The organism is Acidovorax sp. BL-A-41-H1 (assembly GCF_051942715.1).
In genome coordinates this window covers 1,801,108-1,842,188 of the sequence record NZ_JBPVJQ010000006.1, presented here as the reverse complement: position 1 = coordinate 1,842,188, position 41,081 = coordinate 1,801,108, and the positions used below count along the sequence as shown (strand labels likewise).

The window sequence follows — 41,081 nt, the reverse complement described above, 5'->3', positions numbered from 1 at the left end:
GGAACACGTCCACCGGCGTGCGCGTCAGCGTGAACGCGCCATAGACCATCAGCACGACGGCCGCGATCAGCACCAGCAGCCTGTTGGCCAGGCTGTTTTCGAGTAGCCACTTGAACATGTCAGCGCACCTGGTTGATCAAGGTGGCGCCCTGTGTCGCGACACGGTCGCCGGGCTCGAGTCCTGATGTGACTGCGGCGTTGATACCGTCGAGCGGCTCGGTGGTGATGGTTCGGGGTTCGAACCGTTCCGGCGCCGTCTTCACCCACACCACGGTCTGGTTGGCCGGGTTCTTCATCAGCGAGGCCACCGGCACCGGGATGCCCTTGACTTTGTCCTTCGTCTGCACGAACACACGCACCGGCTGGCCCACGGCCAGCTGGTCGAGTGCGGCACCCTGAGCGCGGAAGGCCAGGGGCAGCGCCTGCTCACGCAGGCTGCGCGAGGCGCCGATGAAGATCAGCGGCATGCGCTGGTTGCCCCAGGGCCATCGTCGCGGTGCCGATGTTGGAGGCGATGGCTGCGTCGAAGGCCAAAGCCTCGATGCGCAGGCGCGATGGGTCGACGATCTCGAAGATGAGTTCGCGTGCATCGACCACCTGGCCGGCCACGACGTAGGCCGAGGCGATCACCCCCGACACCGGCGCCAGCAGCGCCTCACGCGTGGACAGGCCACCACCGACCGCGGCAATGCGCGCCGCCAGGCTGGCGGCTTCGCTCCCAGCGGCTTCGATCTCCTTGCGCGGCACGGTGTCGGCCAGTTCCTGCAGACGCGCGATGCGCTTGTCGGCCAGGGCCTTGGCGGCACGCAGCTCGGCAAGCTGACCTGCTGGTTGGAGCGCTCAATGGGCGCCGCCGATGGCACGACGTAGGCGAGCACCTCGCCCTTGCGCACCTCCTGCCCGGGGTTCGGCAAGCCGCCGCGGCCCGGGTTCGATGCGGCCAGCGTTCAGCGGCTGCACCTTGCCACCGGCATTCGGGTCCATCTGCACCTTGGCGCTCAGTTCTACCGTGCGGGGCAGTTCGGCCGCTTCGGTGACGACGGTTCGCACACCCAGCTGGCGCTGCGCGGGCTTGGGCAGGAAGACGCTGCCATCAGGCTGTCGCTGCGGTCCGTTGGCGCTGGGCGCGGCGGGGGCGTCGCCGTGATCGTGGCCGGGGCCGGCATGGGCGGAGCCCAGTCCTGTCAGGGCGATCAGCAGCCCCAGGCTGGAGGCGATCAGGGTGCGCTTGATGCTGCAACTCCTGCACGGACGCTGCGCGCATTCATCACACGACGCCCGCCCCATCCGAGCAACGCCAGTACGGCGATGATGGCCACGGCCCATCCCGCGTATTCCGTCCACGAGTGCGCGTGTGCAGCCTCCTCGGTGTGCGCCGCCTCGTGGATATCGAGTTCACCTGCCAGCAGGTCGGCTTCGTTGCCGGCGGTCACCGTGGCGGTCACCGGCAAAACGCCGGGCTTCGGGGCCTCGGGCAGCACGACCTCGTATTCGTCGTCGCCAAGCTTTTCTGCATTGAACTTGGCGCCGCCAATCTCGAGCTCGATCTGAGCGCCGCGCACCGGACTGTTGTCGGCAAAGCGATCAAGGTACAGCGTGATCTGCTTGCCACTGAGCACGACGACGAGTTCGAAGGTCTCGGACACGGCCGAGAAGCGCGGCAGCGCCTGGCCGCCGGCCGCGGGCGCCGCGTCACCGTGATCATGACCTGGGCCGGCCCAGGTGGCGGATGCGAGTAGCAGGGCCGCAGCGAACACTGCGGCAGGGAGTTTCGGGAAGTTCATGGGGGATGTCCTGAAGGATTCGTTGAATGGCTTCACTGCGGCAGGAGGCCCAGGGCCTGGCGCCACGCAGAGATCGCCGCAGCGAGCTCGATGCGGGTGCGTGCGGCCTGGCGCTCGGCCTCAGCAGCTTGGCCTCGATGCGCAGGCGTGTCGGCAGATCGGTTTCACCCAGCCGGAAAGACTTGCTGAAGAAGCCGCGCGACTCGCGGGCCAGCTGTGCGCGCCTTTCGGCGGCCATCAGGCTGGGAGCGCGAGGCATCAACACGCACGCGCGCCGCTTCCCGTTCTCCTGTGAGACGTTCGCGTTCCAGGGCCAGTTGGGCCTGGATCTCGGTGACTTCAGCGCGTGCGTTGGCGCTGCGGGCTTCGAAGCGCGGGCCGGCGCCGAAGGGGATGCGAATGCCCAGTGTGATGGTCTGCTGGGACGTCTCGCCGCGCGCACCGCGGTCGCGCGTAGTCGCCAGCGTCAGTTCAGGGTTGGCACGCGACTGGGTGGCGGTCAGTGCGACGGAACGCTGCGCCACGGCGGCGCGGTCCTTGAGCTCTTGCAGCGCAGCATGCGCTTCGATCTCGGTGGCTGCAGTGCCGGGATCCGGCTCTGCCAGGGTGTCGTCAGCGCCGGACAAGGCGGGTGCGGCGCCGGCCAGTGCACGCAGATGCTGTCGAGCCGCCGCGAGGCCGGCCTCAGCCTGCGCAACAGCAGCTTCCCCACCGGCCACCGCGCCGTCGGCCTGGTGCTGATCGGCGCGGGCCAGATCGCCGGCCTTCGCACGCCGCGCAACGTCGGCGGCGATGAGGCGAGTGCTATCGAGCTGCGCGCGGGTGGTGCCCACCTCGATGCGCGCACGCTGCCACTGCCACCATGCATCGCGGACCGCGGCAGCGACGCGCAGTTGCGCTGCGTTGGCCCGGCTTTCGATGGCGGCGCCCTCGGCGTCGGCCAGCGCTGCGCTGCGGCCACGTTCACCGGGCAGCCACAACGGCACGGCGATGCCAACTTCGAGTTCACGCGCGCCCTGGTTGTTACCCAGGCGGTCGGTCCTGTTCGAGACTTCCAGTGCCGCCGGCTCCGGCGTCCAGGCCTTGGCGGCTGTCTGCTTGGCCCGGGTGGCGTCGCGTCGCGCCTGCAGCGCCATCGCTTCAGGCTGGCGGGACCAGGCAGCGTCGAATACCTGTCGCAGATTCAACGGTATTGCAGCGGCTTGCATGCTGCCTGCTGCCGGCGCCACTGCGGCAGCTGCGGCTGTCTGCGCCACCACGGCCGTGCCGCACAGGGTCGCAGCGCCCGCCACACTGGCGCGCAACAGCCAGACCTTCGTTCGAGTTCGATATCTCATCCAATACTCCAGTGTTGAAAACAACTCACGGGAGATCGGCAAGCGGCGACCAAACGGTCGCGTCGTGCCCGACGGCGCCGCAGGCAGCGGCGCGCACTCAGGCGCGAACGGGCTTCAGAAAGGGATGCGACCCGCCTCGCCGATCAGGCAAGGGGCAGCCACTGAGGGCGTTCGGGTCGGGTCGGTGCGTGTGCACCAAACGTTTCGTCGAGGGTGGCGCCGGGCAGCGCGGTCGAGAGCGCGTTGGGCAGACCCATTTGCAATGTCAGCACCGCGCTACCGGTGCCATGGCAGTAACCGCAGTCCAGGTCCATGGTGCTTGGAGCGTTGTCTCCGTTCGCGCCGCCGGCCTCGTCCAGGGGCGAAGACACACCTGCGCCCGGATCTGCAGCCGGCCAGGTATAGCTGCTGGCGTCGGCGTGATGCTCATGGTCATGGTGACCAAAGTGTCCTGTGCCCGCCTGACTTTCGTGCCCGCAATAAGACGCAACCGCAGCCCAGCTGAACTGGAGCGGAAGCATGGCGAGCAGAAAGATGGCGAGTAAGCGACGCACGACTGGAAGTGTAGCTGCTACAGAGTTTGTCCGGCCGCATGCGAGGCGAGCAGGTCGTGGGGTTTCACCACTTTGACTCGCGGATGCGGGCGACGCTGCGGTTCATCGCATGGCGGATTACCGGCCGGTACAGCCAGCGTTTGACTTCCGAGAGATTGGAGCCGTGGCGCGGGTAAAAGGCATCCGGGCTGTCGAAAACACCGAAGTCTTCGGCGATGCCTTCCTTCTGGATGGAGGTGTCCTGGCCGCGCCATACGACGCTGGGCGCCGACAGGACGGGTCTGGCAGCTCCGTAGCCACAGAAGCGGGGCCTACGGAAAGCGGCGCTGCAGGCTAGCAAGGTACGGTTCATCGAGGATGAAGCCTTCCAGCGCGATCCAGCGCGCCTTCGAGGTTGACCTCGACCCAGCTGTGGATGATGCGCTGCAGCGCCACTCAGTAGGCCAGCCCGGTGATCGCGCCCTCCAGCAAGGGCATGTCGATGGTGAATCCGTGGAAGCGGCAGGGAATGCCCACCGCGCGCAGCAAGGCCATCACACGTCGTCTACCCGCATCCGCGAATTGCGCCACCTGGACAAGGAGTTGAAGGCGCTGCGCGAGCAGTGCGTCAATGCCCGCGAAGCAGAACACTGCGGCATCTTGAATGAACTGGTGCAGGCGTCTTCGCTGACGGGTGTCAGGTCGGCGAGCGCCCATGTGTCTGGACCTCACGACACTCGGGAGTGTCAACGTCACTCGTCGACCCTGGGCTGACCGGTTTTCTGTTGCACAAACGGCTGCCATTGATTGGCAGAGTGGGTCCGCAGCCTGTAAATGCACTCGCACGGACGGCACCTTGTGCAGCTGGGTAACGTACACCTGCGAGTGACCGCCTACGCCGATGCTGACTCTCTCGGCGCCGTTGGCGAGCGTCGATTTTCAGGGCCGACCTGTCACTAGTCGAGAAGGCCGTCGCTGGTTGGAATGGGCCAACTGCAGTCGGTCGCAGAGCTTGCGCGAACGCCTGCCTCGCAGCGGAGGGCTACGGTTGCCACCCCAACTTGGCCAAGGACTGGTCTCGTGCTAACGGAAGCCATTTGTGTACTTTGTGGACCTGATTCTGCAGACTGAATGCAGCAAGCCCTTAGCTCGGTTTCAAACAATGACAGTAGACGAAATGCTGTACTGATCCCCAAGGGGTCTTGTGCTCTTCACTCATGTGTTCAACCAGCTCAAACGCTGGTCCAAATGTTTGATGAAGCTCGTCAGGAGAGTACCGTACCACCGGTAGCCCGCTGCATTGCTCAGGACCATCTGGAGCGAATGTCGCAACAATCACATGCCCACCCGGCTTGACGGACTTCATGACCTGCTGAAGGTAGGCTGTACGGTCCGCAGTGTCCGTCAAAAAGTGGAAAACCGCGCGATCATGCCAAATGTCATATGTGTTGTGTGGCAAGTCCACGCTGCGTATATCGCCGGCAATCCATGTCACGCTGTCGCCTGCAGTTCCCAGGCGATTTCGAGCAACAGCAAGGGCACTGGCCGATAAATCCAGCACGGACAGGTTTTTGAAACCGCTTTCGACCAGGTCATCCACCAGTGTTGAAGCACCGCCCCCAACGTCAATGACGTTGGCATCCAACGACGTTCCAGTCGAGCGGATGATGTCCAAGGATTGGGTCGCATGTTCCTGAAACCAACTCACGGCATCAGGCTGTTTGGTCTGGTACACCTTTTCCCAGTGGTCCTGTGGGTGCTGCATGCGCTAACTCCTTGTGACAAAGAGGATTCTTATCTGATTGTGAAATCTTAAACGGCGAGGCTGACGAAGCCTTCGGGTCGCTTTGACCTCCAAAGCGTGTCATGCAGCCTCGTCCAAACGGGTGGTGCAATTGCTCTTCTGGCTGGCGACCAGCCTCGATATGAGGTTCCGACAGCGCGTGCCAAAGACGGCTAATGGGCGAATTCTGCGCCAGCGCGAAAGGCGCTTGAAGGACCCGAGGTACCCTCGTCGTCCTACAACTCACGCTGATCTAGGTCCACTGCTCAGCCGCCCCCGATGATCCTTGTGCGCTTACTCAACTCAAATCTCGGTCTGTTCAGATAGCTCAAGAGCATCGTCGACCTCAATACCAAGGTAACGGACAGTTGACTCGATTTTCGAGTGGCCAAGCAGTAGCTGGACTGCACGCAGGTTCCTCGTTCTGCGGTAAATGAGCGTCGCCTTGGTGCGCCGCATGGAGTGAGTTCCATACTCTGCTGGATCCAAACCTAGCTGCAACACCCAACGCTCAAGAATTCGGGCGTACTGACGCGTCCCGAGATGTGGTGACTTGTGAATTCGGCTCGGAAAGAGAAAGTTTTCCGATTGCAGCTTAGCGGTCTTGATCCAGTGCTGAAGCGCTTCACGAGTGGTTGCCGTTATCTCGAACTGGACGGGGTGATGGGTTTTGTGTTGCATGACCGTTGCTCGGGATGCGACTTGGTCGCCATGGCAAACATCGCGGACCTTGAGGGCGACCAAGTCGCATCCGCGCAGCTTGCTGTCTATTCCCAAGTTGAAGAGCGCAAGCTCGCGCACCCGGTTCTCCATCTGGAGGCGCACTCGCAGCGCCCAGATGTCCTTAGGCTTAAAAGGCGCCTTCTGACCAACGATCTTTCCCTTGTTCCAAGGCTCGCGATGGACAACGGCTGCAGCGGATTCCATGATGGTCTCCCATCGAGCGGAGGGAGTAAAACCATGCGCCTTCTGGATGACGTTGTCCATGAGTAACCACGCTAGCTGCGTCAGTTTTTGCGATCCAGCAAAGCGCCCGATGATGTTCCTCACGGTCTGCTATCGCTAACAGCAGTCGTTCAACGAAGGTGTTTTGAGCGACAGCAATCAGCCTAAAGCCGTCTCATTGCTGGTACTTCGTGCCTGTGTAACTCATCGACGAACCACAACTACTCTATCGCTGCCTTCTCTCGGAGCCAAAAAATGAACCCCAACAAAAAGGGGACCAGGCTACAGCCCAGTCCCCTTCCAAATTGGTGGCCAACGCCACATTCGCCAGGCTTCACCCCAGCCTGCACAACTCCATGTTCACCTTGACGAGCTCCGACTCGTGAACCCACCCGAGGGTCGAGTCCGGACCGAACTCCTTGTCATTGACCCCCATCAACTGAACCCATTCCTGAAACCGTCCCACCACCCGCAAGGTAAACCCCTTCATCAGGATCATCTTGGGCTTGGTGTCCTCGTGCGGTACGGCCGTATCAAACACCCGTGTGCCCACAAACACTGTGCGGTTCTTCACCTCCTTGCTCAGCGGCCGCACGCAGGCTGACGTCTGTGGCTGCGGTGACTGCGCCCATGCGCCTTGCACCAGCACCGCACACAAAAAGCCGGCCGCCAACAATAGGGCAGGGCGGGTGTTCCGCCTTGTTGTCGTTGGCAGCGCTGCTGCCCTGCCCCCTTGAACGTCATCGTTCCCAACTGTCTTCATCGCGTATCTCCTTTCCGCGCTTTCTCAACGCCCATGTTTCTGCACACACTCGACCAAAGCCTTCACAAAATCCGCCTGTAGCGTCTGCAGCGGAATCCCGCCCCGGCTCTCCGCAAACTCATCCAGGTTCTTGAGGTCGTAGCGCTCGCCCATCTTGTCCACCGCGCACTGACAGGTCTTCTTACTGCTCCCTCCATCGGTGCAGCCCTTGACCATCATTCGTTCGGTCTTGGAGCCAGAACACCCCACCAAAGTCAGCACAGCACCCAACGTGAGTGCCGTGATTGCCCCCCTGGACCCACGGATCCAACTTTGCAGGCCCAACACCTGAGCCCTCGCCATCCCTGATTCCATAACCCCTCCTTGTGTAAAAAAATGAGCGCACCCAGCCTCCCAGGTGCGCTCGCCGCTTTGCCTACCCGCTCAAATCACCTCACCGCTTGCCACCATTGGCCATCCCAATCAGCAGCCAGAGCACGATCACTCCCAGCCCGAACCAGAAGCCCAGTGAGGCAAAGAACAGGTAGACCATCAACCCCCCCAGAATCAGCTGAGCCAGAAACGCCATGGCGCTTGCTCCTTCCTGTTTCTCAACTGGCCATCACAAACGCCACCATGGCAACAATCAGCAAGCCCCCAATGAACTTGCCCAGACCCGGCAAGACCACTACCGGCCAAACCAAGCCCTGACCCAGGTGGTACGCAAAACTCCGGTAGGGCTCATCCCCCCAGTTGTTCGCGTAGACCGCATACAGCAGCCCGATCAAGAAATACCCCACCACCACCCAACGACCCCAAGCAAACCGCTTCATGGCAATTCCTCCCCAAGTTGAAGCACTAACCACTCAAAATCCCCACGGAGTACGCAAAAGGTGATGCAAACTCCGTAGATACAAAGAAGGCAAAACCGCATCCTCCTGCGGTGCCTGCCAAACCCACGCCCCCGACCCATCTGCCCGACCCGGGCAACGTGCGCGAAGTCCTCGCGTACTGGATCCGGCTACTGCGTGTAGAAAAAGGCTGGTCCCAAGAGCGCCTGGCCCACGAGTGCGAACTCGACCGCACCTACGTCTCGGCGGTTGAGCGCTGCCGCTGGAACATTGCCCTGGCCAACATCGAACGTCTGGCACAGGCCCTGTGCGTGGAGCCCTGGACCCTGCTCAAACCCCCAGAGCAAGCGATCAAGCCCGCACGCAAAGCCGCCCGAAAGACCACCGCCAAGGTTTGATCCTGCGGTCGAGAGGGAAGGGAATAGCCCGTCATTGCGAGAACACCGGCTTCCCGTCCCGCGTGAGCGCCCCCTGCTGGTACACAAACTCCACCATCTTCAGAGCCGCTTTGCGCTGCTCCTCCTCGGGTTCAAACGGCCCTACAAACCCCAGCATCCGGATGGACAGTCGGGGCGCCTGGTTCCGCTTCTCCTCGACCACAGCAAACACCAAGTCGGAGCAGGAGCCAAACTTCGGTGACACCTGCACCCCCTGCGCCGACACCACCAGCACCTGGAACAGGGCAGGGCAGGCGGTGCCCGATCCGCTTTGCAGCAACAGCACATCCTCTGCACCCACCGGCGCATTGCGCACGATGCTCAGGGGCTCTTCCTGGGCCGGTAGAACGGTCTGCCCGTTCACCAGCACCGAATAATCACCCTCCTGCACCACCACCTCCCCAAACCGGGTCTTGACCCGGGCCTCTGGTGCCTCCAGTGCAGACTCCACCCTGGCAGGGCCCGCATCGATCATTCCCAACCAGGCGGACGGCGACACACTGAAGCCCAGCTCGGTGAGAACCTTCGTGGCCGGTGCCTGCCCATCCAGCGGCCGAGCGCGAACACCCTCCACAAAACACGGCATATCCCGCACACACTGCGACAAAAGCCGCTGCCCCAGAGGACTCTTCGGATCAAACACGTAGGCCACCAGATCCCCCGTCTCCGGACTGACCTCGAACACCGCTCCCTGTTCAGCTCGGCGATCCAGCACCCCAGCGATCTCCAGAAACCCCGAGACCGTCTGTACCGGCAACTCCGGCGCATCGGCTTCCTTGCGTTGGCAACCGGCCAGCATCCCAGCCAGGCCCAACACCGCCAACGAAACAACCACCAGGCTGCGCGCAAGCCGCACCCTTCCAAACTTGGACTGCATAAAGCTCCCTCTCTATCGGTTAATGATATGTGATGCAAATGCATCAATTGAACGCCAACCCAACACCTTCGGTTGACCCATTGCTGAACGGGCAGGGATGAAGGAAGTGGCTGCGAGATCTTTGCCGCAGCCCAGCCGCTACCGTGTGAGATGTTCCACATGGAGCGTGACATCCCTGCCCGTGACCAGCTGGCTCCATAGATCTGCGCAAAAGCTGGTGCCTTGGTACGATCCACAGCGCACGAAGAGAACAACCAAACCAAGAACAGCCCACCTGAGTGAAGAACCTGAGCTCCTCCATCTCGATAAACCCATCCACCGCCAGGAACTGCTGCGGCTACTGTGGTGCCACCAGCTACCACCGCGTGCTTGCACGCGATGAGGCCGGAGTCATGCGCTACACCGAAGCCCTGCGGTGCACAGGGTGTGGTCGCGAGTACGCAAACCTGCAGGTGTGGCGTCAGGGCGGGACACAAGAATCCACCAGCCCACCCGTTGGACCCCCCAACTGACGGCGACTTGGCTCCAGTTCGCGTAGAGTGTTCCCTGTGCAAAAAAGGCCCGCTCTGGGCCAACACACAACGCCTCAGCACTCACCCCAACGCATCCGCATGTCCAGCTACGCCGAACTCCTCGCCCAGAAAAAACTCCTCGACGAACAAATCGCCAACGCCAAGAAGGCCGAGTCCGAACAGGCCCTCCAAACCGTCCTGCAACTCGTTCAGGAATTCGGCTTCACCGCCCAGCAAGTCTTCCCTTGGAAGCCCCAGCCCAAGAAGGTCGCCGCCAAATACCAGGACCCCGCCACTGGAGCCACCTGGTCTGGCCGGGGCAAGCCGCCCCAGTGGATTGCGGGCAAAGACCGCACGCCCTTTGTGATTGCCTGATCGGCCCTCAAAAAGAGCCAGGCAGCGCGTAGACACTGCCTGACCTCCCGCCAGATCACTGGGCGTCCTGGCCCTTGCCGGGAGACAGTGCGATCGCCGAGAGGACGAACCCACAGTCCAGGTTGCCCTCCAACGTTCGCGCCGACCACACGCTACGAAACTCCGCCACCCGCATGGCCGCCTCGTGGAACGGATAGGCCCCTGGAACCAAACACTGGTTGTGCCCCAATCCCCATCCAGGATGCACGCTGGTATCCAGGACGAGGAGTCCGGACGCCTTCGTGCACACCACACTGCCTGATCCATCTCCCGCTGGACTCCAAGGCCCTTCCACCCCGACCACCAGCATCCATCTAGGAGGAGGGCAGGGCCGGCGAGGAGCACCTCGTTCCTCCCTGGCAATCGACTGCCAAAGCAGCAGCACCAGACCACCCCGGTGAACCGCGCCGTGGCAAAACGCCAGCAACTCCGAAGGCGCTTGCTCCCAGACGAGCTGAGCTTGGAACCCAGGGAGTAACCGTTGAGCATGGCGCAACCCCCCGGCCGCACTGGTCACAGCGGGTACTGCCACCCGCTGGCCAGTGAGCAAGGCCACCGCCTGCTGCAGTGCCACGGACCCCGTGCGATGGGGCGGTGCTCGATGCCTCACCAGAATCCCGGGAAGCACCTTGACACCTGGTGCTGAATCCGGCCCGCATCGATAACAGGGCACCGTCTCCATCACCAGCCCCACGGCATAGCGCCGAACCAGCCCTTCATGCAACCGCATGGGAAGCCCCTGGATCACCTGTTGCGGTGGCGCGCACTCCGAGCGCCTCCTGCTTGCGATGCAGCTTGCCGCGCAGCGAGATCGGCGCAGTTGCTTGCTCTGCTCCACTATCTCTATCTCCATCCGCACCAGCATCTGGGTAGAACTCCTCGACGACCTCCACCCCTTCCTCTTCCGATTCCTCGAACTCCCCCAGCGCCAAGCCTTGCCGCGCCGCTTCATCCAGTGCCGCCTGGTCCAGCCCCAGCGCAGCCTGCTGCTCGCGTTCCTGCCGTGCCAACGCCACGACCTGGGCCAAGCTGCTTCCCGCTCTCAGCGTCAGATCCACGTAGTAGATCGGCGTGCGGTGCGACAGCGTCGTGGACTTGCCCCGCAGCCGAAGCTCCAGAGGCAATCCGGCCAGCACCCCACCCGACACCGCAAATAGATACCGCAGCCGTGCCGACAGCGTCCGGATGCTGTTGAACCCCGTGGTCCGAAACACAAAGCTGCCCAGTTCGTCGCCAGCACTTCCAGCTTCGGTATTCCCCTCCGCCTCCACCCGCACATGCAGCCGTCCATATGGCTTGCAGTTTCCATCCTGCGCGAGCGGACACACCGCAGGCGAAGGGCAGGGCAGGGACTGCATCCCCGACAGGGTCACCCGCTTGCAGCTCTCGCCATCTCCCACACACAGAGGCCTTCCCGTGGCCCGGTCAAACATCGTGTAGTTCGCTCTGAGGCTCAGATCCGGATCGTCAAACAGCAGCCGCACCGGAATACTGCGCAACTTAGCCCCTGGCTCCTTGCGGAGTTGGGCATCCACCGGATGCGGAACCCACCCCTCCTTGTTCTGGACCTGGCTGGTCAGCGTGAACTCATCGTCCTTCTCCGGAAGACGGCGCCCTGCCTTCTCCACCACCCGCCCAATCGCAATGCGCCCGATCACGGGCGGTGTCAAAGCCAAACCTTTGAGCATGTGAATCTCCTTGTTGAATGTGAACACCCCCTAAAGCACAACGGGCCTCACCGTCACCGATGAAGCCCGTCTGGGGATGCGTTGAATGAAAATGAAATGAATGAACCTGTGGCGCAGATGGCCTAGGTATCCTTGATGGCCGACCTCAGGTCTGCACCAGAAACCTCCGGCTCCCAGGTTTGGGCACCGTGTATGCCTTCACGATCTCCGGCTGCTCCTTGGCCAGCCGCGCGGTATCCAGCTGCGTCCCATCCCGGCTGCGTTTGAAACTCACTTCCCCGTTCTCAAACACCGCCCGGCTCGAATCCCCCATGCGCTGCTGAATGGCTTGCTTGAGCTGGGCTTCCAGCGCCGTGTTGGTCGCCAGGACCTCCCGCACTGCCAACAGGTCCGAGAACACCGCCCCCATCACCAGGTCATGCTTGAGGTTAAGCGTGAACCCCGTGTCCCGCGGATACAGCGCTCGCAAAGCCCGGTCTGCCGAATCCGACCCATCGGCTGGGGGCGCCTGGCCCCGCTCCACATAGCCCCAGAACTCCCGCTCCAGGGGGATGAGCTGGGCAATCAGCTCCTCATCCCGCTCGATCCGGAAAATCTGAAGCTCCTGACCGCCGAGCAGCACCGCTACATCTGCCGCCTGCTTGCCCGTCACGGCCAACTGGTGCTGCACCTGCAACTGCACATACTCCGGCACCCCATCCCGCCAGAGCCACGCCCCCTGAATCCCCGCGGTCTTGCACTCCAGCAACTGAACATCGGGTGCACCCAGCACCTCACGGTCGATATTGGCCAGCATCCACGGGTGCTCAGGATGCTGCAGCACCGCGTTGATCCGCCGGACCCGATTCCCTGTACGGCGGGTGTAGTGCGCCGCCACGATGGGCTCCAGAAGAGAACCCCAGTACATCGGACTCTGATCGTCCGCACCCCCGTCGCCCGGTGGGGCGGTGGGAGCACGACCGGTCTTCTCCATCCACAACTCCAGCTGCGACTGGTAGGGATTGAGCCCGACAGCCGCCGCAGCGTCCGAACTGCCAATGCCTCCCTTGCGCACCTGCAACCACTGATCGCGATCCAGGTCTTGGGTCTTGACCAGCCGGAGAGCTGGGCGGGGTTTGGTGGAGGAAGTCCCCACCGGTGAAACAACAGGTTGAACCATGCTGACTCCTTGAATGTGAAAAAAACGAACACCCGCACCACCCCCAAAACAAAAGACCCCGGTCCACTGAAGGAGCCGGGGTCTATGCCGTGAAGGGCGATGTTGGTGAATGGATGAATCGCAGGATGAGACGAAAGAACGGCGGCCACTCTCACGACGCCAACTGCAACGCCTGCTCCAGCGCCCGCTGCTTGAGTGTGGCGCCCTGGCCAAACCAGGCACTGTCGAGGCGGTACTCCTGACTGCGCGCCCGGCGCTCGTGGTCCACGAACTCGGTGACGGCGCACAGCAGACCCCAGGCCGTGCCTTTGGCAGCCGCCAATTCCGCGCCCCGGCCCTGGCCCTCGTACATGGCCTGCACCTTCTTGAGCGCACGCTCATTGGTCAGACCCGCCGACGCATCCGCATGACCATCGGTCTGGCACAGCACTTTGAGGAAGTAGTTCATGGACTCATGGCTCTTGACCTTGCGCTCGGACAGGGTCTTCATGCGGTACATGAACCCGTCCCATTGCGAGACGGCAATGCCCAACTGCTTCTTGACCGCCTGCGCATCAAAGCTGGTGCTGTGGGGCACCTTGATCGCGCTCGACGTTCCCGACAGGGCAATGGAGAGCGTGTTGTTGCAGACCACGCGCACTGTCGTTGGCGTGGCGGTGGTGGCCAAGGTCCCATCGCAGGAAGTGGCCAACAGCAGATAGCCATGGACCACATCGTTGCCCTTGAGTGCCGAGGACTTGCCAGTGCGGGCCAAAGCCCAGAACTTGCGCCCTGCCTTGAGCACCCCGGCCGTCTCCAACTCATAGCCAGAGACTTCCGTCAGATCCCGATAGAACTCCAGCACCTGTTTGGGCTGCACGACCTGGTAGCGGGCACTGACCACCGAGAGAGGGGCCTTGGTGTCACTGCGATACAGCACCTTCTGGTCGGGGAACTCCATGGGTTCGCCATAGAGGTCCGAGACAGAAGAGGATGTACCGACCGCAGATGCAGATTCCGTGGCCATGTAGCGCACCGGAGTCTCGCGGATGGTCCAGTCCATGCCCGCTTCACGGGCCCAGACATCGATGGGTTGTTTGGCGGGCAGTTGTTGACCCAGGTTGTGCCATGGGGTCTCGCCGACATAGGCCATGGTTTGAACGAGATGTGCCATTGAAATACTCCTTGTGGAAATGGAAAAAAGAACAAGAAAACGAAAGACCGACCAGACAAAAACCACCCACCCACGGCTGCGCCACTGCGTGACTCCGAAGAGCACACGGCAAGGACGAAGAGCCGGGAAGGGGAGTGAAAGAGGAGGAGAAAAAGGGAAAGCGAGACCGAGAAGGCGGCAGGACGAATACCGCCCACACACCTCACTCGCGCGGAGGACCAAAGGTGTGGCCGCACTCCAGGCAGCGGTAGTTGTCCAGGCAGTTCTGATCGACGGCTTCACCGATCTTGCTGCCGACTTCGCAGCCGATGGCGCCGCCGACCAGGCCACCGAGGGCGGCACCGGCGAGACCGCCCAGGACGGATCCTGCGGGGCCTGCAAAGGCACCGAGCGTGACACCCACTCGGGCGCCGCGCAGTGCACTGGCGGCACCGCTGGCAGCGCCTGCGAGGGCGCCGACAGCGCCACCAGTGTTGCGACCGAGATTGCGGGATTCCAATCGTGGGGATTGGCATTGGGGACAGGTGAGCATGGAAATCTCCTTGAAAGAACATGCGGGTTGACGAACCAGGGAAGCGAGACAGAAAGACCAACCGGCCACCCCAAAAGCAAAAGCCCCGGGTGCGTGAACACACGGGGCTGAGGAGGGCTGCAGATGGCTGAGCCGAGAAGCAGAAAGACAGAAAACCCTGACCAGGACGGCATAAAGCCCGGCAGCTCGAGATGAGCGTGCCGGGCTTCATGGGCGTTGGACGGCTGCCAAGGGGCAGACGGTGGTCAGGTCACTGGGGTGATATGTGACTGAAGAAATTTAGGATCAAAGGGGGTGCTTGGTACAGACTGCCCACATTACGGTCCGTTTAGCCTGGTTTGGCTGCGTCCAATCCCCCGCTGGCGTGTCAATTCAGCACCATTTCCTGCGTTGGCGGAATGCACGCCGCATGCCTTGGGTCACATCAAACCGTAGCACAATGGACTCGCTACAACCTTTGGGAGGCACTTGTGGGGATAAAACTCAGTGGATATGTCAACGTCTCCTACATCAAGACTGAAGCTGTCGATGATGATGACTACCAAGACGAACCCGGTCATAGAAAAGTGAAGCCCAAAGATTATTTGGATCAGCTAGACGCTACGGACTTTTTCGTTGAAAGTGGCGGCGAATCCGAGCGTGATAACGATGATGGGACTTGGTCATGCGCGACTTTTTTCAAAGCCTATGGGGAAGGTTATGAAATCGCCCTTTACGTCTCCTTTGTTGGGGACGAATGTCATCAATGGACTCTAAAGGGGCAGGGGACGGAGTCCGGAATCTCTGAGCTGGAAATCGAAAGGCACCTTTCTGCTATCCACGAAATCCCAGAAGACGACGAAGAATAGGTCAGGAAAGTCGGTAGGTGAGTAATCACCGCCATCTGCCAGTGGTGTCGATTGCGTTCTTATGGTCAGTGCTTGATCGAGGGCGGTTGATTCTCTCCGCCCATGATGCATTGTTTGATTGAGCGCAGGATGGAGATGGCGTGCTGGGTATTGTCCTGATCTTGGAAGGCAAAGCAGTGACGCCCGTACTTTCCCTGGACTACGCGAATCTTCGAGACGGATGAGTCTGGGCTGAGAGCCCGCTGTGCACTTGTGATGAGACGCTTCATCTCTTGCTGGTCGGAGTCCGCAACCGTTTGGCCTGGCTGATTGCGGTGAAGGATTTCGCGATAGAACAGGCGGGCCTTGTTGATGCTTGGAAAGTCTTTGTCGTCAATACGGACGGGGATTCTGGATGGCATGGGAACTCCACGGGTCGCGGGGACCGTTGTTGTTGAACAGGTGGAGTGGCCCGCTCTAATGTGAACCACTCACAGTATTGGGGGGTACTGTGAAGCCGCGTTATCCTGCGCACTGGTGGGGGCATCACTGCGGCTGACGATCAGGATACGGTCGATTCATCCCTCGTCTAGCATGCCGTTACGCACGGAAGGGGGAGTTCTGACGCAATCAACGGCACACGTGTCCTATCGGAATGTCACGCTTGACGAGCGTCTTTACAGATCAGCATCTTCACCAGTAGATAGGCTGCCGCCACCTGTTGCGGTGCGTGGGTTTCCCGATGCGATATTCGGGTGAAGGCACAATGAATTCACAAAAGAAAACCTAATTTGAGGGATCGACCCACATGCCCCACCAGCTTCGCCGCATCATCGCCATCAACATCAGGAACCCCAGCGACAGCAACCCTTCGGGGCGGATCTCCGAGCTGGATCCACGCGGCGGTGTTCTGGCGGTGGGCGACAACGGGGTGGGCAAGACGACCTTTCTGCGCCTGATCCCTCTCTTCTACGGCGCGACCCCCTCACAGGTCCTGAAGGGCTCCGGGAAGGCGTCCATGATCCGGCACACGCTACCCGACCCCAGCAGCGCGGTGGCCTATGAGTACGAGCGGGAGAGTGACTCCCATCTGCGCACGGTGGTGATGTATGCCAAGGATGGCGAGGACATCCCGGACTTTCGGATCGTCTCAGCCGGGTTTGATGAAACCTTCTTCTACGACGAGAACAACACATTTGTGACGCGCACGGAGTTCGCCCCACGGCTCCATGCGCGTAACATCAACGTCTCGCCCGTCCTGCAGCTCAACGAATACCGCAGCGTCATTCTGAATGAGCGCATGAGCAGCAAGAACGCCAAGCAGATGATGCTGTTGGCTCGCGATCACTCTTTGGGGCCACGCCCCCTGCGCAATCTCAACCAGATTGCAGCCGCCATGGCCAACGAGAAGATCAGCTTTAGGGACCTGCAGAACATTGTGCTGGAGCGCGTGGCCGAAGACCAGGCCACGGAATCGAAGCGTCAGAACGTGCGCGAACTCAAGCAGCGCCGGGAGGATGTGACCACCTGGTTGGACAGTCGCACCCACATGGCCGATATCTTGAAGCGCAAACCCGACGCTGATCGGATGAAGGAACGCATCGGCCGCATCAAAGGGGTTCACATGGAGCTGTGCTCGTTGCATGTGGCCGTCAAGGCAGCACTCGCCCAGGCGGCAAAGGACCAAGAACGGTTGACCAGTGAGCGCAAGGCCCAGGCAGAGGCCTTCGATCAGGCGCTTGGTGCTTTGGGCAACGAAATCACGGAGGCCGAGCAGAAAAAGACCGAAGCCCATGGCGATTGGCAGCGCCTCAATGAAGCGTTTCTGGCCGTGAACAGTCGCCAGAATCACTTCGACCGGATCGATGCGAAGACCCTTGCGGCCAATGAATCCAGGGAGGCCGCACTTCGGCAGCAGGCGCGGGACAAGGAGAAAGAGCATGAGCGCCTCACCTCTGCATCGGGTTCTCTCCTGACCGAATACGAGAGGCGATGTCTCGAAATCGAGCAGTCCGCGCAGCGTCAGCAAAATGAGATCGCTGAGCGCAAAGCCACAGCACAAAGCGCGGGGCTCAAAAAGCGTTTGGCCCTCGGTGAAGCCAAGGACGCGGACTTGCAGGCGCTGGAGGAGCCCTACAGGCTCGCCGAGATCGCCGAGGAGCGCAACCGCCTGGCCACCCGCGAAGGCGAGATCACCCAAAAGATCAAAAACCCCGCTGCCACGCCGGAGACCCTTGCTGCACAAGAGGAGGCTGAGGCCATTCTCGAACAGCGCCGCAAGGATTTCGACGCAGCCAAAGACGCAGCCTCTGACCGTAAAAAAGACGAAGATCAGGCTCGCCGTGAGCTTGAAGCGGCTATCAAGGCCGTGGAGGGTCTTGAGGCCAGTCAGAAAGCGCTGCTGGCGCACATTGATGCCCTGACCGCCCAGGTCACCCCGGAACCCGGTTCCTTGCTCGCCTTCATCCGTGCAAGCGACGATCCTTCCTGGCCCCATGCCAGCAAGCTGATCGCTGAGGGCGTGATCCACCGCACCGACCTCTCCCCTGCGATGCTGGACATACCAGCCTCACAAAGAGGCGAGGAGGGGACCGTGGTGGTCGGCAATGCCACGGTGAGCACTCAGGAGCTACCCCTGCCTGAGTGGTTCTCGATGGATTCGGTACGCCACCAGCTTGAAACGGCAAAAGTCCAGCTGGCAGACATCAACGCGGCCGTGGACAAAGCGGCAGACCAAGCGGAAAAAGCCCGACTGAAGCTGAAGCAAGCCGGTACCGACCACGGCAGGGCGGCAGCTAACCTCGGTTTGGCGAAGTCGGCCTTTGATGCTGCGGTCACAGACAAACGACGCCTCGACAGCCTTGTGAAGACCGAGCGCAGCGCTGCAGAGACCCAGGCTCTGAAGGACCTTGATGGCTTGAGGACGACTCTGAACGTGCTTGGCAATGAAGAACGAGCCATCCGCGAAGGCGTTAAGAATAAGCGTGAAGCGATCAACGCCGGGTACAAGCTCAATGCTGAGGTCCTGGAGGCCGAGTCGAACAGCGAGATCAACAAGCTGGATGCCGAGTCACAAGGAGTTGAAGCGACCCTGCAGACCAATCTGACCAACGCACGACAGGACTACGAACGCAAGCTGGCTGGCATGGGGCTCGATACCGTGCGCATCAATGCCGTGGAGGAAGAACTGAAAGGGCTGCGGGACCAGCTTGATGCGATTGCCAACAACCGGCATGAGGTGGCCGCTTGGAAGAAATTCTGCAAGGACGAGCTCCCTCACTTTGAAACGACCCGGCGCAAGGTGGGAGAACTGCACGCCGCTTATCTCAAGGCGTCACAGAACCTTGGAAGTCTGGAAACCCGCCGAAATGATCTGACCAAGGAGGCCAAGGAGGTGCTTGATGCCCTCGACGGGCGCATCGCAACCGCCACCTCTGATGCACAGCGCCTTCAGGAACTGCGCGACCAGAAACTCAAGGACTTCCTCGACTTTGTGCCCAGCAGCGCCTACATCGGGCGCTCCATGCTGGAACTCGACCAGGAGGTGACCCGCAAACTGCGCACGCTGGTGGATGAGGCTGCGGTCCTTCGCAACGAGGTCCTGTCCCTGCGCAATGAGTTTGAGAAGAAGGAGGGCGGGCCCAATGACTGGCTCAAGCTCAAGCGCAAGGAGTTGCCCGACCGGCAGACCCGTCTTGAGCAAGAGTACCTGTGGCTCGAAGCGGAGCAGCTGTGCGACTGGTTTGAGCGCACTGAATGCGGGAGCTACATCGAGCAGCTCACCCACCAAATGAACGGCTTCTTCGAAAACGCCAGTGTGTTCGTGAGCCGTCTGGACACCTTCGACCGCCTGGTGGCGACGTTCAACACCGAGCTGGGCAGGGCGCTGGCCACGGCCGAGCACTTTGAGCGCTTCAAGAACCTGAGCGTGCGCGTCACATCGAGCGTGGGCCAGCAGGCATTCCTCTCGGTGCTACGCAAGATGCGGGACAAGAGCCCGACGATTTCGCTCACAGGGCGCTCGTACTCCCGCGTCGGCATGGAGCTGCCCTCGGATGAGGATGTCGCCCTGGTGCGTGAGTACAAGGACATCCTTCGCTCCGATGGTGGGGTGCAGGTGGACCTGAACGAGCAGGTACGCCTCGAATTCAGCCTCTATGAGAACGGCAAGCGCTCCGTCATCAGCAATGAGGAGGAGTTCCGGGCGGTGTCTTCCAACGGCAATTCCGCCCTCATCACGGCCATGTTCCTCATGGGCTTCGTGCAGATGATCCGGGGCTCATCGCCGGTTCGGTTGGTGTGGGTGACCGACGAACTGGGCCGGTTTGACGCCAAGAACGTCGGCGCGTTCCTCAAGACCCTGGCCCTGAACAACATCGACGTGATCAGCGCCAGCCCCAGTGTCGATCCGGCGCTCGCGCGCCACTTCCCGCGCCTGAGCCTGTTCGAGAATACTGGGGCGATCTTCACCAACGAGACCCACGAACTGGAGGCCGAGCATGAACTCGCTTAAATCCGCGCTCAAGCTGCTCGCCAAGGGTGAGTTTGTCTGCAAAGTCCGGTTTGAGAGTGAGTACGAGGCACTGGCGACACAGGAAGGCCAGCAGCAGGCCCAGGAATGGCTATCGGCCGTGGGGTACCGGCTGGCGCGTCTCCACGACGAGGGGGCGTTCTTCATGGCCTACGACGAATCGCCCACCACCGACACCCGTGCTCGCATCCGGGAGGAACTCAAAACGGTGCGCCACCGGCTGATGCCCTATGTGGGCTTCTTCAACCTGTTGCGGGAGGCGCAGGGGAGCGATCCCCAGCTCCACGCGGGCGACGTGGTGTGGTTGACCGAGATCAGCGAGGCAGTGCGCAACTCCTCCGCGCTGGAGCGGCGCCTGGCCGACATGCGCGAACTTGCCGATAACCGGGTGACGGACAGCGGTGCAACAGTCTTTCGCGTCCAGAAGATGTTCAAGATCCTGGAGGACGCGGGCTACCTGCAGCAGACCAACGAGGTGAGCAAGGGCTACACCTTCACCGGCAAGGTGGACTACCTGTTGCAGCTCATTGCCTTTATCAACGAAAACACCCCCCACATCTCCGATGACCAGGTGGTGGACCAGATCGACCCCCAGGCGCGGCTGGAGGAGGCTGAGGCTCCCGAGGCGGGGGCTGCATGACCTCCTCCCCAGTCAAGGACGTACTGAAGACGCTCTACCAGCATGCCGATGTGGTGGAGCAAACACGGCGCGACGGCATCATCGTGCCGGCGCAAGATGCCCCTCAGGCGTCCGTGGGTGCTCTGCGGCAGGCCAACGCCTTGCGCCCTGCGGGGGAGGATGGATATCGGCTGCACCCAAAGCTGCGCGATTTCCTGAACGACCACCTGCAGCTCTTCCCGGCCTACCAGACCCTGGCCGAGATCGGCTCGCGCATCAGCCAGGCGCATCAGCTCTGGAACGATGTGGACGATCTGTACCGAGCCAAGGACTACCGCGCGGTGGAGAACATCGTGGAGACCATCGAATCCACGGTCTTCGATATCGGTGACAGCGTGGATCGCAACCTGCTGTACCTGCACACGCTCCTGTCCACTCGCTACGGCAATGTGCGCACGCTGGAGGCCAAGAAGTCGCAGAACCGCTTCTATCAGCGCGAAGCCAACATCCTCGCTCAAGACATGTCGCGCATGGCTGGCGTCTTTGACAAGATCGAGAGCGAGGCAACCGCTCGCGGGATGCCTGAGCTGGCCAAGTTCGTCCGCATGAACCTGCAGGCTCACCTGCAGACCTGGCAGCACGCCATGGCCGAGATGCAGGCCCAACTGTCGCGTGAGATCTTCCGCATCAGGGAGGTGGAGGACAGCCACAAGCATCTCGCGCGGCTGGATCTGCTCATGCGCCAGCAACCCTCATGGCCGGGGTTCGAGCTGGACCCTTCGGTGGAGATCCCGACTTTCCTGCTGGCTGCGCGCCTGCCGGATTTCGCGCCTCAGATCGAGCCGCAGGACACCGACCACCAGTTCGTGGAAGCTATGGTCAAGGAGGTGGCGGCGCTCCCTCCTCAGCCTGTAGAGCCACAACCCAAGGAGATCAAGCGCTTCAAGAGGGTGGTGGACGAGCGGCCCGTGAAAAAGAAGTCCGATGCCGCGATTGCGCTGGACAGGCTGGCCGGTGCCGCCAAGCGCGCGACCGACAAGTTCTCGCTGGCTGAATGGCGCGAGACCGACGAACTTGCCAAGACCCTGCAGCCCCATATCTGGCTGGGCTTTGCCGTCCTGGCACTGCGGGAGCAGAAATACCGGGTGGAGGTGGTTCCCAGCCCCTCGCGCCCTGGTGAGCGGTTCCGGCACCGGTTCCACGATGCGATGGTTCACCCGGCCTCGGTTGCGGGGGCCGCGAAGGCATGAACCAGCAGCAGGTGACGTTCCTGAGGCGGCTGATTGAGACGGAGCCGCCTTCCCGACCCTATAGCGCTGCAGCCGAATACTTCCTCCACGCCGAGGGCATCGGGAAAGAGCAGCGGAGGAGGGTGGTCTACACCCAGGCAGACTTTGCGGCGGCGCGCAATCTACTCAAGGCGCGGGGCTTTGAGTCATCGCGCCAGGTGGAGCCGGTGCCGCGCAGTCAGGTGCAGCCTGGTGAATCCGAGAAATGGGGCTCCCTGCGCGTCTCTGAGCGGCTGGCGGCGGTGGTACCGGTGGGCCTGCCGGGGGGGCAGATCCCCACGGGCAGCATGCTGTGCATGGATGTGCGCCAAGCGCTGGCCTTGCCCTTTGAGGTCCTGGTGTTCTGCGAAAACCTGGAGCCCATGCTGCGGCTGCACGAATACCAGTGGCTGGAGGGATTCCTCAAGGGGCGCCCCGCGCTGGCGTTGTTCCGGGGGGCACCGGGGTACTTCCGCACGGACGTGGCGAACGAGCTGCTGGTGCGGGACCATCGTCCCGTGCTGGCCTTCTTCGACTTCGATCCCAAGGGGCTGTCCATGGCCGCTTCAATGCCACGGCGCGAGGCATTGTGTTTGCCGCCGCTGGACAGTCTGGAGGCTGCTGTGAAAGGGCAGCGGCGCAAGAACCTGTATCTGCGGTCCGTGGAGGTGTCACGACCTCATCTGGAAGCCCAGCCTGCAGGTGGCGATGTGGGGCTCGCTTGGGGGCTCATGAAGAGGGTGGAGATGGGGCTCGATCAGGAGCATTTTCCGCACCGCTAGATCAGCCTTCGAATACGCTACCTGGTATTGTTAATTCGTCGGAGCCTGTCGGATCATCAGGCATATTTTCTCGAAAGAGCTCCACCAATTCAATAACCTCTTGGGGGGACATCTCTGGAACGAGTGCGAGGAATAATTCAAGCTGTTCCAGTAGGTCCAAGTAGTACAAACCGGGATAATCTGCATAATCGCGCTCCAGAACGCACTCGATGTCATCTCGAAAATCGTAGTTGCTCGACAGCTCACCATATTCAATGATGCGCGCTGTCTTCGATTTTAGGTTCATGTCGTATCCGTGGTTCAAAAAACCAAGAGGGCTCCCATGCGCTCATTTGGTGGCCTTGCGGGTGCTTGCTCAGCGGTAAATGATGTCTCTTGAGATCATTAATTGGCAGGCTGGGTGAACAGTTTGCGCAGCGTCTTGTTCTCAAGCTCCAGTGCGCGGTACCTCTCTTGCAAAGCGTCGATCTTGCCTCTGGCGAGGCTCGAACACTTCATTCCACTCTAGTGCGAGAGCATCTTCATTCTCTCTCGCGCGCGTGCATTCTCGGCCGCACTGAACGGATACTCGCTTTCCAGCAGCAGTCCCCATCCAAGGCTGCGGATGATGGTTCGCAGTTTGTCATCAATCACTTGGGTGGGACCGTCCGGTCCATGGCCTGCCTCGCGCTTGCGCCAACGTATCGAGGACGAGCCGATCCATCGCTTACTGATCCTCATGGGGGCCCGAACAAGCTATCTCAAGATGGGTTTGCCGGACGCATACGCTGCATCGGAGCAATAGCGTTGTACCCGCCACCTTGGCACCCTCGATTTCAAGCGGAGCTCACATTCAGACTCTACGAGTTAGGTATATCCGAACCCGTGTCGGTCAATGACAGGACACCTCGAATCAGAAAGTCCTTGAGCACCTTGTCAGCCCTGATCTTGACCTTGAAGGGCGGCACTGGCCCCCCTTCGATGCGCTCGAAGTAGGCCTTGGCCAACGCCATGTTCACGGTTGCGCGCAGGTCGTCGAAGCGCCCGTACTCGTTGAGGTTGGCCTCGGTCACATGCGCGTCCACCAGCGCCGCCATCTTGGTGACATCCACGCCCAGTGTTGCAACCACGGCCGCAAAGTCCTTGCTCTTTGCCCTGGCCTTGAAGCCCACCAAGTAGTCGCGAAAGGTTCGACTGGGATCGATCTGCACATCGCCCCGCTGGATGTCATGCAAGAAGATCTCGGCTAACTTCTGGTCCTCTTGCGACAGCGACGTGAATGACCGATGCAGTTCGGCCAGGGTTGCTTCCCTGGACGCTCCGTCTCCGCTTTCCAACTCCTTGAGGTACTTGGCGAAGCGCGAGTTCATGTAGTCCGCGTCGATCTTGCCGGTGTCGATCTCGGTGATGTGGCTGTCGATGTCGAAGGGGATGCTCTCACCGGCACCGCCACCGCCAGCCCCCAGTTCCTTGTAGCGCTGCAGCAGCGTCAAGTACTGCAGCTTCGTGATGACCACCGCAATCGACTGCTTGGGCTCGGTGTCGAACTCGTAGACCGACTGGTCCCAGGTGAAGCCCTGAATCTTGGCGGCCTCCAGGATGGCGTTGAACCGGTTGAACTGCTTCGCGAAGGCTGCCCGGGCTGCCCAATCGTCAGGCAGCTTGGCAAAGTCGGTAACGCCCGCCGCGCTGAAGATCGCGCTGATCTCGGTGAAGCAGTCGTTCAACAGCTCCAGGTTCCTGGGCAACTGGTCGGCAAAGAGGCCAATGGGCTTGTCGCCGGAGTACAGCTTCACCGCCGCATCCACATTGCGCTTCATCGTGTGCGGCTTGCGGTAGTAGCGCACCGTGCCAAAGGGCTTGTCCGGCCCGAACAGCCGGTTGGTGCGCGAGAACGCCTGGATGATGTTCTCGTACTCCAGCAGCTTGTCGCAGTACAGGGTGTTGACCCACTTCGAATCGAAGCCGGTCAGCATCTGGTTCACCACGATCAGGAGATCCAGCCTTTTCTCCGGCTCGGCTTCGACACGGAGGTAGGGTGCTTTGTGGGCTAATCGCGCGGCAAGGTCCTTCTTGAAGTTCGCGTGGGTGCCCATGTCGAACTTCTGTCCAAAGGTGGCGTTGTAGTCCTTGATGATCTCTTCCAGCCCTTCTGCCTTGAAGGCTGGATCGGTGTTGCCGGTGTCGTCATCGCTGAGGTGCGGGTCGAACAGCGCGGTGATCTTCAGTGTGTGGCACTGCGCCTTCATGAGGCGGTAGTAGATGATCGCCTCGGTGATGCTGCTGGTGGCGAAGATCGCGTGGAACTTCCCACTCTGGCTCAGAACTTCCCAGTTGTCAGCGATGTCCTTCAACACCGCTTGTCTGTGCTCGTCGCGCTCGTACTGCGCGTTCGGCAGGTGGTCTTCAATGCCGCGCTGGTACTCGCCCGCCGCATCTCGGTAGCCCGCCATCGGCACCTCTTTCATGTACCGATTGAAGACCTTCTTCTTCGCTTCGTCCGCCAGCGCCTCGGCCACGGTCGCCGCCTTGGCCTTCTCCAGTGCCACCGCCTGCCGTAGGTCACGGTCGCGGTAGGTCAGAACCTGGTAGGGGTCGAAGCCTAGGACGTTCTTGTCACGGATGCCGTCGGCGATACTGTAGCGGTGCAGCTCGTTCCCAAAGACATCCGTCGTGGTGTTGTCCTTCCGAACGTTCTCCTTGTGGATGGGCGTGCCGCTAAAGCCGAAAAACACCGCACCCGAGAAGCTCGCCTTGATGTCGGACAGCATGTCGCCGAAGGTGGAGCGGTGGCACTCGTCCACGATGAACACGATGCGCTTACCGCGCATGGTCTCCAGGTCGTGTGCCTTCAGGCCGTCTGCGTCGTCCGTGATCCGGCTCATCTTCTGGATGGACGTGACGATGAGCGTGTCTGCGGGCGCGGTGCTCTTCAGGGTTCTGACGAGCACCCCGGTGTTCTCGGTGGCTTGCACCTGGTTGCTGTCACCGGCGAAGTCCCGGTAGGCCTTTAGCGTCTGCGTGCCCAGCTCCACACGGTCCAGCAGGAACACCACCTTGTCAGCGTCCTTCGAGTTTGCAATGAGCTGAGCCGACTTGAAGCTCGTCATGGTCTTGCCCGAGCCGGTGGTGTGCCAGATGTAGCCGCCCAGGCGGTTCGGGTTCTTCCAGTCGGTCTTGGCCACCTTGTCCGAAATGGCGTGCGCCGCGTAGTACTGGTAGCTGCGCATCACCTTCAGCACGCCGTCGGCCTCGTCGGCCACGGTGTAGAAGCCGATCAACTGGTGCGCCATGGGAATGGACAGCAGGCTGGAGGTGAAGCCTTTCCAGTCGTTAATGGGCTCGTTGTTGAAGTCGGCCCAATGGAAGGCGTAGTCCTTGTTGAACTTGCCGTCCGGGCCGGGGTTGGCGAAGTACAGCGCCTCCCCGGGCTCCATCGCCACAAAGATCTGAACCAGCGAGAACAGCCCGGTGAACACTCCTTCGCGCGCGTACTTCTGGATCTGGTTGTAGGCCTGACTGACCGGCACACCGCTCTTCTTCAGCTCGATGTGGATCACCGGCATGCCGTTGATCAGCAGCAGCAGGTCACCCCGCCGGTCATGCTGCAGCTCGGAGCCACGGGCGTAACGCGGCTGCTGTGCGATCTGGTAGCGGCTTTGCCCGGCAGCGATCTCGTGCCGGTCGTAGACCTTCAAGCTCACCTCTTTGCCGAAGTGCAGCGTATCGGCCGGGTTGTCCCGCGTGATGGCCACCGTCTTGCCGTTGATGAAGCCGTTCAGCCTCAGCGGCGTGCGCAGGGCGACGATCTGCTCCATCACTTGCTGCATTTCACTGTCGGTCAGCGGCGCCTCGTTGAGGCGGTCCTTGCTGCGGTTGTTCTCGAAGAGGATTTGCTTCCAGTTCGCCAGCAGGTCGGCCTCGCTTGGGCACTTGATGACCTCCAACTCGCCCCAGCCGCGTTGGCGCAACTCGTGAACAACAGCTGCTTCGAATTCGGACTCTTGGGCAAAGGTAGTCATAGATGGGGCGCCGCCTCAGGCAAACATGCTTTTCTGGCAGGCCCACTGCACCTGCTGTAGCTTCTTGATCTGGTGGGAATGCCGAAGAATGAGCTCATCAACAGAACGGAAGAAGTCGGCGATCCGCCTTTGCTCGCGCAACTCCGGAAAGCATATGGAAACCGATGAAATGTCCGCTGCCCTGACATGCACCACAGTCTTCCCTTGAGCTCTCCTGGCCAAGTCGTACTTGGGCTGTCCATTCGAGAGAGCCAAAGCCAAGAAATACGGATCCAACCTATCGCAAGGGTTGATTATGTTCAGATCACCACCGATGATGACTCCGCTTCGAAGAAGCGCGGAAGCCCTGGCGATATCCTCAGAGGTTTCGCCTGAAGCTGGTACTACCACCTCGTTACCCTTGCTTTTGACCGCTCCCTTCCGATCATCGACAAACGTGTCCACCTGGGTGATGGCAGTTTGATAGTCTGTATAGAGCCTGCCGTAAAGCACGATGGGGGTGCCTGACGCCTTAAGGTCACCTTTGGAAAACCCGGACCCTTTCGCGAAGGTGCCGAGGCTCTTCATTTCCTCGCTTGACCAAGTTCCTGAGAAGCCGCCGAAACGAGCTTCCGGAGCATTGGCTCCAGGCTTCGGAAACATCTTCTGAATCATCGCCAGCTTCAGCGAAAGCAGCTTCTCATACTTGCGTTGATGAAGGGAAGTCAGCTGATCGAGATTTCGAAAGACTTGGGCGATATGACTCTGCTCCTGAACATCAGGGAGCATCACACTCCGCTTCTTCCAGTCGTCGGTATCGAAAAAAAGCTTTTCGATATCCACGCCATACGAGCTCAGAAAGAACTTCTTGCGCATCGCCGGCATGCCCGCCAAGATAGTGAGGAACTCTGTGAGTAGCTTCTCGCTGTCGACGGCGGTCAGATACTCGTTCGATACGATAGCGCCGTCCAAGGCCGGCGGCACGATGCCAGTCGCCCCATGGACCACCTGACGCTTGGAAATGACAAAGTCACCCGTCTTGAGTTGGGCGTAGTTCTTGACCAATATGTCGCGCCCCAGCAGGTGGCCACGAGAAACGACGCCTTCGTTGCGCCGCTTGACCGTGATGAGCTCGTAGCGCTGGTCGTCTTCAAGCACGATAGGGCGACGCTTCTCGGCGAGGACGTCGCCAAACTTTTCTTCTGCCCACGGTTCGCTGTAGGCCTTGAACCGGATGCGTGGCACCTTGCCAGTGGTCTGGTCCGCCATGTCAGTTCCCTGCCAGCAAGGTCTTCAGCTCCTCAATGGCCTTGAGGTCGAATTCGCCGCCATCCAGTTCTCCGAGCATTCCCACCAATGCTTCCTCGGCATGCCGGATCTCCCGCGCGTTGTCGGCATAGGTGATCCTGTACTTCTCAACCAAGGCTTGCAGCTTGGCGATGAGGCGGGCTGTCACCAATCCGGGCAAGCCATGCAACTCGTCCACCAGCGGTGAGAGCCACTTGCTTTCGAGCAAGGCGTACGCCTGCTCGTCGCTCAGCGCCTCAATGGTGGCCTTGGTCTTCAGGTGAAGCGCAGCGGCGTCCTTCTTGATGGCCGCCTTCAGTGACTTCTCTTGGGCAAGCAGTTGGGCTGCCTTGATGATCTTGGCTTCGTAAGACTCAGGGCCCGAAGCCGCTGCATCAGCAGCTGACTCCTTGGCTTCCTTGGCCACGGCGGCTGCGACGAACTTGTCACCGGCTTCGTTGAAGGTGTCCTTGGCCTTGTCTTCGGGGCTGAAGCTATCGAGCAGTTCCTCCAGCTGAGCGACCACCTTAGCCAGTTCGGCCTCTTTCTTGCTAAGGGCGTCCAGCTCCTTCTTGTGGTGGGCCAACTGCACGAGGTCGAAGGGCAGGATGCGGCCTTTCCAGCCGTCCTGTACTTCAACGTCCTTACCGTCCTTCTTCTTGACCACGAAGTTCGGGTCGACCACTCGCGTGGCGGCGAAGCCCTCGGTCTGCAGGGTTTCCAGATCCACAGCGATAGGCTGCCAGTGGTCGTCGAGAACCTGATAGGCTTGGTACTTGTCGATGAGAGGCACCGTGCCGACTTTGGCCAAGCGAGCAAACAGCTCGTCGCAGATCAGCGCCTCCTGGCGAGGAACCTGCAGCGTGAGCATCTTGCCGATGAGCTCGCCGTGCAGCCAGGGCTTGAAGCCGTCGAATGCACGGCTAAAGGCTTGGTTGAACTCCTTCACTTCCGGGTGCTGCCGCACGGCTGCAGCCAGGTCATCGACCTTCGGCTGGGCGTAAGGCGTGCCGTCCAAGGCGAACAGGGCCGCGCGTAGGTTGGGGAAGGCCTTCCAGTAGTCGCCCAGTGCATCCAGCTCGCTCAGCGGAATGCCACCGAACATCGAGGCGTACAAGTCCCAGCTCTCGGGCGGCTCGGACGAATCGACGTACCGCGGAATGTTGAGGTTGTAGTCGTTGGACTCGCCTTGAAGTTCGGTCTTGGGCACCAGTCGGCTGAAGCCGGGCACGGTGGCGCGAGCGGTCACCACGTCGGTGATCTTTTTGATGTCGCAGGCGCGGAGCTTGTTGTTCTTGCCCTCTTTGGCGAAACCCTTGGAGGCGTCCACGAACAGCACGTCGCTGCCCTCGCGCTTCTGCCTGAGCACGAGGATGACGGTGGGGATGCCGGTGCCGAAAAAGATGTTGGACGGCAGGCCGATGACGGTTTCGAGGTGGTCGTTCTCGATCAACTGCTTGCGGATGACGCCTTCCTCACCGCCCCGGAACAGCACGCCGTGCGGAAGCACGATGGCCATGATGCCGTTGGGCTTCAGGTGGTAAAGGTCGTGCAACAGGAAGGCGTAGTCGGCCTTGGACTTGGGGGCCACACCGAAGCGGGCGTAGCGCGGGTCAGCCTCTTTGTGCAGCGGGTCCCATTTCTGTGAGTAGGGTGGGTTGGACACCACCGCATCCAGGTACAGCGGGTTGTAGCTGTTGACTGGGTCTTGCTCGTCGAAGTACGGCCAGTCGTCTTCCAGCGTATCGGCATTGCGGGTGACGATGTTGCCCGGCAGGATGCCGCGCATGACCAGGTTCATGCGCGTGAGGTTGTAGGTGTTCTCCTTCAGCTCTTGGGCGTAGTACTTGATGCTGTCTTTGTCGCCCATGTGCTTGGCGATGGCCTGGCCGATGTTGAGCAGCAGCGAGCCCGAGCCGCTGGTGGAGTCGTAGATCTGGATGGTCTTGCGGTCCTTCAGGTGGTGCGCAATGACTTCGGACATCAGCACGGACACCTCGTGCGGGGTGTAGAACTCTCCTGCCTTCTTGCCCGCATTGGCCGCAAACATGCCAATCAGGTACTCATAGATGAAGCCGAGCACGTCATAGCCCTGCTTGCCATCCATGGGGATGTCTTTGATCAGCTGGAGAAGCTCGCTGATCGCCTTGGTCTGCTTCGCAGCGGTGTCGCCCAGCTTGCTCAGGCCCGTTTCCAGCGTCTTGAAGATGCCTTCGAACAGGCGCTTGTGGTTCGGGTGGATCAGGCGGCTGAAGGCCGACAGGGCATCGCGCACATCTGCGACATCGAAGTCGCTGGTTTGATCCAGCCAGGTCGAGAACAGGTGCTTGTGGGCGATGAAGTAGCCCAGGTTGGACTTGAAGTGGTCGACGGTTTCCGCATCGTCCTCGGTCAACGCACTGAAGTCTTCGGCAGAGAACTCCTCTGCCTCGGCAAAGGCCACGAGCTTGTCGGAGAGGTACTTATAGAAGATGAAGCCAAGGATGTAGTCCTTGTATTCGTTAGCCTCGATCTTCGAGCGCATCTGGTTGGCGGATTCCCAGATTTTGGATGCGAGTTGTTGCTTGTTCACGTTGCTGAAAATCTAGTAACTGATGGATGCGGAATGAGCGAATGGCAATCCTGGCGAAGCATGTTTCCGGAATCGAGTCGCCAACGCTTAGTCAAGGGCTGCATCGTTGCAAAACATCAGTTGTTCCCGAGAAGGCGCTCAGGGGTGAGCTCCGATGACACGTCTTGGTCAGGCACGTATGTCGCGATGTCACCAACTCCGCAGTCGAAAAACTTGCACAGAGCATCAATATTTGAGAGCGTGGCGTTGTAGCCACGGACGTTGACCATCTTCGAGAGCGTTGTACGGTGGATGCCCGTGGCCTGCGCCACCTCAAGTATCTCGACCCGCCGCCCGCGGCGGAAGGACGCGTCAGCGAGTAACTCGGGCAATCGGAGCCTGATCACGCAACTCTCCTTTGTTGATAGAATGAATTCTATAAGCTTCTTGCATAGCGCTAACGCTACATAAAGCGCGTACGCAGAAGCAAAACGAGACAGGTATGGTGTAGGGGTGAAACCGGATTGGGGGCATCCGGCATCGGTATGAGGGCTCAGAGCATTGAGCGGTGCGGGTTCACTTCAAGGCTAAAAGGTGCAACTGGCTTGCACTATTACCCAGAGCGCTGCCGAACGACAGTCTACGTCCCATATGACCGCGAGAGTGGTCGTCGGCGTCGGTCGTATGGCCGTCGCATTCCTCGAGCCCCCAGCACGACACGATTCACCTGTTGCCCGCAAAGCGATGCCTTTCACTCAGCCTGGCACGGTTTGCACGTCATATGCGACTAATGGTTGCTTGTCACATGGTCGTTACAGAATTCAAGCGCTTGATGACGAGCGAATCGAATGCGAGCCAAAGAGCTCATAGACACCTTGTGCATGAAGCTGCAAACCAGCTACAAAATGGAGTTGGAGGGTGTACTTAGCGTGTCGCTGGGTGCCCCTGAGTTGGTGATGTGAGTTCAATCTCCCAGGTCCTGCTGTAACTTCTGAAGTCTGCCGCCCAAGTCACTGATTTAAAAAATCACGCCAATCCGGGGGAACAAACGGGGGAACAGGTTGAAGGGAAAAACCTCAGAAGTGAGGTTTGGTGTGGCTTCTGATGATTCATTCAGTAGACGCCAGCCCACCACTCTAAAGAAAGAGCGCCTATTCGAAAGAATGGCGCTCTTTTTACTTGGTGGGCCGCTTCTAATGCGCTCAAGGTGCTCGTAAAGCGGTACAGGCATTTCTGCATCGCGGCGTAGTCATGCCACTTGGCCGCCGTGGCTCCCTTTTCAGCCAAGGAAGCAGCAGTAGGGGATCCATTTATCTGGTGCTTGAACAAGGCACAAACGTATTGCCTGCCAAGAGGAAAGCGTCAAACGCCCGCAATAAGCGCGGCGATGGCGACTGCAATGAACTGAATTCCGAAGAACAGTACGAGGATAGGCATGGGTATCTCTCAGATGAGAACGCATGCTAGGGCGGCGAATTTTGGCTTTCGGTGCGATTCGCTCCCTTTTGTTTGTCATATCAGTCCTACAAAAACCGATGGTGCGCGTTTCAGGTCCACCATTGTTATGTACCCATTGGTATCACTGCTTGAGCGCCGGGGCGGTCCGCCGGACAATCGCGCCACCTAGTCCGGAGGTAACCGCAATGCCTATGGAGTACCTGCGCTCCCTTGAAAGGGATGCCCTTCCGTTCCTCGAATGCGATGAAGACAACATCGACAAACTGCGTGTGCTCAGCGCGGCAGGGATGGTCGAGGTTCAGTTTGCGCCGATGAACTCGCCTGACCAGACGGCCCGCGTGCTGTGCATCACCGGTTTGGGATGTGCGACTCTGCGTGCGCCTTTACTTCCGAAGTCACAGCCTTTTCATGGGCTGCGCGTGCTGGAGCCGTTGGGGTCTGATTGAGCACAGAGGCGTGCGTTTCGGCGGCGTCACTGGACCGGCCGGCGAGCGGTTTGCATAAAGAGTTAGCTAGGGACCCTTTGCAGGAATCAAGCGGTAAGTGAGCGCAGCGAATCGCGGTGGGCTGCAAGGTGCAAAACGCAGCAATAACCGAAGCTATTGCAGGTATCTGCTTGCGCAGCAGACCGCCCGGAGCCGCAGATGCACACGGCGCTGATTGGTGCAAAGGATCGCGAGCGTGCTCCCTATACCGAAGCGCGGCGTCGTTGTCCTACGCTCCGATGCGCAGCCCGGGCATCGGGCGGGTGCGAACGACCTCATAGGATGGCCTCTCTGCATGACTGGCATTGCCGGTAGAAAGGCTTCCTATGAGCAGTTGGTACAAGCTGGCGCTGGGCAACGACGATCAGGCTTTCGAGCCTACGCTGCGCATCCAGCAGATGTTCATGTCCAAGTTCCTGATGTGTCCTCCGGGGTCAGGACGCGCCCTGTTTTCCTGTTACGACAAGCAGAAAGACAACCTCTGGCTGTACTTTTCGCCAGCGGCACAGGACATTGCCGTGCGCGTATGCGCGGAGCCCTGTGATCCCCCTACAGCGCTGGATTGCATCGGCCTTCTCGCGGGGGAAGGTGATGCGCTGGGAGTTGCGCCACGCCAGTGGGCACGGGCAGCCTGATCGGCGAAATACTTGTGCTGGTCGATTGCAATCCAGCACGCCTTCGTTGGAATCAGCCGATGAGCGCGTGCGTCCATTCCTACACGCAGGTGTGTTGGAGGCCCACGGATAGCGAACCCGTGCGGTGCCTCAATGGATTGAGGCCCTTTGGGCTGAAGCGAGGCAATCATGTTTTCTTTCGATTCCCGGAGGCACCACTTCGATGACGGTGCGGCTCTGCCGTACCAGATGGGTGAGATGGACCTGACTCACAATCAACGGCAACTTGCTGACCAGGTGCCCCCGTACAAAGGGGACGCGGACTGGAGCGACACGGATTTTCAGTTTGTAGATTTGGGAGTGCGTCAGCCGCAGGCGATGGGCTGAGCAATCAGCTCGTCGAAGCAACTTGGCCGCTTTGTCGTCCCTCTACAGCGGCGAGGGCACTCAATGCGTGTCGATATCCCGCGTGAGAAACAAAGCGAAATAAAGCGAAACGGTCCGGAGACCCCACTTCAGGGGGCGTAGCTCACCATCAGGGTCATGTTCAACATCGTCCAGAAAGGACATGACATGAAACCCTGGATCAACAAAGTCGCTGCAGGTGCCTTGGGCGCCATCGTTCTAGCGGGTGGTCTCACGGCCTGCTCAACCAGCCACACGCGCACGGCGCATTCGGCTGAGCGGATGGCGGAACTCAAGGGCAAGGCCGTGCTGCGCATCAGCAGCAAGTTCGATCTGAACGACGAGCAAAAGGCCAAGCTCAATGTGCTGGCCGACAAGCTCGATGCACAACGCGTGCAGCTGACGGGATCTGGTGCGGGAACGCGTGCCGAACTCGCCGGCCTGCTCGCATCTGAGCGATTTGACCGTGTCAAGGCCCAGTCGCTGCTCGACGAGAAAACCCGGGCGGTGCAGACGACTGGACCCGAAGTCATTCAGGCCATGGGCGACTTCTATGACAGCCTGCAGCCGGCACAGCAGCAAAAGGTGCGCGAACGCCTTCAAGGCCATGGCCAGTGGTTTGATCGTGGGTGACGCCACCTGGATCAAGGCCGCCATGTCGCCTACACACCAACCCGTACACCAGCTTGCCCGTCAGGTGAGACACGTGGCTGCCGACCTGCTGGCAGACCTCCCCGAGCTGCACGATGAGCTGATGTGCCTGGTGTGGGGGCCGCGCTTTGACCGGGAGCATGCCCTTGGGTTGATCGCGCGCCGGCCCCAGGCATCGGTGCGCGCTGCGAGTGTCATGCTGGCTGCTGCCGACGCGTTTGATGCGATGCAGACGGTCTCGCAGCGTCGCGTACGGGAGCTTATCCGGAAGCACCGCGCACTGTCGTCAGCCTCTGCCTGGGCTTCTTCTCACGACGACGCCGAGTCAGGCGGCGTGCGGGCTCTGTCTGCCACCGCAGCCCCTGTGGCTGCGGGTAGCGTCGAGCCGGCAGGTCTTCTGGCCAGGTGGCCCGCAAGCCGGGGGCAGTCCCGGTGCGAGGCTCGCTCTTTCGCACAGGCACCAGTGTAAAAATTGGCCATGCACCGCATTCTCCTGATTGATGACGACGCCCAGCTCGGGCCGCCCCTGACCGTTTACTTCAAGCGCTTTGAACTGGAGCTTGTGCACGCGCTGCGGCCGAGCGACGGCCTGGCCCGGCTGGCTGCCGAAGGCTTTGATGCGGCCATCCTGGATGTGATGCTGCCCGAGATGGATGGCTTCGAGCTGTGCCGCACCATTCGCAAGCAGGGCGACCTGCCCATCGTGATGCTCACGGCCCGCGGTGAGGTCATGGACCGGGTGGTGGGGCTGGAGCTGGGAGCCGACGACTACCTGCCCAAGCCGTTCGAGCCGCGCGAACTGGTTGCGCGGCTGCAGACGGTGCTGCGCCGCCAGCGTGCATCAGGGCAGGGCGGAGCCGGGGCACTGCAGGCACTGGAGTTTGAGGGGCTGAGCATCGACGCAGCCCGGCGCAGCGTGCAGCGGCACGGCGATGCGGTCGAGCTGACCAGCACCGAATTTGATCTGCTGCACTTGCTGGCACGCGAGCCTGGCAAGGTGTTCAGCCGTGACGACATCCTCAACCAGTTGCGCGGCCACGAAGCCGAGCTGTATACGCGTGCGGTCGACATTGTGGTGAGCCGCCTGCGCAAGAAGCTGGAGCCGCTCGACTGCATCAAGACCATGCGCAATGCGGGCTACTCGCTGGCGCTGCGCCGGGCGGCGCCATGATGCGCCGAGCCGCGGCCAGGCTGTGCCTGACGCCCGACGACGAGCGCGACTGCCCGTGGCACCGCCGCGCGCGCAACGCCGTGGGCTATTCGCTGCGCATCCGGCTGGTGCTTGTGTTCATGGCGCTGGCCGTAACGGTGGCCGTCACCTTCATGGGCGGAGTGCAAAAAGCCGTGTCGGTAGGCTGGCGCGAGGGCGCACGGCCTCTGTTGATGGACTATGTGGACCGCCTGACCACCGAGATCGGCAGCCCGCCCAGCATCGAGCGCGCGCAGGCCATCGCCGAACGCCTGCCGGTCACGCTGTGGATCGATGGCCCGGTAATCCGCTGGCAGTCACACCCCGACCAGCCCCGTCACGACTGGGGAGGCGCCAAGCTGCGCGAAGAAGACCACTGGCTGGCCCGTGCTGGCGACGACCAAGGCCAGCGGCTGCTGCAGCGCATGACGGCCGACGGCCACAGCATCGAGTTCGGGCTCAACGCGCTGTCGTGGGACAAGCGCCCGCGCATCGCATGGGGCACCCTCACCGTGCTGCTGCTGCTGACGGCGCTGGCGTACGTGTATGTGCGCCATCTGCTGCGCCCGCTCGACGACATCCGCCGTGGCGCGCAGCGCTTTGGCGAGGGTAACTTCGGGCAGTCGATCAACGTGCGGCACGCCCACAGGCCTGACGAACTGGGCCACCTTGCCATCACTATCAACACAATGGGCGACGACATCCACCAGATGCTGGAGGCCAAGCGCGCGTTGCTGCTGGCCATGAGCCACGAGCTGCGCAGCCCGCTCACACGCGCGCGGCTCAATGTCGAACTGCTGCCCGAAACGGCCGAGGTGCAGGGCCAGCGGCAGGCGCTGACGCGGGACCTGGCTGAGATGTCGGGCCTGATCAACGATCTGCTCGAAAGCGAGCGCCTTGCCGGCCGCCATGCAGCGCTGCACCGCGAGCCCACCGATGTCCCCGCACTCGCGCGGGAGGTGATTGACGACCTAAGAGCCCGCTACCCCGGTGCCGCCGGCATCGTACTCAAGGCCGACGCTTTGCCTGCGCTCGACTTGGACAAGTCAAGGCTGCGGCTGTTGCTGCGCAACCTGCTTGATAACAGCCTGCGCCACAGCGAGCCGGGTGCGCCAGCGCCCGAGTTGCGCCTGCGGATGGTGGACAGCGCTCTCTGGGTGCAAGTGCGCGACTACGGGACGGGCGTGCCAGAAGACCATCTTCCCCATCTGGCCCAAGCGTTCTACCGCCCCGATACAGCCCGGCAACGCACTACGGGGGGTGTGGGGCTGGGGCTGTACCTGTGCCGCCTGGTCGCACAGGCGCATGGGGGTTCGCTCGAAATTGTCAATGTGCGGCCCGGCTTGCAAGTGACAGCGCGGTTTCCTGTGCTTTCCTGATTTTGGAATCGCCCACGATTGGGGCGCTCTGGCGGGGGGGCTACCTTGGAGCCGGAAGCAGGGGGGAAGCTGTTCAAAAGCAACCCCACTGCAGGCTGAGCTTGCTCAGCGTCCGAGGCCCAGGCGGCGCCAGCCTCACTGCGGCACGCTGGCGGTGCGCGCCCTGCACCACGGTGGCGTGCGATCACATCGCCGCGGGGACTCCCGGCGGGGTCGTGTAGCCGCAGTTTTGTGCCAAAAGTGCCGCTAGCGCTTGATTCAATTGCCTATACAGCTATCAATAAAATAGCAAAATAAGCGAGGCGTTTCCCCAAGCCGTTCCGCCTTCAATCTGGCCTCTTTCTTGCTGAGCCTCTGCACCTGTTAAAGATGCTCTTACGGTGTTTACCCTGTATAGACAGGTACACCCAGGATGTCATCATTGCGGCCAGGGCGCCTGGGCGTACCTGGTTTGGGTGGGCAGGCAATTTTTTCAAAACAGGAGCAGATGATGACTCGATCGGTTGCGAAATTGGCGTCGCTGACAGCGGCGGTGGCGTGCGTGGTGGGCCTGGCCGCTCCGGCGCAGGCGCAAGAAGTGAAGATCGTGCTGGGCATGTCCGGCTGGACGGGCTTTGCGCCCCTCACGCTGGCGGACAAGGCTGGCATCTTCAAGAAGAACGGCCTCGATGTGGACATCAAGATGATTCCGCAGAAGGACCGCCATCTGGCCCTGGCCTCCAAGTCCATCCAGTGCGCCGCCACCACCGTCGAGACCCATGTGGCATGGAACGCCAACGGCGTACCCATCGTGCAGATCTTCCAGATGGACAAGTCCTATGGCGCTGACGGCATGGCGGTGCGCGGCAACATCAACAGCTTTGCGGACCTCAAGGGCAAAACCATTGGCGTCGATGCCCCGGGCACCGCGCCGTTTTTCGGCCTGGCCTGGATGCTCAGCAAGAACGGCATGAGCCTCAAGGACGTGAAGACCACCACGCTGTCCCCCCAGGCCGCTGCGCAGGCCTTTGTGGCCGGGCAAAACGACGCCGCCATGACGTACGAACCCTACCTGTCCACCGTGCGCGACAACCCTGCAGCCGGCAAGATCCTGGCCACCACGCTCGACTACCCCATGGTGATGGACACCGTGGGCTGCGACCCGGCGTGGCTCAAGGCCAACCCGAAGGCCGCGCAGGCGCTCACCAACTCGTACTTCCAGGCGCTGGAGATGATCAAGGCTGACCCTGCCAAGTCGAATGAAATCATGGGTGCGGCCGTCAAGCAGACGGGCGAGCAGTTTGCCAAGTCGTCGTCCTTCCTGCGCTGGCAGGACAAGGCCGCCAACCAGAAGTTCTTTGCCGGCGAGCTGCAGGCGTTCATGAAAGACGCTACGGCCATCCTGCTGGAGGCCGGCGTCATCCGCAAGGCGCCTGACGACCTGAACGTCACGTTCGACGCCAGCTTCATCAAGTAAACCGCCTACCGGAAGAACGCGCCATGTCTGCCGTACAACCCCTGCCTGCCGCCGATCTGAAAGCGCCCGTGCGCCGGCGCTCCATGGCTCCCCTGGAGCCCGTGAGCAGCCGCGCCCGCTGGATGCTCGGTCTGGGATTTTTCGTCGTGTTCGTGGCAGTGTGGGCGTTCTTCACGCTGGGTGGCTTCGTGTCGCCCACGTTTCTGGCCAGCCCCGTGACCATGGTCAAAGAGGGCTGGCTGCTGTTCACCGAATACGGCTTCATCAAGGACATCGGCATGACGGTGTGGCGCGTGGTGGGCGGCTTCATCCTGGCCGCGGTCATCGCCGTCCCACTGGGCATCGCGATGGGCGCCTATAAAGGCATCGAGGCGTTCTTCGAGCCCTTCATTTCGTTTTGCCGCTACCTACCAGCCTCGGCCTTCATCCCGCTGCTGATCTTGTGGGCAGGCATTGGCGAGGCGCAGAAGATCCTTGTCATCTTCATCGGCTCGGTTTTTCAGATCACGCTGATGGTGGCCGTCACGGTGGGCAGCGCACGGCGCGACCTGGTGGAGGCGGCCTACACGCTGGGCGCGGGCCACCAGGGCATCGTCACCCGCGTGCTCATCCCCGGCGCGGCGCCTGACATTGCCGAGACCCTGCGCCTCGTGCTGGGCTGGGCCTGGACGTACGTGATCGTGGCCGAGCTGATCGGGTCTTCGAGCGGAATCGGCCACATGATCACGGACAGCCAGTCGCTGCTCAACACCGGCCAGATCATCTTCGGCATCATCGTCATCGGCCTCATCGGGCTGGTGTCCGACTTTGCGTTCAAGGCACTCAACCACCGCCTGTTTGCCTGGAGTTTTGTGCGATGAGCAGCCCCATGAACCGAGTCTCCATCCAAGCCGTATCACGCGTTTTCGAGGGCCGAAAGGGCCAGCGCACACAGGCCTTGCTGCCGGTCGATTTTGAAGTGCGCGACAACGACTTCGTCACCATCCTCGGCCCCTCGGGCTGCGGCAAGTCCACCCTGCTGCGCATCGTGGCGGGGCTGGACCACGCCACCAGCGGCCGCGTTCTGCTCGACGGCGTTCCGGTCGAAGGCCCTGGTGCAGACCGCGGCATGGTGTTCCAGAGCTACACGCTGTTTCCCTGGCTCACCATCGAGCAGAACATCCGTTTCGGCCTGCGCGAGCGGGGCATGCCCGAGGCTCAGCAGAAAGAGCGCGCGGCGTATTTCATCGCGAAGGTGGGCCTGCGCGGCTTCGAGCAGCACTTTCCAAAGCAGCTTTCTGGCGGCATGCAGCAGCGCACTGCCATTGCGCGCGCGCTGGCCAACGACCCCAAGATCCTGCTGATGGACGAGCCCTTCGGCGCGCTCGACAACCAGACCCGCGTGCTCATGCAGGAGCTGCTGCTGGGCATCTGGGAGGCCGAGCGCAAGACGGTGCTCTTCGTCACGCACGACATCGACGAAGCCATCTTCATGGCCAACCGCGTGGCGGTGTTCAGCGCCCGGCCCGGTCGCATCAAGACCGAGCTGGCCGTAGACCTGCCGCACCCGCGCCACTACACCATCAAGACCAGCCCCGAGTTCATGGACCTGAAAGCGCGCCTCACAGAAGAGATCCGCGCCGAGTCCATGGCAGCCGACCTGCATTGAAGCCCACACTGCCCGCCACCATGAGCGCACGCACCGCCCGTAAGCCCACCGCCGCCCAGCCCCGTAGCGCCACGCCTGCCAAGGCCTTGGCCGCCGCGGCGGCGCCCGCGCAGGCCATGGCGCTGTACGAGCAGGTCAAGGACCATATCGCCCGCAAGATCCAGGAAGGCATCTGGCGTGCGGGCGACCGCCTGCCATCCGAGAACGAGCTGGTCACCCAGTTCGGCATCTCGCGCATGACGGTGAATCGCGCGCTGCGCGAGCTGGTGGAGCAGGGCCGCATCGTGCGCGTGGCCGGTGTGGGCAGCTTTGTGGCCGAAGACAAGCCACAGTCCACGCTGCTGCAGATCGCCAACCTGGCCAGCGAAATCCGCCAGCGCGGGCATGACTACCGTTGCGATGTGTTGGCGGTTGAGCGCACTTCTGCCACGCTGGAAGTAGCTGCCGCGCTGGACCTGCGCACCGGCGAGTCGGTGTTCCACTCGCTGTGCATCCACCGCGAGGATGGCCTGCCCGTGCAACTGGAAGATCGTTACGTGAACCCGCGCCAGGTGCCTGAGTTCGCCGCGCAGGACTTCACGCAACTGCAGCCGTCCGAATACCTGGTGCGCAACGTGCCGTTCGACCAGATCGAGCATGTGGTGGATGCCGTCATGCCCACGGCAGAGCAGGCTGCGCTGCTGGAAATGCCAGTGCAGGAGCCCTGCCTTTTGCTCACGCGCCGCACCTGGGCACGCGGCGTGCCCATCACCGTGGTGCGCTGCCTGCACCCTGCCACCCGCTACCGCCTGGGCAGCCGCTTCCGGGCAGATGGAAACCCCGTCGCGTGATGCGCGAGACGGCCTGAACACCTTTTTTTGCTTGCGCCTACTTGTATATACAGGACAGTCCCATGACACCCAAATCCATGTCTTCACTCACCTTGCACCCCGGCCACGTCACGCTGGCAGAACTGCGGCGTATCTATGCCGCGCCTGTGCCGCTGGTGCTGGACCCATCGGCGCGCGCAGGCATGCTGCAGTCGCTGGCCACCGTGCAGCGCATCGTCGATGAAGACTCGGTGGTCTACGGCATCAACACCGGTTTTGGCAAGCTGGCCAGCACCAAGATTGCGCATGAGCGCCTAGCCGAGTTGCAACGCAACCTGGTGCTGTCGCACAGCGTGGGCACCGGCGATGCGCTGGCAGACGACGTGGTGCGCCTC

At 61.4% G+C, this 41,081-nt stretch carries 40 protein-coding genes and 1 pseudogene (1 of these 41 running past the window's edge); 19 read left to right on the top strand and 22 right to left on the bottom strand.

Annotation, left to right across the window (positions count from 1 at the left end; translation table 11 throughout):
• Positions 1-119: 119 nt before the first annotated feature.
• From ACTPOI_RS21710 to ACTPOI_RS21690, 5 genes and pseudogenes are all read right to left on the bottom strand, one after another.
• Positions 120-1,233: pseudogene (locus ACTPOI_RS21710) on the bottom strand (efflux RND transporter periplasmic adaptor subunit).
• Entirely contained in the window at positions 1,218-1,784 is a 567-nt protein-coding gene (locus ACTPOI_RS21705; protein ID WP_440112620.1) for a hypothetical protein, read from the bottom strand. Before ACTPOI_RS21705 ends, ACTPOI_RS21710 begins: the two are co-directional and overlap by 16 nt.
• Before the next feature lie 164 nt (positions 1,785-1,948).
• Positions 1,949-3,121 (bottom strand): TolC family protein, encoded by a 1,173-nt coding sequence (locus ACTPOI_RS21700; protein WP_440112618.1) that lies wholly within the window; start codon positions 3,119-3,121, stop codon positions 1,949-1,951.
• Positions 3,122-3,264: 143 nt separating this feature from the next.
• Positions 3,265-3,642 (bottom strand): hypothetical protein, encoded by a 378-nt coding sequence (locus ACTPOI_RS21695; RefSeq protein ID WP_440112616.1) that lies wholly within the window; start codon positions 3,640-3,642, stop codon positions 3,265-3,267.
• Positions 3,643-3,739: 97 nt separating this feature from the next.
• Positions 3,740-4,027: a hypothetical protein gene (locus tag ACTPOI_RS21690; RefSeq protein WP_440112614.1), complete on the bottom strand. Its 288-nt coding sequence runs from the start codon at positions 4,025-4,027 to the stop codon at positions 3,740-3,742.
• 5 nt (positions 4,028-4,032) lie between these two features.
• Between ACTPOI_RS21690 and ACTPOI_RS21685 the strand changes: the two genes are divergently transcribed.
• Positions 4,033-4,428: a hypothetical protein gene (locus ACTPOI_RS21685; RefSeq protein ID WP_440112612.1), complete on the top strand. Its 396-nt coding sequence runs from the start codon at positions 4,033-4,035 to the stop codon at positions 4,426-4,428.
• A 370-nt stretch (positions 4,429-4,798) separates the two neighbouring features.
• Here the strand turns inward: ACTPOI_RS21685 and ACTPOI_RS21680 are convergent, their stop codons facing one another.
• From ACTPOI_RS21680 to ACTPOI_RS21655, 6 genes are all read right to left on the bottom strand, one after another.
• The gene (locus ACTPOI_RS21680; protein WP_440112610.1) at positions 4,799-5,419 is read right to left on the bottom strand and encodes a class I SAM-dependent methyltransferase; all 621 of its coding nucleotides are present in this window, start codon (positions 5,417-5,419) and stop codon (positions 4,799-4,801) included.
• A 321-nt stretch (positions 5,420-5,740) separates the two neighbouring features.
• Positions 5,741-6,364, bottom strand: coding sequence for a tyrosine-type recombinase/integrase (locus tag ACTPOI_RS21675; protein WP_440112732.1), 624 nt, complete (start codon positions 6,362-6,364; stop codon positions 5,741-5,743).
• 352 nt (positions 6,365-6,716) lie between these two features.
• On the bottom strand, positions 6,717-6,956 hold the full coding sequence (locus ACTPOI_RS21670; RefSeq protein WP_440112608.1) for a hypothetical protein: 240 nt from the start codon (positions 6,954-6,956) through the stop codon (positions 6,717-6,719).
• A gap of 213 nt (positions 6,957-7,169) precedes the next feature.
• Positions 7,170-7,499 carry a hypothetical protein gene (locus tag ACTPOI_RS21665; RefSeq protein WP_440112606.1) on the bottom strand — a complete coding sequence of 110 codons (330 nt, stop codon included), beginning with the start codon at positions 7,497-7,499 and terminating at the stop codon, positions 7,170-7,172.
• A gap of 79 nt (positions 7,500-7,578) precedes the next feature.
• Positions 7,579-7,713 carry a hypothetical protein gene (locus ACTPOI_RS21660; protein WP_440112604.1) on the bottom strand — a complete coding sequence of 45 codons (135 nt, stop codon included), beginning with the start codon at positions 7,711-7,713 and terminating at the stop codon, positions 7,579-7,581.
• 22 nt (positions 7,714-7,735) lie between these two features.
• On the bottom strand, positions 7,736-7,957 hold the full coding sequence (locus tag ACTPOI_RS21655) for a hypothetical protein (RefSeq protein WP_440112602.1): 222 nt from the start codon (positions 7,955-7,957) through the stop codon (positions 7,736-7,738).
• Positions 7,958-8,067: 110 nt separating this feature from the next.
• Between ACTPOI_RS21655 and ACTPOI_RS21650 the strand changes: the two genes are divergently transcribed.
• Positions 8,068-8,373, top strand: coding sequence for a helix-turn-helix domain-containing protein (locus tag ACTPOI_RS21650; protein WP_440112600.1), 306 nt, complete (start codon positions 8,068-8,070; stop codon positions 8,371-8,373).
• 31 nt (positions 8,374-8,404) lie between these two features.
• Here ACTPOI_RS21650 and ACTPOI_RS21645 read toward each other — a convergent pair whose 3' ends face one another.
• Positions 8,405-9,289: a hypothetical protein gene (locus ACTPOI_RS21645; protein WP_440112598.1), complete on the bottom strand. Its 885-nt coding sequence runs from the start codon at positions 9,287-9,289 to the stop codon at positions 8,405-8,407.
• 611 nt (positions 9,290-9,900) lie between these two features.
• On the opposite strand from ACTPOI_RS21645, the gene ACTPOI_RS21640 reads away from it, so the two are divergent.
• Positions 9,901-10,176, top strand: coding sequence for an H-NS histone family protein (locus ACTPOI_RS21640; protein WP_440112596.1), 276 nt, complete (start codon positions 9,901-9,903; stop codon positions 10,174-10,176).
• Between the two features lie 755 nt (positions 10,177-10,931).
• Here the strand turns inward: ACTPOI_RS21640 and ACTPOI_RS21635 are convergent.
• The 4 genes from ACTPOI_RS21635 to ACTPOI_RS21620 form a co-directional block, all read right to left on the bottom strand.
• The gene (locus ACTPOI_RS21635) at positions 10,932-11,903 is read right to left on the bottom strand and encodes a recombination directionality factor (RefSeq protein ID WP_440112594.1); all 972 of its coding nucleotides are present in this window, start codon (positions 11,901-11,903) and stop codon (positions 10,932-10,934) included.
• Between the two features lie 145 nt (positions 11,904-12,048).
• A complete protein-coding gene (locus ACTPOI_RS21630) occupies positions 12,049-13,062 on the bottom strand; it encodes a YqaJ viral recombinase family protein (RefSeq protein WP_440112592.1) in 1,014 nt (337 codons plus the stop codon).
• 151 nt (positions 13,063-13,213) lie between these two features.
• A complete protein-coding gene (locus ACTPOI_RS21625; protein WP_440112590.1) occupies positions 13,214-14,215 on the bottom strand; it encodes a DUF932 domain-containing protein in 1,002 nt (333 codons plus the stop codon).
• Positions 14,216-14,417: 202 nt separating this feature from the next.
• Positions 14,418-14,747 carry a hypothetical protein gene (locus ACTPOI_RS21620; RefSeq protein ID WP_440112588.1) on the bottom strand — a complete coding sequence of 110 codons (330 nt, stop codon included), beginning with the start codon at positions 14,745-14,747 and terminating at the stop codon, positions 14,418-14,420.
• Positions 14,748-15,145: 398 nt separating this feature from the next.
• On the opposite strand from ACTPOI_RS21620, the gene ACTPOI_RS21615 reads away from it, so the two are divergent.
• Positions 15,146-15,595: a hypothetical protein gene (locus ACTPOI_RS21615; protein WP_440112586.1), complete on the top strand. Its 450-nt coding sequence runs from the start codon at positions 15,146-15,148 to the stop codon at positions 15,593-15,595.
• 65 nt (positions 15,596-15,660) lie between these two features.
• On the opposite strand, the gene ACTPOI_RS21610 is transcribed toward ACTPOI_RS21615, so the two are convergent.
• Positions 15,661-15,996, bottom strand: a complete 336-nt coding sequence (locus ACTPOI_RS21610) for a hypothetical protein (protein ID WP_440112584.1) — start codon at positions 15,994-15,996, stop codon at positions 15,661-15,663.
• A 386-nt stretch (positions 15,997-16,382) separates the two neighbouring features.
• On the opposite strand from ACTPOI_RS21610, the gene ACTPOI_RS21605 reads away from it, so the two are divergent.
• The 4 genes from ACTPOI_RS21605 to ACTPOI_RS21590 are packed head-to-tail and all read left to right on the top strand — an operon-like array spanning position 16,383 to position 22,774.
• Complete coding sequence (locus ACTPOI_RS21605) at positions 16,383-20,087, top strand: ATP-binding protein (RefSeq protein ID WP_440112582.1); 3,705 nt, start codon at positions 16,383-16,385, stop codon at positions 20,085-20,087.
• Positions 20,074-20,745, top strand: a complete 672-nt coding sequence (locus ACTPOI_RS21600) for a hypothetical protein (protein WP_192425162.1) — start codon at positions 20,074-20,076, stop codon at positions 20,743-20,745. The genes ACTPOI_RS21605 and ACTPOI_RS21600 overlap by 14 nt, the downstream gene beginning before the upstream one ends.
• Positions 20,742-21,974 (top strand): hypothetical protein, encoded by a 1,233-nt coding sequence (locus tag ACTPOI_RS21595; RefSeq protein WP_440112580.1) that lies wholly within the window; start codon positions 20,742-20,744, stop codon positions 21,972-21,974. Before ACTPOI_RS21600 ends, ACTPOI_RS21595 begins: the two co-directional genes overlap by 4 nt.
• Entirely contained in the window at positions 21,971-22,774 is an 804-nt protein-coding gene (locus tag ACTPOI_RS21590) for a DUF7281 domain-containing protein (RefSeq protein WP_440112578.1), read from the top strand. Before ACTPOI_RS21595 ends, ACTPOI_RS21590 begins: the two co-directional genes overlap by 4 nt.
• 1 nt (position 22,775) lies before the next feature.
• Here the strand turns inward: ACTPOI_RS21590 and ACTPOI_RS21585 are convergent, their stop codons facing one another.
• The 5 genes from ACTPOI_RS21585 to ACTPOI_RS21565 all read right to left on the bottom strand — a co-directional run bounded on the left by ACTPOI_RS21585 (position 22,776) and on the right by ACTPOI_RS21565 (position 30,999).
• On the bottom strand, positions 22,776-23,060 hold the full coding sequence (locus tag ACTPOI_RS21585) for a hypothetical protein (RefSeq protein ID WP_440112576.1): 285 nt from the start codon (positions 23,058-23,060) through the stop codon (positions 22,776-22,778).
• A 553-nt stretch (positions 23,061-23,613) separates the two neighbouring features.
• Positions 23,614-26,775: a type I restriction endonuclease subunit R gene (locus ACTPOI_RS21580; RefSeq protein ID WP_440112574.1), complete on the bottom strand. Its 3,162-nt coding sequence runs from the start codon at positions 26,773-26,775 to the stop codon at positions 23,614-23,616.
• A gap of 15 nt (positions 26,776-26,790) precedes the next feature.
• The gene (locus tag ACTPOI_RS21575) at positions 26,791-28,023 is read right to left on the bottom strand and encodes a restriction endonuclease subunit S (protein WP_440112572.1); all 1,233 of its coding nucleotides are present in this window, start codon (positions 28,021-28,023) and stop codon (positions 26,791-26,793) included.
• 1 nt (position 28,024) lies between these two features.
• Positions 28,025-30,613: a type I restriction-modification system subunit M gene (locus tag ACTPOI_RS21570; RefSeq protein WP_440112570.1), complete on the bottom strand. Its 2,589-nt coding sequence runs from the start codon at positions 30,611-30,613 to the stop codon at positions 28,025-28,027.
• 116 nt (positions 30,614-30,729) lie between these two features.
• Entirely contained in the window at positions 30,730-30,999 is a 270-nt protein-coding gene (locus tag ACTPOI_RS21565; RefSeq protein ID WP_440112568.1) for a helix-turn-helix domain-containing protein, read from the bottom strand.
• A 1,236-nt stretch (positions 31,000-32,235) separates the two neighbouring features.
• On the opposite strand from ACTPOI_RS21565, the gene ACTPOI_RS21560 reads away from it, so the two are divergent.
• From ACTPOI_RS21560 to hutH, 11 genes are all read left to right on the top strand, one after another.
• The gene (locus tag ACTPOI_RS21560) at positions 32,236-32,496 is read left to right on the top strand and encodes a hypothetical protein (RefSeq protein ID WP_440112566.1); all 261 of its coding nucleotides are present in this window, start codon (positions 32,236-32,238) and stop codon (positions 32,494-32,496) included.
• A 365-nt stretch (positions 32,497-32,861) separates the two neighbouring features.
• Positions 32,862-33,170: a hypothetical protein gene (locus ACTPOI_RS21555; RefSeq protein ID WP_440112564.1), complete on the top strand. Its 309-nt coding sequence runs from the start codon at positions 32,862-32,864 to the stop codon at positions 33,168-33,170.
• 168 nt (positions 33,171-33,338) lie between these two features.
• Positions 33,339-33,536: a hypothetical protein gene (locus ACTPOI_RS21550; RefSeq protein ID WP_440112562.1), complete on the top strand. Its 198-nt coding sequence runs from the start codon at positions 33,339-33,341 to the stop codon at positions 33,534-33,536.
• Positions 33,537-33,722: 186 nt separating this feature from the next.
• Positions 33,723-34,187: a Spy/CpxP family protein refolding chaperone gene (locus ACTPOI_RS21545; protein WP_440112560.1), complete on the top strand. Its 465-nt coding sequence runs from the start codon at positions 33,723-33,725 to the stop codon at positions 34,185-34,187.
• A 496-nt stretch (positions 34,188-34,683) separates the two neighbouring features.
• Positions 34,684-35,376 (top strand): response regulator transcription factor, encoded by a 693-nt coding sequence (locus tag ACTPOI_RS21540; protein ID WP_440112558.1) that lies wholly within the window; start codon positions 34,684-34,686, stop codon positions 35,374-35,376.
• On the top strand, positions 35,376-36,773 hold the full coding sequence (locus ACTPOI_RS21535) for a sensor histidine kinase (RefSeq protein ID WP_440112731.1): 1,398 nt from the start codon (positions 35,376-35,378) through the stop codon (positions 36,771-36,773). The genes ACTPOI_RS21540 and ACTPOI_RS21535 overlap by 1 nt, the downstream gene beginning before the upstream one ends.
• Before the next feature lie 490 nt (positions 36,774-37,263).
• Complete coding sequence (locus tag ACTPOI_RS21530) at positions 37,264-38,229, top strand: ABC transporter substrate-binding protein (protein ID WP_440112556.1); 966 nt, start codon at positions 37,264-37,266, stop codon at positions 38,227-38,229.
• Between the two features lie 23 nt (positions 38,230-38,252).
• Positions 38,253-39,089, top strand: coding sequence for an ABC transporter permease (locus ACTPOI_RS21525; protein WP_440112554.1), 837 nt, complete (start codon positions 38,253-38,255; stop codon positions 39,087-39,089).
• Between the two features lie 8 nt (positions 39,090-39,097).
• On the top strand, positions 39,098-39,877 hold the full coding sequence (locus tag ACTPOI_RS21520; protein WP_440112552.1) for an ABC transporter ATP-binding protein: 780 nt from the start codon (positions 39,098-39,100) through the stop codon (positions 39,875-39,877).
• A 20-nt stretch (positions 39,878-39,897) separates the two neighbouring features.
• Entirely contained in the window at positions 39,898-40,707 is an 810-nt protein-coding gene (gene hutC / locus ACTPOI_RS21515; RefSeq protein ID WP_440112550.1) for a histidine utilization repressor, read from the top strand.
• A gap of 62 nt (positions 40,708-40,769) precedes the next feature.
• Positions 40,770-41,081: the start of a histidine ammonia-lyase gene (gene hutH, locus ACTPOI_RS21510; RefSeq protein WP_440112548.1), read on the top strand. The gene runs 1,314 nt beyond the window's last position; 312 of the gene's 1,626 nt are visible here — the first part of the coding sequence; the start codon lies at positions 40,770-40,772; its stop codon lies off the right edge, out of view.

Excerpts from the sequence above, each read along its gene's own strand:
- ACTPOI_RS21675 (WP_440112732.1), bottom strand. The coding sequence starts at position 6,364 with ATGGAATCCGCTGCAGCCGTTGTCCATCGCGAGCCTTGGAACAAGGGA.
- ACTPOI_RS21580 (WP_440112574.1), bottom strand. The coding sequence starts at position 26,775 with ATGACTACCTTTGCCCAAGAGTCCGAATTCGAAGCAGCTGTTGTTCAC.
- ACTPOI_RS21700 (WP_440112618.1), bottom strand. The coding sequence starts at position 3,121 with ATGAGATATCGAACTCGAACGAAGGTCTGGCTGTTGCGCGCCAGTGTG.
- ACTPOI_RS21680 (WP_440112610.1), bottom strand. The coding sequence starts at position 5,419 with ATGCAGCACCCACAGGACCACTGGGAAAAGGTGTACCAGACCAAACAG.
- ACTPOI_RS21630 (WP_440112592.1), bottom strand. The coding sequence starts at position 13,062 with ATGGTTCAACCTGTTGTTTCACCGGTGGGGACTTCCTCCACCAAACCC.
- ACTPOI_RS21620 (WP_440112588.1), bottom strand. The coding sequence starts at position 14,747 with ATGCTCACCTGTCCCCAATGCCAATCCCCACGATTGGAATCCCGCAAT.
- ACTPOI_RS21625 (WP_440112590.1), bottom strand. The coding sequence starts at position 14,215 with ATGGCACATCTCGTTCAAACCATGGCCTATGTCGGCGAGACCCCATGG.
- ACTPOI_RS21540 (WP_440112558.1), top strand. The coding sequence starts at position 34,684 with ATGCACCGCATTCTCCTGATTGATGACGACGCCCAGCTCGGGCCGCCC.
- ACTPOI_RS21595 (WP_440112580.1), top strand. The coding sequence starts at position 20,742 with ATGACCTCCTCCCCAGTCAAGGACGTACTGAAGACGCTCTACCAGCAT.
- ACTPOI_RS21590 (WP_440112578.1), top strand. The coding sequence starts at position 21,971 with ATGAACCAGCAGCAGGTGACGTTCCTGAGGCGGCTGATTGAGACGGAG.
- ACTPOI_RS21655 (WP_440112602.1), bottom strand. The coding sequence starts at position 7,957 with ATGAAGCGGTTTGCTTGGGGTCGTTGGGTGGTGGTGGGGTATTTCTTG.
- ACTPOI_RS21550 (WP_440112562.1), top strand. The coding sequence starts at position 33,339 with ATGTTTTCTTTCGATTCCCGGAGGCACCACTTCGATGACGGTGCGGCT.
- ACTPOI_RS21535 (WP_440112731.1), top strand. The coding sequence starts at position 35,376 with ATGCGCCGAGCCGCGGCCAGGCTGTGCCTGACGCCCGACGACGAGCGC.
- ACTPOI_RS21690 (WP_440112614.1), bottom strand. The coding sequence starts at position 4,027 with ATGAACCGTACCTTGCTAGCCTGCAGCGCCGCTTTCCGTAGGCCCCGC.
- ACTPOI_RS21545 (WP_440112560.1), top strand. The coding sequence starts at position 33,723 with ATGAAACCCTGGATCAACAAAGTCGCTGCAGGTGCCTTGGGCGCCATC.
- ACTPOI_RS21530 (WP_440112556.1), top strand. The coding sequence starts at position 37,264 with ATGACTCGATCGGTTGCGAAATTGGCGTCGCTGACAGCGGCGGTGGCG.
- ACTPOI_RS21615 (WP_440112586.1), top strand. The coding sequence starts at position 15,146 with ATGCACGCCGCATGCCTTGGGTCACATCAAACCGTAGCACAATGGACT.
- ACTPOI_RS21645 (WP_440112598.1), bottom strand. The coding sequence starts at position 9,289 with ATGCAGTCCAAGTTTGGAAGGGTGCGGCTTGCGCGCAGCCTGGTGGTT.
- ACTPOI_RS21605 (WP_440112582.1), top strand. The coding sequence starts at position 16,383 with ATGCCCCACCAGCTTCGCCGCATCATCGCCATCAACATCAGGAACCCC.
- ACTPOI_RS21610 (WP_440112584.1), bottom strand. The coding sequence starts at position 15,996 with ATGCCATCCAGAATCCCCGTCCGTATTGACGACAAAGACTTTCCAAGC.
- ACTPOI_RS21705 (WP_440112620.1), bottom strand. The coding sequence starts at position 1,784 with ATGAACTTCCCGAAACTCCCTGCCGCAGTGTTCGCTGCGGCCCTGCTA.
- ACTPOI_RS21560 (WP_440112566.1), top strand. The coding sequence starts at position 32,236 with ATGCCTATGGAGTACCTGCGCTCCCTTGAAAGGGATGCCCTTCCGTTC.
- ACTPOI_RS21640 (WP_440112596.1), top strand. The coding sequence starts at position 9,901 with ATGTCCAGCTACGCCGAACTCCTCGCCCAGAAAAAACTCCTCGACGAA.
- ACTPOI_RS21660 (WP_440112604.1), bottom strand. The coding sequence starts at position 7,713 with ATGGCGTTTCTGGCTCAGCTGATTCTGGGGGGGTTGATGGTCTACCTG.
- ACTPOI_RS21585 (WP_440112576.1), bottom strand. The coding sequence starts at position 23,060 with ATGAACCTAAAATCGAAGACAGCGCGCATCATTGAATATGGTGAGCTG.
- ACTPOI_RS21635 (WP_440112594.1), bottom strand. The coding sequence starts at position 11,903 with ATGCTCAAAGGTTTGGCTTTGACACCGCCCGTGATCGGGCGCATTGCG.
- ACTPOI_RS21695 (WP_440112616.1), bottom strand. The coding sequence starts at position 3,642 with ATGCTTCCGCTCCAGTTCAGCTGGGCTGCGGTTGCGTCTTATTGCGGG.
- ACTPOI_RS21520 (WP_440112552.1), top strand. The coding sequence starts at position 39,098 with ATGAACCGAGTCTCCATCCAAGCCGTATCACGCGTTTTCGAGGGCCGA.
- ACTPOI_RS21685 (WP_440112612.1), top strand. The coding sequence starts at position 4,033 with ATGAAGCCTTCCAGCGCGATCCAGCGCGCCTTCGAGGTTGACCTCGAC.
- ACTPOI_RS21600 (WP_192425162.1), top strand. The coding sequence starts at position 20,074 with ATGAACTCGCTTAAATCCGCGCTCAAGCTGCTCGCCAAGGGTGAGTTT.
- ACTPOI_RS21665 (WP_440112606.1), bottom strand. The coding sequence starts at position 7,499 with ATGGAATCAGGGATGGCGAGGGCTCAGGTGTTGGGCCTGCAAAGTTGG.
- ACTPOI_RS21525 (WP_440112554.1), top strand. The coding sequence starts at position 38,253 with ATGTCTGCCGTACAACCCCTGCCTGCCGCCGATCTGAAAGCGCCCGTG.
- hutC (WP_440112550.1), top strand. The coding sequence starts at position 39,898 with ATGAGCGCACGCACCGCCCGTAAGCCCACCGCCGCCCAGCCCCGTAGC.
- ACTPOI_RS21555 (WP_440112564.1), top strand. The coding sequence starts at position 32,862 with ATGAGCAGTTGGTACAAGCTGGCGCTGGGCAACGACGATCAGGCTTTC.
- ACTPOI_RS21575 (WP_440112572.1), bottom strand. The coding sequence starts at position 28,023 with ATGGCGGACCAGACCACTGGCAAGGTGCCACGCATCCGGTTCAAGGCC.